The sequence below is a fragment of the Paenibacillus sp. Y280 genome (assembly GCF_056786335.1).
This window is the reverse complement of sequence record NZ_JBXCIW010000003.1, coordinates 173,015-230,685: the sequence shown is the minus strand read 5'-3', so window position 1 is coordinate 230,685 and position 57,671 is coordinate 173,015. Positions and strand designations below refer to the sequence as shown.

57 protein-coding genes and 1 pseudogene (2 of these 58 running past the window's edge) are annotated in these 57,671 nt (G+C 47.1%); 7 read left to right on the top strand and 51 right to left on the bottom strand.

The features are described from left to right. Positions 1–474, top strand: the end of a protein-coding gene (locus tag AC1TPC_RS05615) for a voltage-gated chloride channel family protein (RefSeq protein WP_482065864.1). Its footprint begins 738 nt before the window's first position; the window shows 474 of its 1,212 coding nt (coding positions 739–1,212); its start codon lies off the left edge, out of view; the stop codon is at positions 472–474. A gap of 61 nt (positions 475–535) precedes the next feature. Here the strand turns inward: AC1TPC_RS05615 and AC1TPC_RS05610 are convergent, their stop codons facing one another. The 11 genes from AC1TPC_RS05610 to sleB form a co-directional block, all read right to left on the bottom strand. After that, a complete protein-coding gene (locus AC1TPC_RS05610; protein ID WP_482065863.1) occupies positions 536–1,378 on the bottom strand; it encodes an undecaprenyl-diphosphate phosphatase in 843 nt (280 codons plus the stop codon). Positions 1,379–1,565: 187 nt separating this feature from the next. Next, on the bottom strand, positions 1,566–2,441 hold the full coding sequence (locus tag AC1TPC_RS05605; protein WP_482065862.1) for a radical SAM/SPASM domain-containing protein: 876 nt from the start codon (positions 2,439–2,441) through the stop codon (positions 1,566–1,568). A 132-nt stretch (positions 2,442–2,573) separates the two neighbouring features. Then, complete coding sequence (locus tag AC1TPC_RS05600) at positions 2,574–3,251, bottom strand: DUF4166 domain-containing protein (protein ID WP_482065985.1); 678 nt, start codon at positions 3,249–3,251, stop codon at positions 2,574–2,576. A 26-nt stretch (positions 3,252–3,277) separates the two neighbouring features. Next, positions 3,278–4,183 (bottom strand): DoxX-like family protein, encoded by a 906-nt coding sequence (locus AC1TPC_RS05595; protein ID WP_482065861.1) that lies wholly within the window; start codon positions 4,181–4,183, stop codon positions 3,278–3,280. Then, the gene (locus tag AC1TPC_RS05590; RefSeq protein ID WP_482065860.1) at positions 4,173–4,640 is read right to left on the bottom strand and encodes a thiol-disulfide oxidoreductase DCC family protein; all 468 of its coding nucleotides are present in this window, start codon (positions 4,638–4,640) and stop codon (positions 4,173–4,175) included. Before AC1TPC_RS05590 ends, AC1TPC_RS05595 begins: the two co-directional genes overlap by 11 nt. A gap of 133 nt (positions 4,641–4,773) precedes the next feature. Then, positions 4,774–5,412 carry a response regulator transcription factor gene (locus tag AC1TPC_RS05585; RefSeq protein WP_482065859.1) on the bottom strand — a complete coding sequence of 213 codons (639 nt, stop codon included), beginning with the start codon at positions 5,410–5,412 and terminating at the stop codon, positions 4,774–4,776. Positions 5,413–5,437: 25 nt separating this feature from the next. Next, positions 5,438–6,751, bottom strand: a complete 1,314-nt coding sequence (locus tag AC1TPC_RS05580) for a sensor histidine kinase (RefSeq protein ID WP_482065858.1) — start codon at positions 6,749–6,751, stop codon at positions 5,438–5,440. 146 nt (positions 6,752–6,897) lie between these two features. Then, complete coding sequence (locus AC1TPC_RS05575) at positions 6,898–7,113, bottom strand: cold-inducible protein YdjO-related protein (protein WP_482065857.1); 216 nt, start codon at positions 7,111–7,113, stop codon at positions 6,898–6,900. Between the two features lie 46 nt (positions 7,114–7,159). Next, positions 7,160–8,248 (bottom strand): lactonase family protein, encoded by a 1,089-nt coding sequence (locus tag AC1TPC_RS05570; RefSeq protein WP_482065856.1) that lies wholly within the window; start codon positions 8,246–8,248, stop codon positions 7,160–7,162. 227 nt (positions 8,249–8,475) lie between these two features. Continuing rightward, entirely contained in the window at positions 8,476–9,195 is a 720-nt protein-coding gene (locus AC1TPC_RS05565) for a DsbA family oxidoreductase (RefSeq protein ID WP_482065855.1), read from the bottom strand. 186 nt (positions 9,196–9,381) lie between these two features. Beyond that, the gene (sleB, locus tag AC1TPC_RS05560; RefSeq protein ID WP_482065854.1) at positions 9,382–10,038 is read right to left on the bottom strand and encodes a spore cortex-lytic enzyme; all 657 of its coding nucleotides are present in this window, start codon (positions 10,036–10,038) and stop codon (positions 9,382–9,384) included. Between the two features lie 444 nt (positions 10,039–10,482). Between sleB and xerS the strand changes: the two genes are divergently transcribed. Beyond that, positions 10,483–11,577, top strand: a complete 1,095-nt coding sequence (xerS, locus tag AC1TPC_RS05555) for a tyrosine recombinase XerS (protein ID WP_482065984.1) — start codon at positions 10,483–10,485, stop codon at positions 11,575–11,577. Positions 11,578–11,635: 58 nt separating this feature from the next. Here the strand turns inward: xerS and AC1TPC_RS05550 are convergent, their stop codons facing one another. The 3 genes from AC1TPC_RS05550 to AC1TPC_RS05540 all read right to left on the bottom strand — a co-directional run bounded on the left by AC1TPC_RS05550 (position 11,636) and on the right by AC1TPC_RS05540 (position 16,060). Then, positions 11,636–13,444: an ABC transporter ATP-binding protein gene (locus AC1TPC_RS05550; protein ID WP_482065853.1), complete on the bottom strand. Its 1,809-nt coding sequence runs from the start codon at positions 13,442–13,444 to the stop codon at positions 11,636–11,638. Positions 13,445–13,459: 15 nt separating this feature from the next. Next, the gene (locus tag AC1TPC_RS05545) at positions 13,460–15,205 is read right to left on the bottom strand and encodes an ABC transporter ATP-binding protein (protein ID WP_482065852.1); all 1,746 of its coding nucleotides are present in this window, start codon (positions 15,203–15,205) and stop codon (positions 13,460–13,462) included. A gap of 312 nt (positions 15,206–15,517) precedes the next feature. Further along, positions 15,518–16,060 carry an ADP-heptose synthase gene (locus AC1TPC_RS05540; RefSeq protein ID WP_482065851.1) on the bottom strand — a complete coding sequence of 181 codons (543 nt, stop codon included), beginning with the start codon at positions 16,058–16,060 and terminating at the stop codon, positions 15,518–15,520. A 216-nt stretch (positions 16,061–16,276) separates the two neighbouring features. Between AC1TPC_RS05540 and AC1TPC_RS05535 the strand changes: the two genes are divergently transcribed. Beyond that, on the top strand, positions 16,277–17,251 hold the full coding sequence (locus AC1TPC_RS05535; RefSeq protein WP_482065850.1) for a YpdA family putative bacillithiol disulfide reductase: 975 nt from the start codon (positions 16,277–16,279) through the stop codon (positions 17,249–17,251). A gap of 683 nt (positions 17,252–17,934) precedes the next feature. On the opposite strand, the pseudogene AC1TPC_RS05530 reads toward AC1TPC_RS05535, so the two are convergent. From AC1TPC_RS05530 to AC1TPC_RS05490, 9 genes and pseudogenes are all read right to left on the bottom strand, one after another. After that, a pseudogene (locus AC1TPC_RS05530) lies at positions 17,935–18,342 on the bottom strand (AAA family ATPase); the annotation flags it as partial. A gap of 57 nt (positions 18,343–18,399) precedes the next feature. Next, complete coding sequence (locus AC1TPC_RS05525) at positions 18,400–19,323, bottom strand: polysaccharide deacetylase family protein (protein ID WP_482065849.1); 924 nt, start codon at positions 19,321–19,323, stop codon at positions 18,400–18,402. After that, entirely contained in the window at positions 19,310–20,305 is a 996-nt protein-coding gene (locus AC1TPC_RS05520) for a phosphotransferase (RefSeq protein ID WP_482065848.1), read from the bottom strand. Before AC1TPC_RS05520 ends, AC1TPC_RS05525 begins: the two co-directional genes overlap by 14 nt. A 5-nt stretch (positions 20,306–20,310) precedes the next feature. Continuing rightward, positions 20,311–20,991 (bottom strand): MOSC domain-containing protein, encoded by a 681-nt coding sequence (locus AC1TPC_RS05515; RefSeq protein WP_482065847.1) that lies wholly within the window; start codon positions 20,989–20,991, stop codon positions 20,311–20,313. A 229-nt stretch (positions 20,992–21,220) separates the two neighbouring features. After that, positions 21,221–21,367 carry a hypothetical protein gene (locus tag AC1TPC_RS05510; protein ID WP_482065846.1) on the bottom strand — a complete coding sequence of 49 codons (147 nt, stop codon included), beginning with the start codon at positions 21,365–21,367 and terminating at the stop codon, positions 21,221–21,223. A gap of 51 nt (positions 21,368–21,418) precedes the next feature. Continuing rightward, a complete protein-coding gene (locus AC1TPC_RS05505) occupies positions 21,419–22,018 on the bottom strand; it encodes a response regulator (protein WP_482065845.1) in 600 nt (199 codons plus the stop codon). A gap of 62 nt (positions 22,019–22,080) precedes the next feature. After that, a complete protein-coding gene (locus AC1TPC_RS05500; RefSeq protein ID WP_482065844.1) occupies positions 22,081–22,692 on the bottom strand; it encodes a DUF3298 and DUF4163 domain-containing protein in 612 nt (203 codons plus the stop codon). Positions 22,693–22,707: 15 nt separating this feature from the next. Next, positions 22,708–23,220, bottom strand: a complete 513-nt coding sequence (locus AC1TPC_RS05495; RefSeq protein ID WP_482065843.1) for a GNAT family N-acetyltransferase — start codon at positions 23,218–23,220, stop codon at positions 22,708–22,710. Continuing rightward, a complete protein-coding gene (locus tag AC1TPC_RS05490) occupies positions 23,217–23,942 on the bottom strand; it encodes a phosphonate ABC transporter ATP-binding protein (protein ID WP_482065842.1) in 726 nt (241 codons plus the stop codon). Before AC1TPC_RS05490 ends, AC1TPC_RS05495 begins: the two co-directional genes overlap by 4 nt. Positions 23,943–24,101: 159 nt before the next feature. Here AC1TPC_RS05490 and AC1TPC_RS05485 point away from each other — a divergent pair, with 159 nt between their 5' ends. Continuing rightward, positions 24,102–24,326: a hypothetical protein gene (locus AC1TPC_RS05485; RefSeq protein ID WP_169081557.1), complete on the top strand. Its 225-nt coding sequence runs from the start codon at positions 24,102–24,104 to the stop codon at positions 24,324–24,326. Positions 24,327–24,391: 65 nt separating this feature from the next. Here the strand turns inward: AC1TPC_RS05485 and AC1TPC_RS05480 are convergent, their stop codons facing one another. Then, positions 24,392–24,529, bottom strand: coding sequence for a hypothetical protein (locus AC1TPC_RS05480; protein WP_482065991.1), 138 nt, complete (start codon positions 24,527–24,529; stop codon positions 24,392–24,394). A 146-nt stretch (positions 24,530–24,675) separates the two neighbouring features. Here AC1TPC_RS05480 and AC1TPC_RS05475 point away from each other — a divergent pair, with 146 nt between their 5' ends. Next, positions 24,676–25,410 carry an HAD family hydrolase gene (locus AC1TPC_RS05475; RefSeq protein WP_482065841.1) on the top strand — a complete coding sequence of 245 codons (735 nt, stop codon included), beginning with the start codon at positions 24,676–24,678 and terminating at the stop codon, positions 25,408–25,410. Positions 25,411–25,492: 82 nt separating this feature from the next. Here AC1TPC_RS05475 and AC1TPC_RS05470 read toward each other — a convergent pair whose 3' ends face one another. The 11 genes from AC1TPC_RS05470 to pdhA all read right to left on the bottom strand — a co-directional run bounded on the left by AC1TPC_RS05470 (position 25,493) and on the right by pdhA (position 38,309). Further along, positions 25,493–27,745: a type IA DNA topoisomerase gene (locus tag AC1TPC_RS05470; RefSeq protein ID WP_482065840.1), complete on the bottom strand. Its 2,253-nt coding sequence runs from the start codon at positions 27,743–27,745 to the stop codon at positions 25,493–25,495. A gap of 240 nt (positions 27,746–27,985) precedes the next feature. Continuing rightward, complete coding sequence (locus AC1TPC_RS05465) at positions 27,986–29,137, bottom strand: hypothetical protein (RefSeq protein ID WP_482065839.1); 1,152 nt, start codon at positions 29,135–29,137, stop codon at positions 27,986–27,988. Positions 29,138–29,187: 50 nt separating this feature from the next. Continuing rightward, on the bottom strand, positions 29,188–29,508 hold the full coding sequence (locus AC1TPC_RS05460) for a hypothetical protein (RefSeq protein WP_482065838.1): 321 nt from the start codon (positions 29,506–29,508) through the stop codon (positions 29,188–29,190). A 98-nt stretch (positions 29,509–29,606) separates the two neighbouring features. Beyond that, positions 29,607–31,094, bottom strand: coding sequence for a glutamate synthase subunit beta (locus tag AC1TPC_RS05455; RefSeq protein ID WP_482065837.1), 1,488 nt, complete (start codon positions 31,092–31,094; stop codon positions 29,607–29,609). A gap of 245 nt (positions 31,095–31,339) precedes the next feature. Continuing rightward, entirely contained in the window at positions 31,340–31,831 is a 492-nt protein-coding gene (locus AC1TPC_RS05450) for a dihydrofolate reductase (RefSeq protein ID WP_482065836.1), read from the bottom strand. Between the two features lie 41 nt (positions 31,832–31,872). Beyond that, a complete protein-coding gene (locus AC1TPC_RS05445) occupies positions 31,873–32,829 on the bottom strand; it encodes a thymidylate synthase (protein WP_482065835.1) in 957 nt (318 codons plus the stop codon). 59 nt (positions 32,830–32,888) lie between these two features. Next, positions 32,889–33,374 carry an acyl-CoA thioesterase gene (locus tag AC1TPC_RS05440; RefSeq protein WP_482065834.1) on the bottom strand — a complete coding sequence of 162 codons (486 nt, stop codon included), beginning with the start codon at positions 33,372–33,374 and terminating at the stop codon, positions 32,889–32,891. 112 nt (positions 33,375–33,486) lie between these two features. Then, the gene (gene lpdA, locus AC1TPC_RS05435) at positions 33,487–34,902 is read right to left on the bottom strand and encodes a dihydrolipoyl dehydrogenase (protein ID WP_482065833.1); all 1,416 of its coding nucleotides are present in this window, start codon (positions 34,900–34,902) and stop codon (positions 33,487–33,489) included. Between the two features lie 3 nt (positions 34,903–34,905). Next, positions 34,906–36,228, bottom strand: coding sequence for a dihydrolipoamide acetyltransferase family protein (locus AC1TPC_RS05430; RefSeq protein ID WP_482065832.1), 1,323 nt, complete (start codon positions 36,226–36,228; stop codon positions 34,906–34,908). A gap of 15 nt (positions 36,229–36,243) precedes the next feature. Further along, positions 36,244–37,221, bottom strand: a complete 978-nt coding sequence (locus AC1TPC_RS05425; RefSeq protein ID WP_482065831.1) for an alpha-ketoacid dehydrogenase subunit beta — start codon at positions 37,219–37,221, stop codon at positions 36,244–36,246. A gap of 20 nt (positions 37,222–37,241) precedes the next feature. Continuing rightward, a complete protein-coding gene (gene pdhA / locus AC1TPC_RS05420) occupies positions 37,242–38,309 on the bottom strand; it encodes a pyruvate dehydrogenase (acetyl-transferring) E1 component subunit alpha (protein WP_482065830.1) in 1,068 nt (355 codons plus the stop codon). Between the two features lie 289 nt (positions 38,310–38,598). Here pdhA and AC1TPC_RS05415 point away from each other — a divergent pair, with 289 nt between their 5' ends. After that, positions 38,599–39,336 carry an alpha/beta hydrolase gene (locus AC1TPC_RS05415; RefSeq protein ID WP_482065829.1) on the top strand — a complete coding sequence of 246 codons (738 nt, stop codon included), beginning with the start codon at positions 38,599–38,601 and terminating at the stop codon, positions 39,334–39,336. 80 nt (positions 39,337–39,416) lie between these two features. Here AC1TPC_RS05415 and AC1TPC_RS05410 read toward each other — a convergent pair whose 3' ends face one another. Beyond that, the gene (locus tag AC1TPC_RS05410) at positions 39,417–39,905 is read right to left on the bottom strand and encodes a low molecular weight protein-tyrosine-phosphatase (RefSeq protein WP_482065828.1); all 489 of its coding nucleotides are present in this window, start codon (positions 39,903–39,905) and stop codon (positions 39,417–39,419) included. Beyond that, complete coding sequence (locus tag AC1TPC_RS05405) at positions 39,905–40,543, bottom strand: trimeric intracellular cation channel family protein (protein ID WP_482065983.1); 639 nt, start codon at positions 40,541–40,543, stop codon at positions 39,905–39,907. Before AC1TPC_RS05405 ends, AC1TPC_RS05410 begins: the two co-directional genes overlap by 1 nt. A gap of 225 nt (positions 40,544–40,768) precedes the next feature. Here AC1TPC_RS05405 and AC1TPC_RS05400 point away from each other — a divergent pair, with 225 nt between their 5' ends. After that, positions 40,769–41,407: a thiamine diphosphokinase gene (locus tag AC1TPC_RS05400; protein WP_482065827.1), complete on the top strand. Its 639-nt coding sequence runs from the start codon at positions 40,769–40,771 to the stop codon at positions 41,405–41,407. Positions 41,408–41,486: 79 nt separating this feature from the next. Here the strand turns inward: AC1TPC_RS05400 and AC1TPC_RS05395 are convergent, their stop codons facing one another. From AC1TPC_RS05395 to AC1TPC_RS05330, 14 genes are all read right to left on the bottom strand, one after another. After that, positions 41,487–43,460 carry an endonuclease MutS2 gene (locus tag AC1TPC_RS05395; protein WP_482065826.1) on the bottom strand — a complete coding sequence of 658 codons (1,974 nt, stop codon included), beginning with the start codon at positions 43,458–43,460 and terminating at the stop codon, positions 41,487–41,489. 442 nt (positions 43,461–43,902) lie between these two features. After that, a complete protein-coding gene (locus AC1TPC_RS05390; RefSeq protein WP_482065825.1) occupies positions 43,903–44,679 on the bottom strand; it encodes an MBL fold metallo-hydrolase in 777 nt (258 codons plus the stop codon). Next, positions 44,676–44,858: a hypothetical protein gene (locus AC1TPC_RS05385; RefSeq protein ID WP_482065824.1), complete on the bottom strand. Its 183-nt coding sequence runs from the start codon at positions 44,856–44,858 to the stop codon at positions 44,676–44,678. The genes AC1TPC_RS05390 and AC1TPC_RS05385 overlap by 4 nt, the downstream gene beginning before the upstream one ends. Positions 44,859–45,009: 151 nt before the next feature. Then, positions 45,010–45,870 (bottom strand): carbon-nitrogen hydrolase family protein, encoded by an 861-nt coding sequence (locus AC1TPC_RS05380; RefSeq protein WP_482065823.1) that lies wholly within the window; start codon positions 45,868–45,870, stop codon positions 45,010–45,012. A 25-nt stretch (positions 45,871–45,895) separates the two neighbouring features. Then, positions 45,896–47,254: a HAMP domain-containing sensor histidine kinase gene (locus AC1TPC_RS05375; protein ID WP_482065822.1), complete on the bottom strand. Its 1,359-nt coding sequence runs from the start codon at positions 47,252–47,254 to the stop codon at positions 45,896–45,898. Then, complete coding sequence (locus tag AC1TPC_RS05370; RefSeq protein ID WP_482065821.1) at positions 47,251–47,949, bottom strand: response regulator transcription factor; 699 nt, start codon at positions 47,947–47,949, stop codon at positions 47,251–47,253. Before AC1TPC_RS05370 ends, AC1TPC_RS05375 begins: the two co-directional genes overlap by 4 nt. Positions 47,950–48,115: 166 nt before the next feature. Continuing rightward, complete coding sequence (locus AC1TPC_RS05365; RefSeq protein WP_482065820.1) at positions 48,116–49,672, bottom strand: ABC-F family ATP-binding cassette domain-containing protein; 1,557 nt, start codon at positions 49,670–49,672, stop codon at positions 48,116–48,118. 87 nt (positions 49,673–49,759) lie between these two features. After that, positions 49,760–51,388, bottom strand: a complete 1,629-nt coding sequence (locus tag AC1TPC_RS05360; protein ID WP_482065819.1) for a serine/threonine-protein kinase — start codon at positions 51,386–51,388, stop codon at positions 49,760–49,762. A 145-nt stretch (positions 51,389–51,533) separates the two neighbouring features. Continuing rightward, positions 51,534–52,565: a glycoside hydrolase family 88/105 protein gene (locus AC1TPC_RS05355; RefSeq protein ID WP_482065982.1), complete on the bottom strand. Its 1,032-nt coding sequence runs from the start codon at positions 52,563–52,565 to the stop codon at positions 51,534–51,536. A gap of 33 nt (positions 52,566–52,598) precedes the next feature. Continuing rightward, positions 52,599–53,435 (bottom strand): carbohydrate ABC transporter permease, encoded by an 837-nt coding sequence (locus AC1TPC_RS05350; protein WP_482065818.1) that lies wholly within the window; start codon positions 53,433–53,435, stop codon positions 52,599–52,601. A 2-nt stretch (positions 53,436–53,437) separates the two neighbouring features. Then, positions 53,438–54,337 carry a carbohydrate ABC transporter permease gene (locus tag AC1TPC_RS05345; RefSeq protein WP_482065817.1) on the bottom strand — a complete coding sequence of 300 codons (900 nt, stop codon included), beginning with the start codon at positions 54,335–54,337 and terminating at the stop codon, positions 53,438–53,440. 92 nt (positions 54,338–54,429) lie between these two features. After that, positions 54,430–55,758, bottom strand: coding sequence for an ABC transporter substrate-binding protein (locus AC1TPC_RS05340; RefSeq protein WP_482065816.1), 1,329 nt, complete (start codon positions 55,756–55,758; stop codon positions 54,430–54,432). Between the two features lie 119 nt (positions 55,759–55,877). Next, positions 55,878–57,434, bottom strand: coding sequence for a response regulator transcription factor (locus AC1TPC_RS05335; protein WP_482065815.1), 1,557 nt, complete (start codon positions 57,432–57,434; stop codon positions 55,878–55,880). Continuing rightward, positions 57,427–57,671, bottom strand: the end of a protein-coding gene (locus tag AC1TPC_RS05330) for a sensor histidine kinase (RefSeq protein ID WP_482065814.1). The gene runs 1,510 nt beyond the window's last position; only the last 245 of its 1,755 coding nucleotides appear in the window; its start codon lies beyond the right edge, outside the window; it ends in the stop codon at positions 57,427–57,429. Before AC1TPC_RS05330 ends, AC1TPC_RS05335 begins: the two co-directional genes overlap by 8 nt.

The following is a 57,671-nucleotide window of genomic DNA, read 5'->3' as shown; positions in this document are numbered from 1 at the left end:
CTATTATTAACGAAGTGGTTTAGCAACCCTGTCTTAAGAAGTGCAATCGGCGGTTTCATTGTGATCGCACTTGTATATGCTTTAGGGACTCGCGATTATTTGGGACTTGGCATCCCGCTCATTCAACAAGCCTTTCAAGAAGCGGTTTCGCCCCTTGTTTTCCTTCTTAAGACTCTATTTACAGCCATTACGCTTGGGACAGGCTTCCAGGGCGGCGAAGTGACGCCTCTCTTCGTCATCGGCTCTACGCTGGGCAGTGCGCTCGCCGGCTTGCTTGCAGTGCCGGTCCCGTTACTTGCTGCAATAGGTTTTGTCTCCGTATTTAGCGGCGCTGCCAAAACCCCAATCGCTTGCTTTATTATGGGAATTGAACTGTTCGGCGCCGAAGGTGCTATTTATATGTTCATCGGCTGTGTAATCGCATTTCTCTGCTCTGGTCGGGTCGGCATTTACGAAGCTCAAAAACAGAGGTAAGTTCCCTCACCTACACAAAAATGGCCTGCTCCCTTTATAGGGCGCAGGCCATTCCTTTTGTTTAGAAATAGACAATATAGATAACAGCCGCGAGCACGATTCGATAAATCGCGAAGGGCATCAGCTTGATTTTGTTAATGAGCTTTAAGAAGAAACGAATGGATATAAGCGCGAACACGAATGCGCTGAGGAAGCCTGCAATGAAGAACGGCAGAGTATCTACCGTGAAGTATTGCCAGTTCTTCGCCAAGGACAGCAAGCTTGCGCCCGCCATGATCGGAACAGCCATAATAAACGTGAAATCCGCGGCTGCACGGTGACTCATCCCTAGCAGCACCCCGCCTGAAATCGTTGATCCCGAGCGCGAGAAGCCCGGCCAGAGCGATAAGCATTGAATCAGACCGACCGAAAGAGCTTGCTTGTACGTAATTTGGTCGACCGTTTCCACCTTCGTCTTCGCAGGTCTAAAACGATCCGCAATAATCATGAATATGGCACCGATAACGAGGCCAACCAGCACGGTCCGAGTCGAGAATAAATACTCATCGATGTAGTCATCGAATAGGAGGCCGAACACACCTGCTGGAATGAGGCCAACGAGGACATGCGTAAGCTTCAGCTTTTTTTGCGGCACAGACGTAGACTGCCCTGCTTCTTTGCTGCTGCGGCCTAAACCGAGCAAATCGATGAAACGGTTTCGGAAAATAATGACAACTGCTAGAATCGATCCTAGCTGGATGACGATTTTGAACGTATTCGCTACGTATTTCGTCAAATACTGCTCTGATTGTAGCCACATATCGTCTACAATGACCATATGTCCCGTTGATGATACAGGTGCAAACTCCGTCAAGCCTTCCACAATTCCCAAAATAATCGCTTTTAAGATCGTCAAAAAGTCCATGTGCGCTTGAATCTCCCAACTCTATGAATGATAGAAAAACGATAAAGAACAGAACCTTTCAAATCATAACATATAATGCCCTCTTCCAACAAATCGAGCGGTTGAAAAAATTCCCATTTGTCGCAATTGAAATAAAAAAGTCGCCGTTCGCTCAGGATTGAGCTGAACGACGACTGTCGTTGACTAATCAGCCAAAACGCTGCCGGTACCCGCATTTGCGGCAAAGCTCCTCAACTGCTTCCCTTCTAGAGAAGCCATCATAGAGGTTCGTTGACCGTTCATTTTCAATAATTTCGGAGAAATGAGTATCGTGAATGTTGCCAAGATTGATAACGCCCTCTCCATCCAAGCAGCATGGGATGACAGTACCGTCAATGAGTATACCAGCTTGATTGCGAAGCGCATGGCAGAATCCTTTGCCGTTATACTCAGGCTCCTTCAAATCCGGCCATTTGAACTCAGGATCTTGGTTTAAGTAAATGCGCTCCGCAATTTTTACGCCTGAGCCGGGAATGAACTTCTCCTCTATTTTATAATCAAGATCGAACGCCTTCTCTATCATGCCAAGCAGCTCGCGGTTTTTGTTCTTCTGCTGATTGGTTTCATTATCCATATCCAGATTCCATAGTCGGAATGAAATAATGATATTCGTGCTCGCTACCGCTTCCTTCACGAACGACAAAATTTCCGCAAGATAGCCTTCCTTATTCGTTGATCCCGCATGTCCATCAAAGCTGTGAAGCGAAAAATTGATTTGGCGCAGAGCCGGTTTATTCAGAAGCTTTTCTTTATTTTTCGTAATAAGCGTTCCATTGGACGTAATATTGACTTTAAAGCCCTTCTCATGGCTGATGTCGAGCAGCTCATCCATCTTCGGGTGCAGCATCGGCTCGCCTTTTACATGAAAATAAATATAGTCCGTGTGTGGTTTTATTTGATCGAGCGTTTTCTTGAAGTCCTCCACTTTAATAAACCCCTTCGCTCTCAGCGTAGGAGGACAAAAGCTGCACGATAAATTGCAAATGCTTGTTGTTTCTATATAAAACTTTTTAAACCTTTTCATTCTTCATATACTCCATTCCCGTTGACTCAGCTGTTTACGTTAGTTACGCCTAAAAATCATCCCAATCTATTCTTTTGCTATTATACAATGCCAAGCAAGGAAGTGACAAAAGGAATAAACGGCAGCTGCCGCTTATTCCCGTTTCTCTTCGCGCAACGGCTGAATGCCAACCGGTATCGCTTCCGGATCAGACGCAATGAAGGAAGCTTGGAAAGTACCCTCGTAGCGGAAAATTTGACCAATTATCGGATTTCGGACATCAACCGTAATCTTGTAGCAGCCTTCATCGTCATCATACCATTCGTTAACCTCGGCGCAGCCGGTCAATCGTTTAGGGAACCGGAACTTCAGCTTCCCCTCGTAGAAACGCTGCTCGCCAGATCGTATACGAATGCCGCCGTTTGCCGCTGCAGAAATGTCCAAGTCTACCGCCAGATGCTGCTTATTGCCCAAATAATCTACAATTTGTTTCCGTTCGCTGCTATACACCATCGTAGCATCAAAATATCTAACCGTGCGCGGAAATTTAAATTTACGAATCCAGGTCACCGTCTCGCGCCCAAATCGATCGACATACGCAAAGTTTTCGATTGAAAACGGAATGTTCCTGCCGCCCTGCGGAAACATAATATGACGAAACGTCCCAATAAATAACGGAAATGCCACGAGCTTGTTGTACCAAATACGCTGCATCACGCCATGACCAATGGATGCGGCCTTATCGTGACTGCAAAATCCAAAACGCTGCTGAATGCGCGGATGAAGCTTTTGAAAGTCGTCACCCAGCGCTTGCTCATAGATCGAACGCATCATCAATTCCCCCTTGCTGACTAAGTTTATTTGGATTGTCGCTTGCACCGGCTTGCTTGCGGCAAATATCGTGTGCTCCACCTCGCAGTTAAGCATAAGCCAATCATCGGAATAGCAAGCGTCAGCGGATTAAATGGCGACATGAGAAGCTGCGGGCTATAAAATAGCGCAGGAAGCGTTAACGTAAGCAGCATCGCAATTAGAGCGATATAGAGTCCCTTTTTCCGATGAAAAAAAGCTGTTATTAAGGCTAATGCCATTTCCCCAATCCCTATAAGATGAACCGTTAATAGCTCTCTCCCCTCAAACCAGCCTAATTGCTGCAGTAGAAAAAGCTCTCCTGCTTGTGGAAATAAAAGCTTAGGCACAATGCCTTCATAAAGCCAGAGCAGCATCATGATTATTACGCTGACATAATGAATCAACGCTCTTTCAGCAATGACAGTAGGCGGTACTTGCTCCTCCAGCCATATGCGAAGTCGATCGAAGCTCCATGCGGTCGCGTAACCGAACATGGGCCGGAAAATAAAGCGATCCAGCAAACGTCCAGCCCATCCAAAGCGGGTTCGATAATCGAATAGCGTTATAAACGTTACTTTGTCCCCGTTGTCCTTGTATTTCCAGTAGCCGCCGCCGCGGCGAATAAGCGAAATAGGCTGCTCTGATGCAAACGACAAAACGGACATTTGCTCAGATGCGTGAGGGTCCATGGTGCTATTCGTTTCACCCGTACCTTTGATTTTTAATCCAAAACCAATTCTCGTCTCATATAAAAACTTCTGTTTTTCTGAAGCAGTTAGCCTTGGCAAATAATGAATTTCTGAAAAGCGTAAATCCCATTGCTCATGCAGCTTTGGCGATTGCGTATGCTCCCATAGCTCCGCTTGTTCCGTACGTATATCAATCTCGACATATATCGGTTTAGGTTTCATCCGGAATTTCCTCCTGGTCAACTGCTTGCATCCCATGCTCCAAAAAACTTGCGATCAAATCAGGCGTTGGCAGCATGCATATGTCAGTCCTTCCAAACCAGCGATATCGATTATTAGCAACCAGATCATAAACGAGATTTCTCCATGCTCGCGGAACAACAATAAATATATACAATATCCGCCACCATCCACCCAGCTTGCGAAAAACACGCAATGCCGCATCTGATTTCGTATAATAATGATTTCCATGCACCATCACGAACGTATTTAAATCATGCGTTGATAGCTCTCCTCTAATCAGCAGTTGAACCCCGATTGATGATTGCAGCATCGCAAATCGAAAGGCTCTCGCTTTGTCCCTTGCTGCTACAAAACGTGTGATTCCACTGCATAACAAGCATTGTCCATCAATCAGCAGCACAGCGGGCACATCCTTGCGTGATCTAGTCCGATCCATTATTATCGCTTCCTCTCATAACTATTGTAAGCGCATGTGCCGCCTCTCTGGCAGTTCCATCTTTCATAGAACAACAAGCAAAGGGGTACTACATATCGTAGTACCCCTCATCATTTAAGCTATGGACAAGATGCTATTCCTTATCCTCCCGCTGGAATAGACCTCTTCTTTTAACCTTTTCAATCGCTTCTTTACTGCTGCGAACGCCAAATTTTTTCAGCATCTTGTTCACCTGATTTTTGAGCGTGCTCTCAGCCTTGTACAGCTTCTGCTCGATTTGCGATTGCGTATAGCCGGCTTCGATAAGCTCGAACACCTCGCGTTCTGCGCCTGTCAATTCCTTTAACTGCTCCTCGCGCTTCAGACGCGCCAGCTCCTTCAGCAATGCCTCCATCGGAGCTGGATGATGATAAGCGCTGCGAATCGATTGCGGAAGCTCCTGAAAGCGAGTTTTCTCTAAATACTGCACGGCGCCTGCCGTAAAAGACTGCGTCATCGATTGTTCATCCTTTAACGACGTTAGCATAATGATTTTGGCTGCTGATAGCTCATGCATCATCATCGCCGTTTGAATGCCGTCCAGCCTGCTGCCCTCCAGCTGAATATCCATCAGAACAACGTCAAATAAACTCGTCTGAGCCATACTGAGCGCCTCGCTCGAATTCACAGCCGTTCCGACGACAAGCAAATCCGGCTCCCGATTCAAATAGGAAGTGAGCGCTTTAATCCAATCCGCATCATCTTCTACAATCAATACTTTAATATGGCTCAAGGCTATTCCCTCCCCATTCAATCTTTTATAGAAGCTTTTTCCGTGGCCATATAAAAGCAACCTTAGTGCCTTGGCCTTCTCGGCTCATCATTTCGACCTTGGCTCCGCTCTTCTGCATGACGTTATAAACATAAGATAAACCTAGGCCAAAATTTCTTCCGCCCTTCCCGCTGCTGAAGAAAGGATCTAATATTTTCCCAAGCTTATCTTCCGGTATCCCGATGCCGCTATCTTGAACAGACAGCATAACCCCACTCTTATGTGTATCCAGACGTACCGTTATCGCGCCTCCGTTTGGCATGGCTTCACAAGCATTCATTAACACATTTCCTAGCGCTTCGCTAATATGAGTGGGGTCGCACAGAAGTATAGGCCGAAGCTCATGAGTGACGTTGACGGATACGCCATATCTTTTTAATAAACCTTCATTCTGCATAAGACATTGATCGATGAGCCTATCGAGTTGAACCGGTTCTTCCTTTAGCACGATATCCTTCATTTGGCTGTGAATACGGCTCATCATCTCAAACATATGATTGGAAGCATTCGCAATGATTTGTAAATGCTGGCTTGACTGCTCATTCGAATCAGGATATAAGCGCTTAAGGTTTGCGGTGCTGATCGCGATTTTTCCAAGCTCATTTTTTATCGTATGGTTCAGCATCGCAGCACCTGAACTGACGGCTCGCATCGTACCCTCCAGCGGGTCATGCTCAAAGCGCAGCTTGACGCCAAGCACGCCATACATAAACGTACAGAGCAAAGCCACCGCGAGCGAGTAAATCATAAAAACGGAAATATAATTAAAAAATTCAAATGCAGGAGAAATGACCTTTGCAATATAAATGAAAAAGAGAACGGCAAGCAGCGTCGGGACAATGATAATGGCTGTAATAAATCGACTGCGCTTTAAACGAGCATCCCGCTCTTTCCAAAACGAAGACACTAATAAATAACTAGATATCAAATAGTAAGGCGCGCTCCAAATAAGCAACAAATTGAAAAACCATTGCTTATCAGCGGTTAACCATTCAAGACCAGCCATAATAGCGACTGGCAGAGCCAATAATAATTTAACTTTGCTTCTTGCCCGCTTAGTATTTATGGCTCCTGAATAAATAAGGCTAAAAACAATAACGCCATACGGCGTTAACGTATAATTGAGAAATTGCAAGATCTCAGCTGCTGCAGAGAGCTTGCTATCCATGAATAGATTGGACAAACCACCAATTGAAGCGCTGCACAAGAAAAACGCCGCCCAACGGTTCGATTCGCTGTTCCGGTTGTTAAGGATAACGATAATGGCTGCTGTGAATAAGGCTAAAAAATAAAAGAGCATGCTCAGGCACCGTCTCCCGTCCCGTCATCATTTGGTTAGTCTATCGTATCATATATCGATACAGGTAAGTCCAGCAGTTCCATCATTCGGCATAAAAAAAAATCCCAATCCTATTGCATTCAATGGATTGGGATTTATTAGTTCGGTTAGTAATCAGATTTCGGCTTGCGTGGCTGTGGCTTCGGCTTGTTCTGAACAGCAGGCAAATGACGCATGCTGCGGAGCATCGGGCCCTTACAGATCGGACAAGCTTGCTCGGCATCCGCAAACTCATCCCTTACCCAAGCTTTGCAGTCCTGGTTTTTGCATTTGAAAATCTTGGTTGCTTTTAATTTCGGTTTTTCCTCTTCGCTAGTAGCCACGCCTCTGTATTCCCCTTTTCACTTCTGTACTAATGATATTAATTGTTTATAACGTTAAATAAATAGGAACTACGCACACTGGTTTGGATACAGTAGTGCTGTGGCCAGTATACGTTAACTTCCCATTGTCTTTATCAACCGCAAAGACTGCAATATTGTTCGTGTCCCGGCTTGCAGCAAGCAAATAACGTCCGCTTGGCGTCAATGCAAAATGGCGTGGATGAGCGCCCTCTACCGATTTGTGCTGAACAAGCGATAATAAGCCTGTCTGCTCATCAATCGCGTATACGACAATGCTGTCATGCCCGCGATTAGAACCATACACAAATTTGCCGTCTGCAGATATTGTAATTTCAGCACATGAATTCTCTTCTTTAAAATCTGCTGGCAATGTGCTTACGGTTTCCAATGTCGTTAACGCACCGGTCTCACTATTGAAGATAAACGAAGTTATCGTTGAATCTATCTCGTTAATGACATAGACGTACCTTCCGTTTGGATGGAACGACAAATGCCGAGGGCCAGCGCCAGCATGCAGCGCAACCTCGTTTTGACGCACAAGCTTGCCATTTCCAGCATCTAAAGCGTATGTAACGATGCGATCAAGTCCTAAATCCGATACGAGTAAATATCGGCCATCTGGGCTGTAGAATGAGGAATGAGGATGCGGACGATCCTGGCGATCAGGATGCTGGCTGCTGCCTTCATGCTGCTGAACGTCAAGAACCTCTCCGATACCTCCTTCTTCTGTAATGGAAATGAGACCAATCATTCCGCCATGATAGCTGGTAACCGTCAAAAACCGGCTGTCCGCATCACGCTGAATGTGGCAGGTCGTCGAATCAACCGTTATGGCACGGTTCATAATTTGAATTGAGCCTTTGGCAGCATCAATTGAAAAAGCGGCCGCTTCGCCAACCTTCTGTCCTTCTTGATTCACGGTCTCGGCGATGGCGTACAAAAGCTTGCGATCGGCATCAACATTAAGAAATGTCGGGTTTTTGAGTCCGACGAACTCATCTGTCAACGTTAATGTGCCCGATTCTTCATCGAAAGCATACACGTAAACGCCGCTTTCCTCCGCTTCCGCATATGAGCCTGCGAACACTAGCAGTCGCTCCTGTTCAACTGTCACGAATAATTCCCCCTTAACGTTAGCGTATCAGAGCACGAGTACGAGCATCTGACTTGTTTACCGTTATCTATTATAAGTCGTGATCGCATTCCAGACAATTAAGTTCTACATTTACGCATTAAGATATGCTTGCAAGTCGTTCCCAGCTGCTGCCAGTCCAGACAACTAGGTCGCCGGGACAAACTTTCTCGGCGACCTTGGCAATTGGAACTTTTATATTTTTCCCGTTAGGATTTTGATGAATCCGGAATACAGTGCCCATCTGTGCAAAGAGCGTCGGCATCCCCGTCATTTACTTGTATAAACGTAGGATGCTTCTCCTTCCATGCTTTGTTTAGCGTATCCAAAAACACCTCAGGCGATTGAGCGCCGGAGACGGCATATTGGCGATCAAAGACATAGAAAGGAACGCCGCGAATGCCAAGCTGGCTGCCTTCGTCTTCTTCACCGCGAACGGCATCTGAGAATTGTTCCGTTTCAAGCATTTGGGCTACTTCGGCAGCATCCAGACCAATTTCAGCGGCAAGCACAGCTAGCCGCTCGCGATTGCCAACATTTTCTCCATCTGTGAAATGGGCTTTGAAAAGTCTTTCAGACATTTCTTTATCCTTGCCTTGCTGGGCTGCAAGATGAACGACGCGGTGCGCGTCAAACGTGTTTGTTTCCTTCGTACCTTCAAAATGAAAAGCAAGACCAACGGCTGCTGCCTGCTCCGTTACACCAACCGTCGTTTCTTTTGCCTTCTCGATGCTCATCCCGTATTTGGATGCCAGCATGCTGTATGTGCTAATATTGGAATTAGGATCAGCGCTTGGATCCAGCTCATAGCTGCGAAACACGATCTCGATTTGATCTTTGTGCACGAATTTCTCGAGCGCTTGCTCAAACTTTCTTTTGCCTATATAACAAAACGGACACACATAATCCGACCAAATTTCCACCTTCATCACAGACACCTCCGATAATTTTTCGAAAAAAGTTAATGCTCTATTTCGTATTGTAACATGTTTGGTTACGAGTTTGAAAACTTCTCATTGACAAATATGTAGAACAAACAGAAAAACGATGCTGACGGCAAGGCCAAATTCACTTGCCGATTTGCATCGTTTTCTTCTAAACACCGAAATTTACTTTTATTCTGCGAAAATATGTCGACCAATCTTAATGGTTTGCTTGCGCGACCAGATCCAATCAGATGTTGCAGTATCGGGATTGAAGTAATAGATCGCCCCGTTCGTTGGATCGTTGCCTTTCACCGCATCCTGAGCTGCCTTATAGGATGTCTTGTCCGGCTTAAGCTTATATTGACCATCGTCAACAGCGGTAAAGGCTCTCGGCTGCTCAATAACGCCTTTGACCGAACTAGGGAAGCTGGACGAAGCCATCCGATTCATAACGACGGCACCAACCGCAACCTGACCTTTATAGGATTCGCCGCGGGCTTCGGCATAAATGATTTTTGCCAGCATATCCAGCTCTGCCTTGTTTACCGAAACCTTCTTCAACGTTTCCCAAGTCTTTTTGCCGGCGACGCCGTCCACCCTGATTCCATATGCCTTCTGAAAACGTTTCAGTGACTCCAACGTCGTTTTGCCAAAGTAAGTTGTTACATCCGTGTTAAAATAACCTAATGTCTTTAAACGATATTGCAAATCCGGCACATCTGGACCCGAGCTGCCAATCTTTAGCGTTGCTGGCGAAGCAGCATGAACAGCTTGCACTGGAATGCCAAATGCCATCGTAGAAACAAGAATAAATGCCATAATATATTGGATATATTTTATTTTCATTTTAAGAAATAATCCTCCCTAATCTCATAAAACAAACAAATTTTATGCAAAATATATTTAAATTGTTAACCGGTCGACTGGTTCGTTCGATTTTAGCACAGTTATTTTTGAAATGTAACCGTGAATGAGCAATTACATACATTTACTAATTTACAAATCCAAATCATTTTGAAACAAAAAGTTGATTTTATAAGCAAATTGTAACTAAAATAGTTACATGAATGGAGCGTCGTCGCTTATTACTTTTAAGTGAAGCTCGGCAATGACCACTTTCTGCTAAACGATAACCATGAATATGCCTATTTACGTTGTCCACCCCTGCCTCAATTGTTACAATGAAACTATTCTGTTCCGTGGGAATGCTCGAATTTGTTTACATAATTATTGTTATGTTCATTTAGTGTCGTTAACGGATTTCCCGATTATTAGTGGAGGTGGCTTACTATCAATATTTTAAAGCAAAAGGATCGTGAAGAGCTCGACAAACGGCTCCCTTCCATGCCCTGGTATATTGAAAAATTTATTAATTATAAGCTGCCGGATTTGTCGCCTTCCTCGCTAGTCGAATATATGAGGGATTATGAAACATTTCTGAATTGGTTGATGGCTGAGGGACTGTCCGAAGCGACACGGATTAAAGATGTAGCTTTACTTGAGCTGGAAAAGCTGCATATGGACAGCATTGACGGCTTTCGCATGTACTTATCGACTTACAAGGAGGAGCGCAACAGCAAGACTACAATATCTCGCAAGCTCTCCTCCCTTCGTTCCTTGTTCCATTATTTGAGCCAAATTGCGGAGGATGAGGAGTTTTATCCGCTGCTTAAGCGCAACGTGATGGCGAAGGTAGCGATTAAGCGAACGCATAAGCCCAAGGATACAGCGGCTAAGCTCGAAGGCAAGCTGCTTCAAGAGGAAGAAATATCGGAGTTTATGGCTTATATTAAACAATATTACGGGGTTGATGTCGCCTCGAATAAGCAGGCGCTTTACGCATATGAACTAAATATGACGCGAGATGCATGCATCATCAGCTTTATTTTGCATTCAGGCCTGCGCGTCTCGGAGCTTGTTAATCTGAACGTAGATGATATTGATCTTAAGAAAAAGCTGTCGTACGTTTATCGCAAAGGTAAAAATGATGATACGTTCAAAACGCCCGTTTATTTCCGTCAAGAAGCAGTAGAGGATTTGCAAGCATATATGACTCTCCGTGAAATGCGCTACAAAGCTCCTAAGCGTGAGAAAGCTTTGTTTCTCGCCATAGCCAATGGCAAGCAAGAAGGCTCGCGCATGTCAAAGAGAGCAATTCAAGAAATGGTCATCAAATACGCGAAGCGCTTCGGCAAGCCGTACTTATCCGTTCATAAGCTGAGACATAGCTTCGCTACCGACTACTACCTGCGAAATGACATCTACAAAACCCAAGAGCAGCTTGGGCATGCCTCACCAGAAACGACACAGATCTATGCGCATTTAACCGACAAAACGATGGCACAAGCAATCGATCGCACGAAAAAAGAGGACGAGTCAAGCTAGCGCTTCCTTCACGCGCTCGCTTGCCTGCCCTCTTTTTTTATCTCCTTAATCCGCACGCTTAGGAGCTCGTTTGCAAAATAACAGATTCCTGCATCGAAAGCTGCGTTAGAATAAGATTGGCATAAATGCCGCCTTGCTTCATGAGTTCCGCATGCGAGCCCTGTTCGGCAATTCGGCCATCCTCTACTACCAAGATAAGATCGGCGTCCTTGATGGTCGATAGTCGATGTGCGATAATAAATGCCGTTCTGCCGGCAAGCAGCGTCTGCAAAGCCTCTTGAATATGCTGCTCCGTTTCTGTATCCACGCTTGAGGTAGCCTCGTCTAATATTAGTATTCTCGGATCGGACAGCAGCACGCGGCCAAATGCAAGCAACTGCCTCTGCCCAACGGAGAGCTTCGAGCCCCGCTCCTCCAGCTCCGTCTGATAGCCATCCGAGAGCTTGGCGACAACTCGGTCGAGCCTAACGCTTTCCGCTGCTTTTACAAGCTGATCCTCGGCAGCATCCTCGTTGCCGTAACGCATATTCTCTTCTACCGTACCCGCGAATATAAAGGAATCCTGCAGCACGATCCCCATCTGCTTGCGCAAGGATTCAAGCGTGGCCTGCTTGACATCCACGCCGTCGATGCGAACAGAGCCCTCAGTTGCATCATAAAATCGCATCAATAGATTAACGATCGTACTCTTTCCCGCTCCGGTCGGCCCAACCAAAGCGACCCTTTGGCCCGGCTTCACATGAAAGGAAACATCATGCAGCACGTTAGGCTTATTTTCCTCATAGCGGAAGGAAACGTTCTCGAACGAAACTTCTCCGCGAACCTGCGGCAGCTCGCGAGCCTCTTTGTTGTTCTTCACTTCCGGATCGGTATCCAGCACTTCAAAAATACGCTCAGCGGAAGCCATTGCCGATAGCAATTGACTGTAAACCTTCGACAATGCGCTAAGCGGCCCCCAGAAACGCCACAAATAGTTTATAAACGCCATGATAAACCCAAGCGTGAGCACGCCTTCCATAACGCGCATCGCTCCAAACCAGACGACGATACAGGTTCCGATCATCCCGATCATTTCGACCAGAGGATAGACGGTGGATTCCAAAGTAATGGCTCGCATGAACGCCTGCTTGTTCCTTGTATTGATGCCATTAAAACGTTCGTTGTTCGTCCGCTGGCGGGAAAAGGCTTGAATAACAAGTATTCCTTGAATCGTTTCATTCAGATTGCCGTTAATGGACGACATGGTTGAACGCGAACGCGACCACGAGCCCTCGATTTTTGGGCGCAGCTTCGCTACGATAAAATAAAGCAAAGGCAGCATAATAAAGGATAGCAAAGCGAGTTGCCAATCCATCCACACCAAAATGATAACGATCCCGAGTAGATGCGTCACTTCCATGACCATCGTAATTAATCCGCCGTTTATCAGCTCGCCAATGGCATTCGTATCATTGGTAATGCGTGACATGATCTTTCCGGCAGGTCGCCCATCGAAGAAACGGAACGATAACGATTGCAAATGATTAAATAATTGCTGACGCAAATCAAACAAAATGCGTTGTCCGGTAAAATTGATCCATCTCGTGTGCATCCAGCTAAAAAGCCAGCTAATAAGCTTAATGCCAAGCAGCACAGCGCCAAGCACATGGATAACGGTGTAATCCTTGGCTAAAATTCCTTCATCAATGATGTAAGCAAGAATAATCGGTTCAGATAAACTCAGCAGCATATTAATGAGGACGATGATAACGACCCATGTCATTAATTTGCGATAAGGGATAAGATACCGAAGCATGCGTCGCATGTATTTGCTGTTAAACGGCTTCTCTTCAACCTCAGTATCCGAATCCCACTCGACTTGGCTCATGGTTTCACCTCTTTTCTATTGATGAGCGATTTGCTTCTGACGGTCAAACAATTGCCGGAAGAAGCCATTGCCTTCATTTAATTCCTTATGTGTACCCTGCTCGGTCAGTCGGCCGTTCTCAAGGACAATGATTCGATCTGCGTGCTGAATGGAAGAAAGCCGCTGCGCGATAATGAACGTCGTCCGGCCTTTCATCACTTCCAGCAAAGCCTCATGAATAGCCGATTCTGTCGCCGTATCCACGCTTGCCGTCGCTTCATCAAGCACGAGAATAGGCGGGTCCATTAGAATCGCGCGCGCAAGTGCCACACGCTGCCGCTGGCCGCCGGATAAGCCAACCCCGCGTTCACCGATGCGGGTATCATAGCCGTCTGGCATGCTTTCAATAAAAGCATGAATTTGCGATTTGCGTGCTGCGTCCTCAATTTGCGCTTGCGTTGCATCGGGATAGCCATAAGCGATATTATCGCGAATCGAAGCGGAGAACAGGAACGTTTCCTGCGGCACGATCCCTACACTTCTGCGCAAACCGTCAAGCTCGTAATTCCGCACATCAATGCCATCAATAAGAACGCGGCCGCCGGATACATCATAAAACCGCGACAGCAAGCCAATTAGACTGCTCTTGCCTGAGCCCGTTGCTCCAAGCACGCCAATAACCTCGCCCTGCTCCACCTCAAAGGAAACATCGTCAAGGATCGGCTTATCCTTGGCAGCATCTTGATCGGCAAAATGGAAGGTTACACGGTCGAACTTCACATTTCCATTCATATTGACGGTTTCTTTTCCTTGTGCGGGATTCTCGATATCAATAGGCGTATCAAGCACCTCGAACACGCGCGGAGCTGCTTTGATCGCTTGCTGATAAATATTGATTTGCCAGCCAAGCATGTTCAGCGGCCAAATAATGCCCCATGTGTACCATTGAAACGCCATAAAGGTACCAAGCGACATCTCGTCACGAACGACAAAGATTGCTCCAATCCATATCATCATGACAAAGGTAATGCCGCCATAGAAGCCCATGAGTGGAAAAGCTTTCGCCTCAAGCTTCGCGCGCTCCATATTCGTTTCGAAGTTCTGCTCGTTCCGCTTAGCGAATTTCCGCTGCTCGACCGACTCGGTTGCAAACGACTTGACGACACGAATTCCTGAAATGTTTTCTTGCAGCGTCGTCGTCAATCGGCCCATTTGCTCGCGAATGTTAGACCAAGCAGGACCTACCTTATGATTAAAACGGTACAATACGAACAAAATAAACGGAATCATGATCAAGCTGATCACCGTAACCTGCCACTGCATCGACATCATGAAGATGATCGTTCCGAGGAAGGTAAGCATGCCCGTAAATAAATTCATCGCGCCAAACCCGATGAAATTTTTCACTGCATCAATGTCGCCTGTCATTCTAGACATCAATTGGCCTGTCTGCGCCCGATCATAATACGAAAATGACAAGCGCTGCAATTTCTCGTAAAGCTCCTTTCGCAGCTTAAACACGACATTTTGCCCGACTAGCTCTTGCGAATAGCTCTGTACAAACATCCCTGCGCTCTTGAGAGCCTGTATGCCTGCAAGTGCAAGCGTAAGTCCGATTACGACGCCCATATCCCGCTTTGCAATGCCTTCATCAAAAATTTCTCTTAAAACCCAAGGTGCAACCAAATCAAATATCGTCGCTAAAATCATAATGGTGACGGCGATAAACACCCATTTGGCACTTGGTCTTACGTAAATCATCAATCGCAACAGCGTTTTCATTGGGACAACCCCTTTCCTCTAGGAAACAAAAAAAGACCTCTAGCCACAATTGGCTTGAGGTCTTCGTATGATGGCGGACAACGAAGCAAATTAGCTACGTTGACACCAGTGCACGAAGGCAGGCCGGTCGGCATGTTTGATTGGACATATGAAAATGCATGCTGCTCTGTACGCCGTCGACATTTTTAAAAGTCCAATTGTTAAACATCCTTAAGCCCCCCTTTTCGTATTCCGATTGTTCATTTCTTCCTAGCCCACCCAAATCTTAACATCGTATTCCGTCTTTGCGCAAGAGGGGTTTGGAAAAAAATATTAAAATCTGTCCGACTCCAAAGGGAGATCTATATCGCTTGTGGAAATCCCCTCTTCTACCGCAAACTCAAAATCCTCTATATCATAAATTTGTACCGGCACCTCGGCTTCTATCAGCTTATCCTGAAACTCGAATTGATCAGAAAGCAAAGGCAAATTCAGCTTCAAGCCCGTTAGCAGCAGCTCGGTTTCGATGGGATCGAACATTTCGCCATAATGCGCGTTATCGACAGCATGCACCACGGTAAATTGTATCATGTCATTAAGGAGCAATGGCGAGCTTTCTCTCCACGGCACCTGCATCGCTTTTTCAATTTTTTTCCGATTGAGTGAATCCTCAAAGAAAGCAATGAGCTCGTTTATTTTGCTTTTTACATGCCCATCATCATCAGGATCATCCATGACAGGATCGACACCATCCCTCATTTCATACAATTCTGCTATGGATGAATAAGGCACGACATAATCAATTGGACGGCTAGGTACAAGAAGATGCCCATACGTTGCCACCAATACTGCTTCTATTACAAAACGCCGCCGCATGTGATCTCCTCCAATCATTTTATGAACGAATATTAGCTTCTTATGAGCTCATTTGCTTAACAAGAACGGTTCCACATTATTATACAATAATCCAATGCCTGTACAAGATAGTCAAAACACCAAATTTGCACAAAATATGCGTCTAGCAGTAAAATGAGCTTTAGATGAAATACTGGAAGCTGCACTTGCTTCGTCATATTTTAGGAGGTAATACATATGCAAATAGAAGAAGCGATCATAATTGGAGCAGGCCCCTGCGGCTTGGCGGCAGCGATCGAGCTTGAGAAGATCGGGCTTCAACCCCTTGTCATAGAAAAACGAAATATCGTTCATTCGATCTCGCAATATCCGACGTATATGCATTTTTTCAGCACGCCGGAAAAGCTTGAAATAGGTAATATTCCATTCACGACCGCCAATGATAAGCCTTCTAGGCTGGAAGCTCTGAATTATTACCGTACTGCCGCTCAGCGTAACCGCGTTCGTGTGCAGGCGTATGAAGCGATTACTAGTATTACGCCAGAGGATGGCGCCTACATTCTGCAGGGCGAGGACCGTTTCGGCAATAAGCGCATGTACAAAAGCCGGTATGTCGTCATAGCGACGGGTTATTTTGACCATCCGAACGAGCTTGGCATTCCTGGTGAGCAGCTCGACAAGGTCAGCCATTTTTTTCGCGAATCTCATCCTTACGTCGGCATGAAGGTAGCTATTATTGGTGGCAGCAACTCGGCGATCGACGCAGCGCTTGAATTAGAACGCGTAGGCGCGGAAGTGACAGTCGTCTATCGCGGCGAGGATTATTCCACAAGCATTAAACCATGGGTGAAGCCAGGCTTCCAGAGCAAGGTGACAAATGGAGTCATCAAGATGCTGTTCCAATCCAAAGTGGTCGCCATTGAAAACACTTCTATAACCGTACAAGGATCTGAAGGCGATATGCAATTACCGAATGATTTTGTTTTGGCGCTTACCGGCTTCCACCCCGATCGCAACTTCCTTACCGCAACAGGCGTTACGATGGAGGAGGAAGGCTTTCCAACCTTCGATCAAGAAACGATGGAAACAAACGTACCCGGCATCTATCTCGCAGGCGTCGTTGCTTCCCGGCATGAAGCCAATGAAATATTTATCGAATCCGGCCGTTACCATGGAAACAAAATAGCTGAGCATATTGTTAGCAAAAGATAGATCCATACCCACACCATTAACTGCTAGATCCATAGCCACACCTTATAGCTGCTGACTTTAAAATGGAACCGAGCCATTAGAGTCGGGCCTTTAGAGTCAAGCCTTTAGAGTCGCTTAGCGCTTCTAAGGCTCGTTATGCATATCGGTCATTTTTATAGCTGCCGCTCGACATATACAACAACAGGAAAATGTCCTGCTAATTCTCCAATGGAGCTGCCTTTCGATCATTTAACTGGAAAAACTCCCGTTAATAACGGTATTTTTACCCTAAATAGGTAAAAACCTGAATATTAAAGGGAGAAAATCTAGTCCCACCATTGTCTCTTGTCTCCTGTGTCTTTTATTCTTCGCTAATGAAAGCACACTCCCCCTTTTTCTTTGCCTGTACCTTCCTTCGAAAAATAATTCAAAATGGCGTGTCAAATTGATAGTCAATTTGCACGCCATTCCGTCTGTCGCTTCTTTTATGTCAATATCAAAGCGATATCATCAAACTACTCATTCATTCGCAAGAAGCTTCCTACGCATTCTCTAACTCTTCTTCTCCAATTGCTTTTAAAAGCTTCCACCTGTTGCTCATCCGGCTCCTTATCGCCATACCGTTACCGATAATCAATGCGCCATCCAACCCGCCAATCGCTATCGCTAGCAGAAGCCTCACGCCATAACGCAGGTTAGACCATCGTAGCGATTACCTTGAAGGGACGCTCTAGCTGCTTCGTTTCCCCGTCAATGCTTATTTGCCGCTCCTCCATACATTCAAGCAAGCTGGATTGCGTTCGAGGCGTTGCGCGATTGATTCCATCGGCAAGCAGTAAATTTGTAAACAACGGACCTGCTCGAAATTCGAACTCGCTTATTTTTTGATTAAAGAAATGAATGCCGCTCAAATCCGATGGAAGTAAATCGGGCGTAAACTGTATTCGTCTAAACGTGAGCGCTAGCGATTTGGCTAGCGATTTCGAGAGCAGCGTCTTCCCCGTACCTGGAACATCCTCAAGCAGCACATGCCCGGAAGTTATAAGTCCGATGAGCAGTAAATCAACGACTTCCTCTTTGCCAACGATTACACGTCCAATATTTGCTTTCACCTATTCTGTCAACTGTTTTATCGTTTCAAAAGACATAAGTCAGCTCCTTCGAATAGGTTACTTTGCAAATCCGGTACGCTCGCGCTGCAGCTTCTGAAGCTCCCGCCAACGGATCATGCGGATGCCTTCGTCCTGCAGCGTCTGTCTGATCTCAGAGTCGCGGAACAGCTCCAGCTCCATCCCACGCTTAAGCGGCTGCCCGTGAAAAGCATTCAGCTCTTCCGTGACGAGTGAAGGATGAATGATAAGCTCGGTTACACCTGGATGCAGACTCTTCAATAGCTGCTGCATGCTAGTTTTTAGTGAATCATAGTCTTCGCCATCCTGCAGCTTGAATGGAAGCCCCACCAAATAGTCTAATATGACGACCCCCTTCGAATCGGCAAGCTGCGCAAGCTGCTTAACTTGCTCCGCAAGTTCTGGCGGGGCTACCTGGCCATTCTCCTGCAGTAAATAACGAGGCAAACGGAACGGCAAACCATAGGAAGCGCATACTTCAAATACGATTGGCAAAAAGTGGCGTCCCGTCTCTAATCCATAAAGGCTGCCCATATGATTGTCGGCATGCGATGGTTTCATTCCCATAGCTAATGCCATCTCCACTTGGGCAATCATCTCTTGTTTTACCTGCTCAGGATCAGCTTGCTGCTCGAACGTCTTGCAATCCTTCGGAAAATAATTTTCATTTGTAACAAGCGAGTCTGTACTCCCTTTGCGGTTAACCGGTCCCCAGCGATAGAGATCCCATTCACTTGTAAACGTAAAATGTACGCCAACATCGATTTGGGGATGCCTCGCGCTCCAAAGCGCAGCCTCCCGTGCCCAGCCGCAGGGCATCATTAAGGTAGCCGAGCTAACCGTGCTATCAAGCAGTAGCTGCTGGATGCCGTTATTCACCGAGTGACATAATCCATAATCGTCCGCGTTTACAAGAAGCAGCTTTTCACCTTCATCATATCCTAACGCCTTAGCTAAACTCATTTATTTCATCCTCCCAGTTCTCATTGATCCAATCGCAGGTAAACATACATTGATCGATAATGCTGCAAAGCACATCCTCTTTGTCCAACTGATCTCTTAAACGAACGGCAAAATGCAGCGCTACGTCCAGCAAGCGCAATTTCATTAAGGACGGCAGCTTCTTCAGCTCCTGTTCGGATAAAGGCAGCGTATTCAGATAGCCTTGCAGCAAGAGCTTCACCTTTTCCGAAACGGCCGTATTACTTGGCTTGATGAGATCAACAGCGATAACGGCAAGCTCCATTGCCCTTACGTCAACCGTCGTGAACTCAAAATCCAGCACGCCGATTATCTCATCGTCATTAGACACGGTATTGTTGGAAACCAAATCACCATGAATCCATTGCTGCGGCAGCAGTGCAAGCTCTTCGCATTCTGCCGCAAGCTTGCGGCGTTCCTCGTTAATCGCTATGAAGCTGGATCTTCTTGCTGCAAGCGGCCCCCCCGAACGTTCAGCCATCGATAAGAATGCAGCAATATCCATAGATGCGTAAGTCTTTTCCAATAAATAATAAGGACTGTACAATGGCATGCCCTCTGGCTGAATATAGCCTAATGCAGCTGTCAGCTCTGCTGCTGCTTGCCCAAGCGCATACACATGTGCAGCATTAGCTGCTGTTGGCCGGTCCCCTTCAATGTAGCGGAACAACGAAGAAAGCGTGCCGTCACTCGATATGCTGACCGTATCGCCTCGTTTATTGCGAATCGGCACAGGCACTCGAAAGGAGAGCTCCTGCCTCGTCAATTGGGCCAGCACCTCATGCTCCAACCTGACAATGTTCTCATCCTTATGATTATTATAGATACGCAGAACAAATCGTTGACCGCCTGATGTGATCATGCGGGTCGTATTATTCATTCCGCTTTCCCTAAGCTCAACCTTGCAAGGCTCTTGAAACTCATATTCATTAAGAAATGTTGTAAAATCTAAGGTGTCATTCAACCCTCTTATCCTCCTTGCTCTTCCATCATCAGCTTTTCTAGCCTACTTCCTAGCTGCTGCTGCCAGCTCGCCGCAAGCTCTTTAATGTCAAGCAGCTCACGAATGCCTTTTATATCTTCTTTATCTACGTACATCACACGGTTAGCTTCTGTAATCGACTTGCGCGCAGGGTGTTTATGAGTCAAGGAAAACATCGTTCCTGCCGTCATGCTGCCCTCTTGAAGCACTCGGAAATAAAATCCCGTATAGCCATTGCGCTGAACATTTTCCGGTAATTCCGGCATCTGATGCCTTATACCCAGCTTAAAGCAGGGCTGCCTGGGCTGACTCACTTGAAGGATGACTTCACCAGCTTGAACGATATCGCCTATACACAAATCGTCCTCCGTCCAATTCGATAATGTGAAATTTTCTCCGAAGGCTCCATAATCAAGTGGTTTATCGAGCAGATCTCGCCAATAGGAATAACGCTTCTCAAAATAAACGCAGACCGCCTTATCCGGACCGCCATGATTGACCATATCGCCTTGCCCATCGCCTTGCAGCCCTGTAAAGGTGAGCAAATGCGAAAGCTCTGAAGGCTGCTTGAAGATACCCGTTATAACCTCTTTTGAACCATGCGCAACGGCCACAGGCTTGCCGACATTCAATGATACGAGGCTTGCCTCCGACAATTGTGTTGTCATTATCCCAGATTCCTCCTATTCGAATCTCTTATTTGACTATTATAATCTTGGGAGGGAGATGTTGGCAAAGAGATATAACCACATTAATAATTAATGTGGGTTATTATATCAATGCAAACGCTTTCGACATGTTTTATTACAGCTTTCCCCTTTGCATGTCGAAAAGCTCTCTTTCATGTAGCTTATTGCGCTTCCCCGGGAAATGTTTTTTAAATAGTCGGAATATTTCCTATATTTCAAACGTTTGAAAGCAGCGAAATACCGCATACAGCAGTTGAACGCCAACGATCATTTCGATCATACGTCCACCTCCATACGTAACTGTATGAGCCGTTTGCAGTCGGCATGCAATGGAGACCCGTTTCAGCTGGAACAAAAAAAACCTCGCATCCTATTAGATGCGAAGCAATCTTTCTGAGGCCTCACCTTACGCTTGCTTGCCGTATTGCTCAAGCAAACGTAGAACCTCCTCCTTCAATTCCATAATATCAAAAGGCTTGGTGATGCATTTGCTTATGCCGAACATCTCCGCAGCTTCCAATTTTTCAGGATCAGCATAAGCCGTAATGAGTATGACGGGCACCTCTGCTGATAGGTTTCTTATCTCGCGAAGCACCTCGACTCCGTCTGTATCCGGCATTCGCAAATCGAGCAAAACGCAGTGAACCGTATGCTTTTCAAACAGCTCCAGCGCGATGCTCCCATTGCTGGCCTCATAAACCTCAACGCCCTGAGACGTAAATAATTCAGCAAGCATCATTCGAATGGCAAGTTGATCGTCTACAACCAATATAGCTCTTTTTTGATTCGCCATATGCGTATGGACGCTTATGGCTAACCCGCTTGCATCCGCATTCGAGTTAGAATCCATTTGCTTTGTTGCAATTGTACTCGTCGTTTTTGAGGGTTGTACCTTTGGCCTATCTTTGATGAGACGCTGCTTCTTTTCCCTCTTACGCTGATAGTAGAAGACAATCGAAATAGCGGCAAGCACTGCTGCGGTGATGAGTAGAAGAAAATAAATCAATTCGTTGTCTCCTTATAGCTTTGCGGCAGATTGCAGCTTAGCCAAAATAGGCATTAGCCATACTAGTCGTTTACTAGCATCGGACCAAGAGGGCCATCCTCATTAATAATATCCTGCAGCTCGTAGACGGATATCGGAAAATATATAAAGCCATAAACATACGCCGCCAGCTCGTAGAGCTGGAAGTAAATGACGAGCGAGCGATCGGCCACATAATAGTCTTGGTCGGGCCGTATGGATGTAAACGGTTCAAGCGTATCAATCTTCCGCTCCTTGATTTGTGCACTTACGATGGCGCTTATCCGACCGACATAATCTGCTCCCGGTTTAAAAAGCTGAGCCAGCGTATAGGTTTGCCCTGTCGATTGCTTAAAGGTCAGCGATTGCTGCAGCGTCAAGCCATGCGCCCCGCCTGTGAAGGCGTAATTAAACAACGATAGGCTGAGATAATCCTTTTGATTGTTCTTTTGTTCAAAATAGCCCAGCATCTGAGCCCTTGGATCGTCCAATGAGCCCTGATTGTGAACGAGCTGCTGTACGGCCTGATGGATCGTATGGTTTATTTTCTTATCTGCTGCCTCGCTTTTTCCCCCGCTTATATAAGGCAGTGACAGCTCCGCTTTTGGAAAATCAGCCTTGGCAGTTTGTACGACGACAGGCGATTGAAATGGCATGATGAAGACACCTTCCTATTCGGTAAGATGCTCCATTGTATGCAAAGCACGGCTCATCTCATACCAAACGATGCCGCCATGCGTGGAGGACGAAACGCCCCGCAGCGCAAACTGCTCTGCCTCGTAAAATGGAATCAGATGCTGCTCGCACATCAGAATAATCGTATCGATGCCGCTCTCTTCGCACTGCTTCACGAGTCTTCGAAGCAATAAAGCTCCGATCCCTTGCCTGCGATAGCCCTTATCTACCGCAACCGTTAGCACGCAAAAGTTGCTTCCCGCTAGTGAATCGGCCTGAACGCCTTTCATTTCATCGCCGCAAGCGTTCTGCGCTGTACGTATGCCATTCGTAATGCCTGCTAATTGATCCCCGTCCCAAGCTGACCAAAAATATGGCCGATAATGCTCATAACGATATTGAAAGCCTGCCAGCGTTGCCGCCGCTTCAGGCGTATAACAGCTCTGTTCAAGTGAAATAGCGTCCTCAAGCTCCTCTACTGCTATCAAGCGCAGCTCAATTTTGCTCACAGCAGCGCCTTCTCGCGTTCGGTCAGTCTTCTGCCGCTAACGTCGAGCACCAGCTTGCCATTTTTTAAGCCGAGAATGCGATCCGCGAACCGCTCTGCCCAGTCGCCCTGATGCATAACTGCGATGACCATGACACCTTGCTCCTTGCATAGCGCTTTCAAATCCGTTAGCACCTGATCTGCCGTATGCGGGTCAAGGCCTGATACCGGCTCATCTGCCGCAATAACTTTGGCTCCATGAACAAGCGCTCTAGCAATTGCCATCCGCTGACGTTCTCCGCCGCTTAGCGTACTGGCCTTTTGATGCGCTTTTTCAAGCAGTCCGCGCTTCTCGATCATATCCATAGCGCCCATATAATCGTCATTTCGCACCATGCCTGTCCATCTGCGCCAAGCAGGCGTTTGCGTGACGGAGCCGATAATTACATTTTTGAGTCCCGTCTTATTAGGGAACAGAAACGGTTTTTCTTCTACGTAAGCAACCTCTTGCTTTACTTTAAGCTTGCCCGAGAAGCCCTCCTTGAAAATATCCTTGCCATCGAATTGATAGGTGCCCTCGCTCCACTTTTCCTGCAAAGCAAGGCAGCGTAACAGCGTTGACTTCCCGCTCCCGCTATCGCCTTTTATAGCAATAAAGTCACCTGGATAAGCCTCGAAGCTAATATCGTCAAGCACCTTCGGCCCACCTGGAATTCGTCTGGATAGGTTCTTTATTCTGATCATTTTCCGCGCTCCTTCTGTTTGCAGCAACTGCCTCTATGAATCTAGTTTACGTCAAACAAAAAACAGTTTCCATACGAACAAATGTTTGGTATAATTAAAAACAAGAACAAACGTTCTATTGATCATCGAATTCAACCATTTGAAGGAGGCCTGATCACCATGAGTAACATCTGCGAAAATTTCCGTTATTTAGAGAATGGACGTCCTGGACGCGATTTAACGTTTAAGTTTTACGCCGATGGACGGCTTATCATCATTGATAATGTTGCAGAGGAGGTGATCACTCCCAAAGATTTGAAGGGCGCCAGCAAGGACTTTTATGTTCGCAGGCGCATCGATTTTATAAAGAATCAATTAAGAGCTTCACAGCTTAAATATGCATAGATTCAGTAAGAGGAGAGCAGACACGATAAGCTCTCCTTTTTACGTTGCTTAACCATTCGTTCTTACTAAGGAAGCTGTTTGTTAATGCCGTTTAAGCTTGGCGGGCGCTTCGCGAATTTATCGGTTTTTAGCTTGCCCGCTTGTCCTTGCGAGCTAGAATGATTTTGACGATTATCCGTTTTGCTGTTTTTGTTAAATGCCAATCCAATCACCTCCACTATCATTATGCCGATATTATTGGATAACTATGTAAAAAGTTTATCTGCTGGTGTTTCGCACATTGACTCACCCCCTCCAATTGCGGTAGATTGATCATACAGTTCCAAGTTCCGCAAAGGAGATCGCTTATATGAAGCAACAGATTATGTTTGACCTAGATGATACGTTAATTCACTGTAATAAATACTTTTACCTCGTGATCGATCAATTTATTGATGCGATGACTACTTGGTTCGGCACCTCGCCGCTCGTCACCGCACAAGCGATACGGGATAAGCAAATGGAGATCGACATTGCAGCAGTAGCCGTGTTTGGCTTTAAGAGCGAACACTTTCCGCAATCCTTTGTCGACACTTACATTCACTACTCTCACTTAACGGGACGCAAACGCTCTACAAGTGAAGAGAACTTTCTATGGAAGCTTGGTCTGAGCGTCTACGAGCATGATACAGAGCCCTATCCCAATATGGAGCAAACGCTTTTCTCGCTTGCAGAGGCTGGCCATGAGCTTCACCTGTACACAGGCGGCGAGCTGCCGATTCAACGTCGCAAAATTGAGAAAATGAATTTGGAGCGCTACTTTGGTTCACGCATCTATATCCGTCACTTGAAAAATAGCGACGCCTTGGAAAGCATTTTATCCAAAGGTACGTTCGACCGCAACAGCACCTGGATGGTAGGCAACTCTATACGGACTGATGTTGTGCCTGCATTAACGGCTGGCATCCATGCCATTCATATGCGCGCAGTGGCTGAGTGGGAATTCAATATTATTCAGATCGAAATCGAGCCTAAAGGCGCCTTCTTGACGCTGGATCACCTTAAGGATGTGCCTGACGCCATTCATGGTTATGTGAACCGATAAGGCAGGCAATAAAATAGACTCGAATCCACCTCGCAAGCACATGAGGGCGGATTCGAGTCTATTTGTTCTGAGCAGCGGCCTGTCACTGCTCAATGGCAAGCTCACCTGTATCTACATTTCTAAGCACGATTCGGCCTTCTCCTGGCGTGCCGTCTGCAAGCTCAAGCTTCAGCTTCGTCGTCTTTCCTTTTTCAACGAGTGCCTTCACCTGAGAATCGGTTAGACTTCGTCCGAAGCTTTCCTTCCAAATGACGAATTTGCAGCCTTCCTTATAATGTGAGCAGCCATAGCCTTTGCGCCCCATAAAGATTGACCCGCCGCAGCCCGCACGCGGACAGGTTGTGATCACTGTAGGCGCACTAGAAGAAGCTGCGCTCTTCTGCGCTGTTGCTGTTCCAGCCGCCTTCGCTCTCGTTGCGCGGCTGCGCGGAGCAGCCGCCGCATTGCCCGCTGCTCCTTTGCCAGGAGCCGGCGCTTCGCTTTCAAACGAGGTTTTCGCAGCACGCGACTGCACACGAACCTTGTCGACAATCATCGTTGCGAACTTTTTCACGTTCTCCATAAACTGTCCATCAGAGGCCGTCCCTCTTGATATTTCATTCAGGCGCCGCTCCCATAGTCCGGTCATCTCCGGAGAGGTAAGCAGGTCGATTCCCGCACCTCTAATGAGCTCTATAGCGGTTCGGCCCTTTTGCGTCACTTGAATTTTCTTCCCCTGCATATCGATATACCCGACATTTTTGAGCCGTTCAATCGTTGCTGCGCGCGTCGCAGGCGTGCCAAGACCCGAGTCCTTCATCGCATCCCGAACATCCTCGTCCTCAATTTGCTTGCCCGCGCTTTCCATTGCCTTTAGCAGCGTGCCTTCCGTGTAATGCTTCGGAGGCTGCGTATCCTTCTCCTTCACGACGGCATCCTTACAGGCGATCCCCTCTTCTGCCGAGATCGAGAATGGCTCATTTACCTCTATTTCCTCTTCCTCTGCTTCTTCCTTATCCTTGCCTTTGGCCGTCGACTTTGCCTTTTCCTTCTTCTGATCGGCATAGATAACCTTCCAGCCCAAGCTCAGCAGCTCCTTGACCGTTGTCTTGAACATCTCGTTCTCTACCTCGGTCAAGACGGTGTGCACCTTATATTCAGCAGGCGGATAGAACTGGGACAGAAATCGCCTAACGATCAAGTCATAAAGCTTCTGCTCATCCGGGCTTAGCCCGTTTGCTTTGCGATTCGTAGGCAGGATAGCATGGTGATCCTCTACCTTAGCCGGGTTGCAAATAAACTTGTTTCCCTTGTGGACAAGACTGCGATTCGCCCCTTTTACAAGCTCATCATAGCTTGTGCCCTGCAGCGCATTCAGCGTTTTGTGCATCTCTGGAATGTTCTGCTCCGTCACATAGTTCGAGTTCGTTCTCGGATAAGAGATGACTTTATGCTTTTCATATAGCGCTTGCGCCGTATCCAACGTTTTTTTCGCAGAAAATGCATATTTGCCGTTCGCTTCGCGCTGAAGCAGCGTAAGATCATAAAGCTTGAACGGGTACTCCTTCGTTTCCTTCACCTCATAAGACGAAATCCGTCCCTGCTTGCCCTTCACCTTGGCTGCGACGGCTTCAACCTTCGCTTGATCGGTCATTCTTTCGGCCTGCCACATGCCTCGGTATGACATTTCATTTTGCGAGAAATGTCCTTCCAGCTCAAAAAACTTCAAGGACGAGAACGCCTCAATTTGCTTCTGTCGGTCGTAAATGAGCGCGAGTACAGGCGTCTGTACTCTGCCGACAGAGAGCAGCACATTATGCTTGGTCGTGAAGGCGCGCGAGCCGTTCATTCCAATTAGCCAATCCGCTTCGCTTCTTGCCGTGGCCGCACGCGTCAAATTCTCGTACTCGGCTCCCTCCTTCAGCTCGGCGAACCCTTTGCGAATCGTCTCCGGCGTAAGATCCGAGATCCACAGCCGCTTTACCGGCTGACTAAGCCTCAGATGCCGCTGAATAAGCGAAAAAATATATTGCCCTTCCCGCCCCGCATCGCAGGAATTGACGAGCAAATTGCTGCGTTTGGCAAGATCGCCGATGACTTTAAGCTGATCGATCGTTTTTTTGTTAGGCACCAGCTTGAATTGAGACGGAATGATCGGGAGATCGTTGATGTTCCACTTCTTATATCGATCGTCGTAAGCATCGGGCTCCGCAAGCCCGATCAAATGCCCGATTGCCCACGTAATAATATATTGTTCGCCTTCTATGTAGGAACGGTGATTTTTTGCTTTGGGATCGATTGCGGCTGCAATATTTCTGCCCATATCCGGTTTTTCCGCAATGATTAATGTCTTCAAAAGATAATCGCTCCTTCTTTAAGCATTTCATAAGCGCAGCTGATTGTGCCACCCACCCATACATAACAATAACAAGCCTCGCACAGCCTTGCCTCTAAACATTTTACAGACTTCTCGTCCAAAAAGGAATCCTTTTTCGTCTTCGCAGCGACAAGTGCCGTCAAAAAAAATAAAACCCAATGGGATGATTGTCCCAAATGGGTTCACTGTATAATGGCTCAAACGAACCAGGAACTATCTCTACTCGCCAGTTGACGGAGCTTCCAAATAAGCCTTAATGGTGGTGAAAATAGAGCGGACACCGTCTGACCATTTTGGGTCCTCCGCATACTTCCGATTGATCCATGTGAACGGGTCCACATCCGCAGGCCGGTCCTTGCTTAAGTTGAATACCGTTCGCGCTGCGATCTCTGAGGATTGTCCGATATTCGTATTAAATTCCTTCCAGCTGTGAAAAACGTTAAAGGGATTATTAGCGATCTGCTTATGCAGTTTATTCGTCTTCGGCACAAAGCCCTGTTCTTGGCCTGTAATGGCAAACAACACGACAGGATGAATATCGAAGCTTTTGGCGGCTTTGACAATAGCGTCAAAATAGTGCTTCTCAGCCAATATGGATGATTTGCTCTCCAAAAAATCAATCAATCGCGCCTGGTCAATATCAACATAACGGAGCTCAGCAGGGAGCCCGTCTGAAGGTACCGCCAGCTTCTGAGCAGGCTTCACAGCAACAGTCGGCTGAAGCTTATGCTCGGAAGGCTTGCTTAAAGACCTGCCATAAAATAAGGTAGTTATGATTAAGAGCACGCATAATGCACTATACATGTAAGCTCTTGCTCTTGTCTTACGAGTTGCTGGATTCATCCACCCAGCGGTGGGTAGTGCAATTACTTCGGCAGTGCCCGCAGCAGCTGATTCAACACGAACCTGGGCACCTTCTGCTATTAGTAAACCTCTCAGCTGCGTCAAAAGGCCGTTCTCAGCCTCAGCAGGCGAGAAGTCCGATTGCTCCCTTGAAGATGACAGCTCGTCCATTAGACGCTGCATGACGGGCTTCATACAGCTTACATTCAGCTTCAGCTCGACCCATTCATGGAAAGGCTCATAAATATGAGTGTCAGATCGGTCCAGCAACAAACAGGCCTGAAAAATATCTTCAGCCCGTACTGGTCTTTGTCGCTCCAAAACGGCTGTTCGAATCAATGTTTCCGTGATGGATCGCTTCACGCTGCTCTCGAAATTCGGCAATTGCTTATGTATGATCCGTTTGACCGCATCCGCTACGATCTCTGCCCGTTTCTCCTGCGGCATCGCAGCGTATTTGTGCTGAACGTAGCTTCGAATGTTCCGAACGTCTGCCTTAGACAGAACGTATGCTTCATCGGCTGGCATGACGAATCGCCCCTTCGCGTCATCTCAACCCTATTTTACCACATCTTTCCTTATGATAGTGAGCTAAGTTTGCGAATCTCAGCTTGAATATGCGGCTGCATAATAAAAGCAGCAATTTGCTCCTTCTCGCTCACCGTAAACTGATACTCGCAGTCGCAGCCCTCATCAAGAGGCACCATTTGAGCGATCGTCCCGTCAATGGTACTAATGACGAGTGCCGTAAAGTCTATGAGGTCATCAGGTACTTCCGTATCAGGAGCTAGCTCAAAGCGAAGAACAATATCCACCCACTGCTCGTTCCTTAGTTCTATCGCAGGTTGAAAGGAGCTGAATGTAAGCTCTGTTATTCGGTCTAGCCCATATTTTATCATGTCGTTCCTCCTATTCTCTCTAATAAACGAATGTGTTCCACAGCAAGAAAAGCGCCCGAGGGCGCTTCTCTTCTATCCTATTAACCTGTTATCGTTCATTAAGGAAGCATTGAAGTACCCATCAAATACTTATCTACCTCACGGGCTGCTTCGCGACCTTCGTTAATTGCCCATACTACCAAGCTTTGACCGCGACGCATATCGCCTGCTGCGAATACTTTGTCAACGTTTGTCGTATATTTGCCGTAAGTTGCTTTCACGTTCGTGCGGCGGTCTTGTGCAAGGCCAAGCTGCTCGATCAACGTCGTTTCAGGACCTTCAAAGCCTACTGCGATGAAAACGAGATCCGCAGGCCATACTTTTTCCGTTCCTGGAATTTCGCTATATATTTTACGTCCAGTCTCATCTACTGTACGCTCAATTTGAACCGTATGGAGCTCTTTCAGGTTGCCATTGCCGTCGCCGACAAATTTCTTCGTCAGTACGGAGAATGCCCGAGGGTCTTCACCAAATAGTGCTTTCGCTTCCTCTTGCGCGTAATCAAGCGTGTACACATTCGGGAATTGCGGCCAAGGGTTGTTTATGCTGTCGCGAACAAGCGGAGCTTTCGCATGTGTACCGAATTGCGTAACCGATTTGCAGCCATGACGCAGTGCAGTAGCCACGCAGTCCGTACCTGTATCGCCGCCGCCAATTACGATAACGTCCTTGTCTTTAGCGGAAATATATTTGCCTTCCTCAAGGTTGGAATCCAAATAGCTTTTGATCGTGCCATTCAAGTAGTCCATAGCCATGTGAACGCCGTTCAAATCACGGCCTTCCATTTCAACGTCACGCGCTCTAGTCGAACCGCCGCAAAGTACAACTGCGTCAAATTTTTCAACAAGCTCATTCGCTGTAATGTCTTTGCCGATTTCCGTATTGACAACAAACTCAACGCCTTCAGCTGCCATCAAATCAACGCGGCGCTGAACGACATGCTTCTCAAGCTTCATGGTAGGAATGCCGTAAGTGAGCAAGCCGCCAATGCGGTCTGCGCGCTCGTATACCGTTACCGTATGCCCCGCTTTGTTAAGCTGAGCTGCGGTAGCCATGCCGGCAGGTCCAGAGCCTACTACAGCAATACGCTTGCCTGTGCGTACTTTCGGAGGCTGAGGAACAACCCAGCCCTCGTCGAAGCCGCGATCAATAATGGCTTGTTCGATCGTTTTGATCGTAACCGCATCACCGATTAGGCCAACGGTACAAGATCCTTCGCAAGGCGCAGGACAAACGCGGCCTGTAAACTCAGGGAAGTTGTTCGTTTTATGCAGACGGTCAAGCGCTTCGCGCCACAACCCGCGATAGATCAAGTTATTCCACTCGGGAATCAGATTGTTGACCGGACAACCCGAAACAGAGCCTGCAAGTTCAATTCCTGTATGGCAATATGGCGTACCACAATCCATGCAGCGAGCTCCCTGCGTCTTTAGCTGCTCATCCGAAAAATGCTTATGAAACTCTTGCCAGTCTTTAATGCGCTCTAGCGGGTCGCGATCGGCCGGCAATTCGCGCTGATATTCCATAAAACCAGTAGGTGTAGACATGATCGCAATTCCTCCATCCATATTTCCCGTTAACCACTGTTACGATTCTCTTTCAAACTATATCGGGAATCCGTCAAATATTCAATATTAAACTTTCTCAAAAACGAATATTTTGTCTAAAGCACTCGATTGCTATTTTTAAACATCCTAGCATCCAAGTCCTAACGTCGTTAATGGATTATCCGCACAATCATTTGCACTTTATGACATATCGTTCGTCAAATGTTCGTGTCTAGCGAAAAAAGCTACATTTCACGCCGTTTGAACGTTTGAAACGTAAAAGCATATCGATTCTTTTCGTCGCTGGCCTTGCTATCGCTTTCCATGATCTGCCACTGCAACTCAGAGAACGCTGGAAAGAACGCATCGCCGCCTTCAATGATCGTATCTACTTCCGTCAGCAATATCGTATCCGCATAAGGCAGCATTTGTGCATAAATATGTGCGCCTCCTATTACCATCAGCTCATCATTTTTGCAAAGCTCAAGCGCTTCCTCAACTGAATGAACGATTTCACAGCCCTCTGGCTGAAAATTTTGCTGGCGCGTCAGTACGACATTCCGACGGTCAACAAGAGGCTTAGGAAGCGATTCAAACGTTTTGCGACCCATTAACACCGTCTTCCCGAGTGTCATCCTTTTGAAATAGGCCATTTCAGCAGGCAGGCGCCACGGCAGCTTATTTCCTATACCAATGGTACGATTGCGATCCATTGCAGCAATTAACGTAATTGTCATAGCGGCTAACTCCTCTCTATCTCTCGAACAGCTTAGATCCGCTACACGGCTACCGGAGCTTTTATAGACGGATGCGGCTCGTAATCTTCAATGGTCAAATCCTCTACCGCAAAATCGAAGATCGTTTTTTTGTCAGCGTTAAGCTTCAGCTTCGGCAAAGCCTTTGGTTCTCGGCTAAGCTGAATGTCGATTTGGTCCAAATGATTCGTATAAATATGGGCATCGCCAAGCGTATGGATGAACTCGCCTGCCTCAAGGCCGCACTCATGAGCTATCATATGGGTTAATAAAGCATAGCTTGCGATATTGAATGGAATACCTAGAAAAATATCCGCACTGCGTTGATACAGCTGGCAGGACAGCTTGCCGTTAGTCACGTAAAACTGAAACATCGTATGGCAAGGAGGCAGCGCCATGCTTGGCACATCCTCTGGATTCCAAGCGGAGACGATCAGTCTCCTTGAATCCGGATTTTTTTTGATCGTCTCAACAACGTCCTTGAGCTGATCGATGGTGCTGCCTTGGGTAGTCTTCCAGTCCCGCCACTGCTTGCCGTACACATTGCCAAGCTCTCCAAATTCCGCCGCAAATGAATCATCAGTCAATATCCGCTGCTTGAAGAGTTCCATTTGCTCGTCATAGACTTTGGCGAAATCTGCATCCGATTGCGATCGAAGACCAAAATTCGTCATATCAGGTCCCGTATAAGACGCGCTTTCGATCCATCTTTTGAACGCCCACTCGTTCCAAATGTTATTATTGTGCTGAAGAAGATAACGGATGTTCGTATCCCCTTGTATAAACCAAATAAGCTCACTGGCAATTAACCTAAACGGTACGCGTTTGGTCGTTAGCAAAGGAAATCCCTCGCTTAGGTCAAAGCGCATTTGATAGCCAAACGTCGAAATCGTACCAGTACCCGTACGGTCTTCTTTTTTCGTTCCGTTCTCTAGCACATATTTCAACAATTGCAAATAAGTTGTCTCGCTGTTGCTCATATCGTTATCGCCCCCCAATCAAGAAACAAATATCAGAAAAATAACAACTTATTATATCATTATCCGCGTTGTCTGTCCTGCTTTCGTTTCTTTCTGAGCGCATGCCTCTCAGGCGCCGATGCATGAAGCCGCTTCTCCTCTTCCGTTTCCGGAATGACGGTCGGGACGACGGCGGGCTTGCCGTTCTCATCAAGCGCAACGAATGTAAAAAAAGCGGTAACTGTCGTTTTGCGAACAGCAGTAAATAAGTTCTCCGATTGTACAGACACGTACACTTCCATGGAGCTCCGATTCGTCCAAGAAACGAATGCCTCAACCTCAATGACTTCCCCTACCCGAATTGGCGCCACAAAATCAAGGCTGTCCGTCGAAGCGGTTACAGACTGCATGCGAGCATGCCGCATAGCTGCAATGGCTGCTACCTTATCCATATACTCCATCACCTTGCCGCCGAACATCGTATCGAAATGGTTGGTGTCCAAAGGGAAAATGAGCTGCGTCATAATCGTTCTTGATTCGCTTGCCAGCTTCGTCGTTTGTTCCATGCTTGCGTATGCCCCCTAATTGTCGATTGGTAGCTCTTGATGCGCAAAGAGGCCCCGCCGGCTGGTAAGCCGCGTGACCTCTAATAGCGCTAAACGATACATTTAGTGCGATTTATTTGATAAACGTATGGATTGGATGGCCTAGTGCAACTTCAGCTGCATCAAGCACGATCTCACCAAGCGTAGGATGCGCGTGAATCGTAAGCGCGATATCTTCAAGCGTAGCACCCATTTCGATTGCAAGAGCAAGCTCAGCGATCATATTGGAAGCCTCAAGGCCAATAATTTGCGCACCGAGCACTAGACCGGAGTCTGCGTCGGATACGAGTTTAACAAATCCTTCGTTAGCGTTAAGCGACATTGCACGTCCATTGATCGCGAACGGGAATTTGCCGACTTTTACGTTATGGCCTTTGTCTTTTGCTTCCTTCTCACTGAGACCAACGCTTGCGCATTCTGGATCAGAGAAGCATACGGCTGGAACACATTTATAATCGATAACGCTTGATTGACCCGAGATTGCTTCCGCAGCAATACGGCCCTCATACATCGCTTTGTGCGCAAGCGCAGGTCCAGCAATGATGTCGCCAATCGCATAGATGTGCGGAATGTTCGTACGGCATTGCTCATCAACTTCGACTAGGCCGCGATCGGACAGCTTCACGTTGATTAGGTCGAGGCCAAGCTCGCCATCGGTATTAGGACGGCGTCCAACCGTTACAAGCAAGTAATCAGCTGTTACTTTTTCTTCTTTGTCGCCAACGGTATACGTTACCGTAACGTCTTTATCCGTTTGCTCAGCGCCTTTTGCTTGTGCGCCAGTAATGATATCCACTTTCGTGCTTTTTAGTTTCTTAGCAACGATGGATGACATATCTTTGTCAAAGCCCGGCAAAATAGCGTCGGAGCCTTCGATTACGGTTACTTTAGTACCGAATTTCGAGTACATTTGACCGAGCTCGATACCGATGTAGCCGCCGCCGATTACAACGAGGCTCTTCGGAATTTCCGGCAAGGACAATGCGCCTGTCGACGATACGATGCGGCCGCCGTAAGGGAATGCTTTAAGCTCGATTGGGCGTGAGCCAGTAGCGATAATACAGTTTTTGAAACGGTAGCGCGGCGCTTCTTGATCGTTGAATACGCGCGCTTCGTTTTCGTTAATGAACATCACTTCGCCTTGGAAATATTGGACTTTGTTTGCTTTCAATAGAGAAGCAACGCCGCCGGTCAATTTTTTGACGATACCCGCTTTAAACTCTTGTACTTTAGTGAAATCAACCTTCGCTTCGCCTACTTCGATACCGAAAGCAGAAGCGTGGCTGATTGATTCATATTGATGCGATGCGGAAATAAGTGCTTTTGATGGAATACAGCCCACGTTCAAGCATACGCCGCCTACATATTCTTTATCCACGATGAGTACGTTTTGACCAAGCTGAGCAGCGCGAATCGCGGCTACGTAACCGCCAGGGCCCGCACCAATTACTAGAGTGTCAATATCTAGGGAAGCATCACCTACGACCATGTCTTATACCTCCATTATGAACAATTCTGGTTGGCCCAGAAGTGTTTTGATGTAATTCATAAAGTTTTGTGCTGTTGCACCGTCAATGAGGCGGTGATCAAAGCTGAGTGAAAGAGCCATTACAGGAGCTGCTACGATTTCGCCATTGCGAACGATTGCTTTCTCCGTAATTCTGCCTGTTCCAAGAATCGCAACTTCAGGGAAGTTGATGACTGGAGTGAAGAACATACCGCCTGCAGATCCAATGTTCGAGATCGAAATCGTGCTGCCTTTCAGCTCGTTGGCAGCAAGCTTGCCGTCGCGACCGCGAGCAGCTAGATCACGGATGGAATCCGCGATTTTGAACAGGTTTTTACGGTCTGCATCTTCGATAACTGGAACGATTAGGCCGTTATCTGTATCTGTTGCGATACCGATATTGTAGTATTTGCGCAATACGATTTCTTGGTTTGCCTCATCAAGCGTAGCGTTCAAGATCGGGAACTCGCGGCAAGCAGCCACAAGAGCTTTCACGATGAACGGCAGATAAGTAAGCTTGGAGCCTTTTTTCTCGGCATATGGCTTATATTTGGCACGAAGTGCAACAAGCTCGGTGACGTCAACCTCATCCATAATCGTAACGTGCGGCGCTGTATACACCGATTTAGACATTGCATTTGCAATGATTTTGCGGATACCTTTGAACGGTACGCGCTCTTCTGGACGGTAAGCCGTTCCTGAAGCTGCTGCTGCTGGCTTCGCTTCCGCTTTAACCTCTGTGTTGCTTTGTTGTTCTGCTGCCGGAGCTGCATCGCTTGCAGCAACTGCTGCTGGAGCGCCGCCAAAGCCAGTCACATCATCACGAGTAATACGTCCGTTTTTGCCAGTACCGCCGACTTGAGTCAGGTCTACGCCCTGCTCGCGTGCAAATTTGCGAACGCTAGGCGTTGCAAGCACAAGTCCGCCTGTTGCTTTTGGAGCTGTCGTTGCCGCTGGTGCAGCAGGCGCTTCCGCTTTTGGCGCTTCTGCTGCAGGTGCAGCCGCTGCTGCCGGCGCTTCTGCTTTAGGAGCTTCAGCAGCAGGTGCTGCTTGCTCAGGCAATTCGCCTTCCGCATCGATAATCGCAACGATCTCGCCTACGTGGCAAACTTGACCGTCTTTTACGAGCACTTCAAGCACTTTCCCGTTTACCGGGCAAGGTACCTCAACGATCGCTTTGTCGTTTTGAACTTCCATAATAATGTCATCATCTGTAACCGTGTCGCCGACTTTGATATGCACTTTGATGATTTCGCCTTCGTGCAAGCCTTCGCCAAGCTCAGGGAAACGATATTCGAATTTAGCCACCGCGTATAACCTCCTTTAAAAGTTTAGTACTTTTTGTACGGCTGCAGAGATACGCGCTACCGAAGGAAGCCACGCATCCTCTACTAGAGCAAACGGATATACGGTATCCGGTCCAGCTACACGAAGTACTGGCGCTTCTAGGTGCAGGATTGCTTTTTCATTGATTTGGGCAATGATTTCAGCTGCTGCGCCGGATGTTTTTTGTGCTTCTTGAACGACGATTGCACGGTTCGTTTTTTGGATCGAAGCAACGATTGTATCGATATCAAGCGGAAGCAGTGTGCGAAGATCGATAACTTCTGCACTCACGCCTTGTTTTTCAAGCTCTTCTGCAGCTTTGACAGCTGTATGAACCATCAAGCCGTATGAAATGATCGTTACGTCTGTACCTTCGCGAACGACGTTCGCTTTGCCGATTTCAACGGTATATTCGCCTTCAGGAACTTCAGCCTTGAATGCGCGGTACAGGTTCAAATGCTCCATGAAGAATACAGGATCATTGTCGCGGATAGCAGAGATCATCAAGCCTTTTGCATCGTAAGGATTGGAAGGTATGATAACTTTGATACCAGGTGTTTGAATAGCAAGACCTTCAAGGGAATCCGTGTGCAGCTCAGCCGCTTTAACGCCGCCGCCGAAAGGCGTACGGAATACGACTGGCGAGTTGTAGCGTCCACCGGAGCGGTAACGCATACGAGCAGCTTGTACAAACATTTGGTCAAGAGCTTCATATATAAAGCCTACGAATTGAATTTCGGCGATTGGACGGAAGCCTTGCAGGCCCATCCCTACTGCCATACCTGCTAGTGCTGATTCGGCAAGCGGCGTATCAAATACCCGTTCTTCACCAAACTCATCCTGCAAACCTTCTGTCACACGGAATACACCGCCGACCTTACCTACGTCCTCACCGAAGATGACAACGTTTGAATCGCGTTTAAGTTCTACGCGCATCGCATCGCGAATTGCTTCCAACATATTCATTTGAGCCATGATCGTCTGATCCTCCTCTACTATTGAAAATCGGCCTTTTGCTCTTCCAGATATTGCGGTGTTGTTTCGAACATACTATCGATCAAGCCTGCTACAGTCATTTTTTCAACTGCTTCAGCTTTTTTGATGTGCTCATTAACTGTAGCTTTTGCTTCTTCTTTCACGCGGTTTGTGTCCTCTTCCGTCCACAAGCCTTTTTGCTCCATAAATTTGCCGAAACGAACGAGCGGATCTTTAAGTGCCCACTCAGCTTCTTCTTCTTTCGTACGGTATTTAGACGTATCATCCGCCATGGAGTGCGGACGGAAACGGTAAGTCATGAGCTCGATCAGCGTCGCGCCTTCGCCATTGCGGCCGCGTTCTGCTGCTTCTTGTACGGCTTTGATAACGGCAAGCACGTCCATTCCGTCTACTTGAACGCCCTTGATGCCGGCTGCTACAGCTTTATGTGCAATCGACAAAGCGCCTGTTTGCTTAGCGTAAGGTGTCGTAATCGCGTAGCCGTTGTTTTGAACGACATAAATAACTGGCAGCTTGTATGCGCCAGCATAGTTCAAGCCTTCGTAGAAGTCGCCTTCCGACGAACCGCCATCACCGGTGTAAGTGATCGCTACACGCTTTTCGTTCTTTTTCTTAAATGCCATTGCAACGCCAGTAGCATGCAAAATTTGTGCGCCGATAATAATTTGCGGCATAAGCACATGTACATCCTGCGGAATATTTCCGCCTTGTTGATGACCGCGCGAATATAGGAATGCTTGGTACAACGGCAAGCCGTGCCAAACGATTTGAGGCATGTCACGGTAGCCCGGGCAAATGAAATCATCTTTGTTCAGTGCGTATTCGCTGCCGACCATCGATGCTTCTTGGCCGGATACTGGCGCATAAAAGCCGAGTCTGCCTTGACGTCCAAGGTTAACAGCGCGCTCATCCCAAGTACGGGTAAATACCATGCGGTACATAACTTCTTTTAATTGATCATCGGACAATTCCGGTAATAAATCCGGGTTGACAACTTCCCCTTCGAGTGACAAGACAGAAAGCGGAGTAACCGGTTCTGTTTGAACTTCGTATGGCAATTTGCTCATTTTGAACGCTCACCTCAATCGAAATATTTGAAAAACATTTACCTCTGTTATAGAATTATTATAAACCTGTTTAAGAAAATGGTCAAAGCAAAAAACAAAAAAACCGTTGTTTTTTCGCCGATTCTCATCATTCTCTTAAGAAATTGTATATGCTACAGTCTTAATATTTTAGTATAACAGCATAATACAACAAACTAGAAATAGATGCGATTCCCTTGATTGCCTTTCTATTGTTTACCCACATCAGAACCATTCCATTCAACTATTCCAATCATAAGGAGAGAAAGAAATGACAGATGACCGATATTTAAAGAGAACGATTGTGAAGGAGACGGTGCCAAGCCGCTATTTGCCCGAGCAGGCTCGCAATTTACGCATATTTCTTCCGCCTGGCTATAATGAAGTGCTTAGCTATCCTGTCGTGTACTGCCAAGACGGAGAAGACTTTTTCAACTTTGGCAGAATTGCGACTACCGCCACGCGGTTGATTTTGGACGAGGGACTTGAGCCCTTTATCATCGTAGGCGTCGACGTGGACAAAAAGCTTCGTACGGAGGAATATACCCCTGACGGCAACCGGCATGATGCTTACATTCGTTTTTTTGCAGAGGAGCTTATACCATTCGTAGAGGAAAAGTATGCCGTTCGTCAAGAGCCCGAGCATCGGCTGTTAGCGGGCGATTCATTAGGCGGCTCTGTTTCCTTGCATTTGGCGCTGTCCTACCCCCATCTCTTTACCCGCGTCATGTCCTTGTCCGGCGCCTATTATGGCGTTTCACAAAATATCATTTCAGCAGCAGGCGACCTTAGCTGGCTCACGATCTACATGATCGTTGGACTGCAGGAAGATGCATACGAAACCGATCGCGGCATCTTCGACTTTGTCGCATTGAACCGCAATGCAAAGGCACTCTTGGAGCTGAAGCAAGCGACGATCTTCTATGAAGAGAAGGACGGCAAGCATCAATGGGGCTTCTGGCAGAAAGAGCTAGACCGAGCGCTTTCCTATTTTATCGAGGTTGAGTAAAGAAACAAAGAAGAAGCTGTCTGATGGCTTCAAATGGAGACTGCAGACAGCTTCTTCTTTTATTTAACTAATATAAAATTTTAATTAAGATTCATATCCGCTCGAACCCGCTTAAGCAGCTCCTTGCAGCCGTTTTCTACAAGCTCATAGACGAAAGAAAAATTGCCATCGTAATAAGGAACTGGCACATCAGTCATTCCTTTATCAGGCAGAAGCTCCATAAACGCAAACAGACGTTCATGCTCCCTATCATCTTCCGTATCGCTTATCAGCTTCCGCACATCGCGCAGGTTATTCGTATCCATACATACGATATAATCAAATGCTGCAAAATCACTAGACGTTACTAAACGGGCTTTCATTCCTTGGTGCGCGATCTGGTGCTGGTCGAGCAGCTTCCGCGTACCCTCATGAGGCGGATGCCCCAAATGCCAGTCGCCTGTTCCTGCTGAATCAACCTCGATCCGATCCGATAACTTCGCTTGCTCCACTTGATGGCGCATAACCGCTTCTGCCATAGGAGACCTGCAAATGTTGCCTAAACAAACGAACAATATGCGAGCATTCATCAGTTGCCTCTCTTCTGCTGTTCATCAGCTGTATTAATATGAAGCGAGCGACGCGGCAGCTTCCACTTGTAATAAACGGACAGCATGCGGAAGACGATGATAACGACAAATAAAAATAATAGCTCCAAGTTTGATTTAATCCACCCGAGTCCGATTACTAAACCTGCGAGCATCGCCCATACCGCATAAATTTCATCCTTAAGCACAAGCGGCTTTCGTCCAGCAAGCACGTCGCGGATTATACCGCCGCCAATTCCCGTTAGCATCGCCGCAACGAGCACTGCGCTAAGCGGATGCTTCATCTGCGTAGCGTAAAGAGCACCTTGAATCGCAAAGGCCGATAAGCCGATCGCATCAAAAAAAGCTTCACTCCGCCGCCACCGCTTAATCCATACCACTGGCAGCACGAAGGCAATCGTCATCGCGATAATCGCGATTTTCAGCAAATAGCCCTGGCTCCAAAGTGAAGTTACCGGCATGCCGATCAGCAGATTTCGTACTACACCGCCCCCAAACGCCGTCACTAAGCCTAGCACGAATACGCCAAGTATGTCGTACTCTTCTTCCATCGCAACGATTGCTCCGCTGACCGCGAATGCAATGGTGCCGATAATACTGAAAATTCCAAAGATGTCCATACTCACAGCTGTAGCTCCTCGCTTCCCGTCCATGTACCTACCCAACAAGCCGGTACTTTCCTTCACCATTTTAGCTGGGTGGATGCGGTTTCGCAACGACAAATTTCGCGATAATTTTAGGCAGCTAAAAGAGCATTATTCAGTTTCCTCTAGTTTTTATTAAAGCATTAGCTTTATACTTAATAAATTGAAATCGATTTTTCCATGGAGAAAGGATACATCTTTATGCAGCCACGCATCGTCATTTGCACAGGCGGCCAGTTAGGTGCCTGGGCTCTGGAACATATTAAAGCCGATGATTTGCTCATTGGAGCAGACAGCGGAGCACGCTTTCTTATTGCGCAGGGATTCCGTCCCGATGTTGCAATCGGCGATTTTGATTCGGTTTCCGAGGATGAGCTGCTGGAAATCCGCAGGAACAGCGGTCAAACGATTGCATGCGATCCTATTGACAAAAACTACACCGATACAGAAATGGCGGTACGTCTCGCCTTGGATATGCATCCCCGTGAGCTTGTCATGCTCGGAGCGCTTGGAACGAGGTTTGATCATTCGCTTGCGAATGTACATCTGCTTGCGCTGGCAGCCAAGCAGCAGGCTCGCGCCACGATTATCGACAACCATAACAAAATTTCACTTGTAACGGATCAACTCACTATCGAACAGCTTGGTTATCCCAACGTTTCTTTGCTCCCGCTCACGATGCGGGTAGAAGGCATTACGCTGACCGGCTTCCAATACCCGCTGACTGATGCTGAGCTAAACATTGGCCAGTCGCTAGGCATCAGTAATGTTTTGCTGTCGCATACAGGTAAAATTGTAATACGCGAGGGAGCATTGCTTGTCATCCAGAGCCGCGATTAACTACATACAATGAAACAGCCGAGGCACTCTGCCTCGGCTGTTTCTTGCTGCTATCGATTTCCTTCCCTCTTGAAGACCCCTAATAGATATCTTCCTCAGGCGTTACAATCGTTAGTCCGTCCACGTGCTTTCGATTCATCAGCTTGCGTGCTTTTCTATTTTCCACCGATTCAAATACGATATCCAGATCATACTCCTCTCCCGGGTATAGCTTTGTTTTGGCGATATACAGCTTAATTCGCTTATGGTTGAACGTAAGCTTCTGGCCCTGTACCTGTACGATGACATTCCCTCGTTCATCGGCTGGTCGATACACGACACCCATTCTCTTTAACGGATAAACCCATACCGCATCTCCCTTCTCGAAAGGCTTCGCCGTTTTTTTGACCTGAACAGCTTCATCATTTGCATTCGTTTGTTTCGAGAGTCTGGAATGATTGTGAACTACGCTTGATCCCTTTGTTGACGGCTGAGCGTCCACCGGATTGTAAGGAAGCTCAATCTGCATTTCAGATGGCTCAGCAGACCCCTTCCGTACTAGCAGCTGCTCCGCACGCTGCATGACTACTTCCGGCAACCCAATGCGCCTTGCTATTGCAAAAGCATGACTTTCACCGGCCTCCCCCATCTCTAAGCGATAGAGCGGCTTCAACGTATCCGCATCAAACGCCATTTTTCCGTTTTGACAGCCTGCCGTACGAGAAGCGAAGGCTTTGATTTCGTTAAAATGAGTCGTAGCCGCAGCGAGCGCCTCTCTACTTAGCAGCTGCTCCAATAAAGCGATTGAGAGGGCGATCCCTTCGGTTGGGTCAGTCCCGGCAGCCAGCTCATCAAGCAGCAGCAATGCTCGCGGCCCAGCCGCATTCATCATTTCCTTTAGAACTGTAATATGAGAGGAGAACGTGCTGAGCGATTGTTCCAAACTCTGACCATCACCCACATCCGCGATCACATGCTCGAATATGCCGACCTCGCTCCCTTTCCCTGCCGGCACTAGCAGACCTGATTGCACCATGAGCACAAACAAGCCAATTGTTTTTAAGGTTACGGTTTTGCCGCCTGTATTCGGGCCAGTAATAATAAGCTGCTTCCAGCGATAGCCTAGCTCAACATCCAAGGGCACGCTGCTTTGGCCTAATAAAGGATGACGAGCGTTAAGGAGACGAATGACGGGCTTATCGGATAAATTTATCTTCTTCCCATCATAGGATCGCGAAAGCTTAGCGCGAGCGGTAATAAAGTCAAACGAAGCCATCGCCTCTACGTTGCGATGCAGCTCATAGGAGAACGATTCTGCAAGCTCGGACAAGCGAGCTAATATGACGGTGCGTTCTCGCTCCTCCTCGGCTTTCCACTGCTGCAGCTCGACCTGAAGCTCGGCTGCATCTAGTGGCTCGACGAACAACGTCTGGCCGCTTGCAGATTCATCCCACACGGTGCCGGGCACTTGCTTGCGCAGCTCCCTCTTCACTGCAATTACAAACCGGTCACGGCGCTTGCTGATGACTGGCTCCTGCAGGGAAGATCGGTATTTGTTTAACGCATGCTCCATCTTTTTCTGAATTTTATCCTCGGAGGCATAGATATGTCTGCGAATGTAGGCAAGATCTGCGCTAGCTTGATCCGTCAATATACTGTACCGAATGCAGCGGTTCAGCTCCTCCCTAAGCGCTGGACAATCATGCATCGATTCGGCGTACGCCGCTATCGTCGGCGCGATTTCACGCTTGCTGTTCATATATTTTTTCATTTGTGAAACGGACATCAGCCAGATGGACAGTTGCTCCAGCTCCTGCTCGTTATATATTCGTCCTTTTCCGAGCAGCGCGAGAAAAGGGTCGATGCCATCCATTGCAGATAACGGAATACTAGCTCCGCTTTCAAGCAAATGGGCCGCCTCTTCCGTTTCGGTCAGCCATGCTTCTACTTGCCGCTGCTTTGTGCTGGGCTCGAGCCGTTCAGCCAATACCCGGCCTGCTGGCGATACCGTGAAGCTCACTACTCCTGCCTTTACCTTGTCAAACTCTAATCTTTTCCACGATGCTTCATTCATCTTTCGTGCCTCCTCTAATTTTGGGTATAAAAAAAGACAGGAATAGAACGCGGGCGCGTTCCACTCCTGTCTTGATCGACATATGCTCCAATACCGCTTCCATCGTTAACGAGATCGTTAGCATGAAAACGGATATAAAAAAAACCGCGCTGCGAGAGCACGGTGATTGGGCCGCTGTCGAATAACTTCAGGCGGAAATCCTCATGTCCTTAACTCTTGGCGCCAGATCACGAAATAGAGCCTTGCAGCTGAGCGCATTTTTGCACCGAGCATTAGTCGCAAGACCATCGATCATCTGACCCTATCCAATTTATGAGTTAAAGACACCAGCAAACATTAAAATTTCCCCTTTAGACACATATAGTGATAAAAAAAAGGTTACTCCAATAATGTACAAAAAAGACAAGCCAATTGTCAAGCGATTACCAGTTATTCATTGCATTCAAATGGTGATGCTCATACCCGTGCGGGCAAATTCCACTCGCTCCGGCAGGTCATACTCTCTACGAAGATCAATGTCATGAGACATGTGGGTAAAGATCGTCCGCTTTGGTTCCCATTTCTTAACAAGCTCGATCGCTTCAAGCACGTCATAGATGGATCTGGTTTCATAAGCGAATGGCTCTTGATAGAAGCTGGTTCCGAGGACAAGCAAGTCCAAATCAGCAAGCGGCTGCTGCATTTCCTCCGTCAAACCGATGGAATCCGAGCAATAAACCCAATTACAGTCCTTTTCCGTATGTTCGAAACGAAATGCGTAGGCATAGCCGTTTTTTCCGTGGTTGACGCGCCAACTGGATGCACGCCATTTGCCAAGTATAATCGGCTGATCGAAGGATTGAAAATCAATTTGATTGCTAAGCCATGGGAAGCGGTTCAATATCTCCTCAATCACTTCCGAGGGCGCGATGGCTTGTCCCTTCTTCTTCGTCCAGCGGCAAGCATCTGCCCATTCCACAAGTCCACCAATATGGTCAAAATGAGCATGCGTGATCAGCAGCGTATCAACTGATCGCAATTCCGCCGCTTCTAACTGCTTCGAGAAATCCGGTCCGCAATCGATCCATACCGTACCCGCTTCCTGATCCTCAATCTGTAACGATGATCTTAAACGTCGATTTTCGTTCGTAGCCCGCGCCTCCGTGCAGACCTCGCAGTCGCAATAAACACGAGGTACGCCCATGGAATCGCCAGTACCTCTAAATATAAGTTTCGTCATAGCGGAAGAAGCTCTAGCTTGTCAGCAGCGCGATATACATGAATGGTCTCGTCCTCAAGCGGTTCCCGCCATAGCTCGTACGCCAGTACCTCCTCAGGAGGGAAAATCGTTTGCAATAGCTTATGTAATGAACCAAAATATTTGTCTTCAATCGAGCTGATACGATGATAAATAAGCATGATCTTTATCCCCTTTGTTGAAGTTGAAATGGATCTGTAAAATGATAATTCCGAATAATGGCTTTAACCGGCTTCCCTTCAACAAACAAGTATAGATCTTTGCACATAGCGGTCCACCCTTCTCATTTACAACAACAAGCGGGAGCGCTGATTACTGCCAATCTGTGTACAAGTCGGTACGACGGTCCCGCCAGGTCGTTACCGAGCCTTTTGTCCTTACTTCCGCGAGCAGCGCTAGATCGAGATCGGCAACGACGAGCATATCCTCATTGATAATCCCTTCGCTCAAAATGCCAGCTGGCGGAAACGGAATGTCATTCGGGGCAATAATGGCCGCCTGGCCAAAGTTTGCACGCATCAAATCGACTTTGCGGAGTGAGCCAACTGTACCTGTTGTGACAATATAGATTTGATTTTCAACAGCTCTGGCATGACAGCAATATCTGACGCGATAAAAGCCATGCCGGTCATCCGTACACGACGGGCAAAATATAACATCTGCTCCCTTCGCGCGAGCCATTCGAACGATCTCGGGAAATTCAATATCATAACAGGTCAGCATCGCAATCGTACCGTATGCCGTGTCAAACACTTCAAGGCCATCGCCAGCCGACATATTCCAGCCTTCTATCTCTGAGGGCGTAATATGAATTTTATGCTGAACGTCAATTTTGCCATCCGGATGAAAGAGATGTGCAGCATTCCGAAGCGTACCATCAGCAGTCTTTAAGACATGCGTGCCGCCAATAATATAAACAGCGTACTCAGTTGCCAAGGAGCGAAACAAGTGCAAGTAGTCTTCCGTGAAATCGGGAAGCCGATCAATCGGAAGCGCCCTCCCCTGCTCATCTCCGATTGACATTAATTGTGTCGTAAAAAACTCGGGGAACAAAACAAATTGAACCCCGTATTCCGAAGCATTTCGCACATAGTGCGTCACTTGCTCGGCGAATTGCTCAAATGAGCTAATATCAGCAAGCTTATATTGAACTGCTGCCGTGCGAAACTTCAATTTTTGCAGCCTCCATCACAAAAAGTTATTGTTTCCGCTGCTTGAACTGCAGCGTAATCGTCGTTCCTAAATCCGGCAAGCTGAATACGTCAACTTTGCCTTCATGCAAGTCAACGATCCGCTTGGCAATCGACAGACCAAGCCCGACTCCGCCGGTTGCGCGGCTTCTAGCACCGTCTACGCGGTAAAACCGTTCGAACAGATGCGGAATTTCATTTTCAGGTATGCCCATGCCTTTGTCCTTGACCTCGATTTTGACAATATGCCTAACGAGCGTAATCGTCACATCTATGGGTTCCTTCGAATATTTAATGGCATTGTCCAGCAAAATAACGAGCAGCTGCCTGATTTTGTCCTTGTCACCGACCATGCGCACGACCTTGGACATCGCTTTTACGCGAATAGGACGACCGAAGGTCGTTTGAAGCATCGTCGCAAGCTCATCAACCACCTGCACAACGTCGAACAGCTCCTGACGCAGCCAATCCTCCTGCTCCGCTTCGGCAAGCATAAGCATCGATTTCGTTAAATTTTGCAAACGGTTAGCTTCCTTGTCGATCGCCTCGATCGCTTCATTGCGCAAGCTCTCGTCATCGCGTCCCCAGCGCTTGAGCATTCCCGCATAGCTGCTAATAACGGTAAGCGGTGTCTTAAGCTCATGCGAAGCGTCCGCTACGAACTGCTTCTGCTTTGCAAAGGTACGATCAAGCCGCTCAATCATTTGGTTAAAAGCGCGAACGAGCTGCAGCAGCTCCGCGGATTCTTCCTTGCTGCTCAGCTCAATTTGTCTGAGCTTGCCGCTGCGATCGATTTCCCGCATCGTATTCACCATCTGTTGAATCGGAGCCGTCAATCTGGAAGTAAACCAATACGTACCGAATATGGCGAACAGGATTGCGCCTCCGCTTGTTACGCTAAGCGCAGCGACCAGCACCTGCAGGTAATTGTCCAGCTCGTCCAATATCCGATTAACCTCGAGCATCGCAATGACGCGGTTCCCGTCATATAGCGGCACGCGCATATACAAAATACGCTCTCCGCCCTTCGTAATCATCCCTGTGTGATGATGGGTCTCGAAGGTCGCCGGAAGCTCCTGAAGAAGCTCATTTGAGCCCGTAATATTAACGACTCTGTTATTAGGCGCAATGATGCGAATCATTTCATTTACATTGTAGTACTCATTGAGCAGCTCCGGGTAATTTAACCCTCGACCGCTCTGTATTCGGGGATTCTCAAGCATGAGATTCACCTTGTTGGCAATAACCTCTTCTTCGCTTTCTGTCGTTATTTTGATCACATAAAAATAAACGAAAATATTGAACAGAATCAAAATAAAGATCAGCCAAAAAATCGTAAAAAGAGTGAACCGTTTGCGAAGTGTCATGCATCCGGCTCCTTTATCATATAGCCTACTCCGCGTACCGTATGAATGAGCTTATGCCGGTAGCCCTTGTCCAGCTTTTGGCGCAAATAACGAATGTAAACGTCGACCAGATTCGTTTCCCCAATAAAGTCATAGCCCCAAACCTCTGATAATATATCCTCGCGCGATTTTTCAACGTTCTTGTTCTCAACAAGGTAAACAAGCAGTTCAAACTCGCGCGGCGTCAGTTCGATTAAGAGATCTTTCCGAAAGACTTTGCGCGTGCGGAGCTCAATCGTCAGATCTCCGACCTTAATCATATCTGACCCTTCCGCTTCCTTAGGGTACTGCTGGAATATGCGCAATATGTTGCGCACGCGTGCAAGCAGCTCTTCCATTGCAAACGGCTTCGTTATATAGTCATTGGCTCCATGCTCGAAGCCGCTAACCTTATCCGGCACGGTATCTCGTGCAGTCAATAATATAATCGGTACTGGATTGCCGGCTTGGCGCAGCAGCCTCAGCACTTCAATGCCACTCATCTCAGGCAGCATGACGTCTAGCAATACTAGCTCCCAATCGCCTGTTGATGCCATTTCATAGCCTGTTCGCCCATCTGCCGCAGTCCCCACGGTATAACCTTCATGCTCCAGTTCAAGCTGCAATATACGGGAAATGCCTGTTTCGTCTTCTACGACAAGAATACGTTCCTTCATCCTAGAGGTTCACCTGCTTCCTGTTGTAAATAATCTCATGTCATCATGCAAAATAGATGTTCTTTATAAAAGAACAGTTAATTTCATCATAATGAAGACGTTTCGCAAATGCAAGCAAGCCGATCTACAGAAAAAGTAGACCGGCGATTGCTGACCGTATAAAGGATCACTTCTGCGTTTGCATCGACCAAGCTTCTACATCCCAAGTTTTGGTCACCCAATCCTCGTAGAAATCAGGCTCATGTGAGACAAGTACTACTGTGCCTTTATAGGCTTGAAGTGCCCTTTTCAACTCTGCTTTGGCAACGACATCCAAATGATTCGTTGGCTCATCGAACAAAATCCAGTTGCTCTCGCGCAGCATCAGCTTGCAAAGACGAACCTTCGCCTGCTCACCGCCGCTAAGCTGGTTAAGCGCACGAGTAATATGCTCATTTTTCAATCCGCAGCGGGCAAGTGCAGCACGAACCTCATGCTGGTTCATAAAGGAAAACTCATCCCATACGTCATCCAGCGGGGTCATCGTCGGAGCTTTCGCTTCTTGTTCAAAATAGGCTGGACTCAAGTAGTCACCAAGATAGGTTTTGCCATCAAGCGCCGGAATAACGCCGAGTATCGTCTTCAAGAGCGTTGATTTGCCGACACCATTGCAGCCTACGATCGCAATTTTATCACCGCGCTCAATAACCATATCCATTTTAGGCAAAAGTGGTTTATTGTAGCCAATCACCATGCCTTCCGCTTCAAAAACAGTTTTGCCGCTCGTTCTGGATTCTCTAAAGTTAAAGGTAGGCTTCGCCGCTTCTTCGGGTTTATCGATCCGGTCAATGCGATCCAGCTGCTTCTCCCGGCTCTTGGCTCGGCCCGATGTAGAGGCACGCGCTTTGTTTTTATTAATAAATTCCTCTTGCTTCTTAATGTAATCCTTCTGCTTCTCGTAAGCATCGATATGCTGTGCCTTATTAAGATCCGCCATTTCAAGAAATTTCTCGTAATTGGCCGAATAACGCGTCATCTTCGTAAATTCAAGATGATAGATCACGTTGACGACCTGATTCATGAAGCCCGTTTCATGAGAAATAAGAACAAAGGCATGCGGATAATTTTTCAAATAGTTGGTCAGCCAGTTAATATGCTCTTCATCCAAATAGTTCGTAGGCTCATCGAGCAATAGTACCCCTGGCTTCTCAAGCAGCAGCTTGGCGAGCAGTACCTTCGTCCGCTGTCCACCGCTGAGCGCCGTCACGTCACGGTCAAGGCCAATAGCATTAAGGCCTAAGCCGTTCGCCATTTCATCAACCTTTACGTCGATTAAATAGAAATCGCCTATCTCAAGCTCTTCTTGAATCTCGCCCATCCGAATAAGAAGCTGATCAAGCGTATCTGCGTCGGCATCGCCCATTTGTGCAGCAATGCTGTTTAGCTCCTCTTCTAAAACGAGCATGGGCAGAAATGCATCCTTCAGCACGTCGCGGATCGTTTTGCCCGCTTCAAGCTTCGTATGCTGGTCCAAGTAACCGTAACGAACGCGTGGCGTCCATTCCACCTTGCCCTCGTCTTTCAATAGCTTGCCTGTCAATATGTTCATAAGCGTCGATTTTCCTGTACCATTCGCGCCAACCAGCCCTACATGCTCCCCGGCCAGCAATCTGAAGGATACATTTCTAAACAATACCCGATCGCCAAACGTATGTGATAATTGCTCTACTGTTAACAAACTCATTTGTCTTTTATCTCCATTCATGTATACACCTTAATGAAAGCTTGCAACGTTCTCGTTTTTACCCGTATCATTGTACCACATAAATGGTCATTCCGTGTTTATTTCATTGTAAATGAGCTTAAAAATAGGCATCAGCGCTTGGTTTAGCCTCCTGCGCAAACGCATGTCATCCGCTGCCCACAGGCCATTCCATTGCAGTGTAAGCAGTGTCTCCTCCGGCAGCCTTGGCACGATAGCAAATGGCCGTTCCGGGAACAAGGACAGCCATTCGTTTCTGCCGCGGAACGCCAAATCCTTGTTCGCAATATATTTCATCTTGCCGCCGTTACGTTGCAGCGCTTGTCCTAAAGAGACTAACTGCCTTAGCTCATTCGTTTGCCATTTGGCGACAGCCGGATCTCCGACCACAAAGACGAATCTTGCTTGCTGAAGCAGTGAAAGCGCACCCGGCTCAATCCATTTGCCGGACAAATCGATTAGATTAATCACGCTTCCAGCATGCTGAAGCATCCTGGCAAATCGCTGCTCATCCTGAGTGAATGCTTGATTGCTTTCAGGTCGAAGCGAGAACCAATTCACTGTGCTTTCTTCTTGTTTATAGTGAACATAACGTTGATCGAGTGCCATACTTTCCTTCCAATTGCCGTTCTTTGCTCGTTTAAGCCCGGAAAACCAAGCATGCCATTCCGGCCTTGCCTGCTCGTATTCAGCTGCTGAAACGGATGTGCCCAGCTGCCCTAGAAAGGCAGCAAGCGTATGAGCAAGAAAGGTTGATCCTGCTCCGGGAGCTAATGACAACATGCAAATCATCGTTCCTCGTGCTCGGAATTTTGACATATTAAGCTCTAGATTATGACCTGGAGTGTCATTTATTTGCGAAGACGCAAAAGGCTTAAGTGCCTCTTCTACCTCCAGCATGGAGCGAAAACGCAAATTCGGATCGGACTGGAGCAAACGCCTCAGCACCGCAATGAATATATTCGGAATATCAGGCAGCAGATGAGCAAAAGGAGCGCGATCTCCTCTGCTTCCTGCTATTTGATTATAGATCTCTCCTCCGCTAGCCATGAAATAGAGCAGCGCTCCCAGCCCGTATACATCTGTCCGTTCGTCGCTTTGCCCCATTCCCTCCTGCTCCGGCGCGGCGAAGCCGACCGTTCCAAGCTGAGCGGTATCCTGCTGCTGTCCCTCCTTGTATTGTCGCGAAATGCCGAAATCGATCAGCTTTACCTGCCATTTATGATCGATCATGACATTTGTCGGCTTCAGGTCGCGGTGAATAATGGGCGGTGCATGTCCATGCAAATGGATAAGCGCGGCACAGAGCTGCAAGCCGATATGGATCATTTGACCAAAGGTCACTGCAACATGCCTTGAACGTATTAATTCAGCAACGGTGCGGCCATCAATGTACTCCATGACCAGCGCTTCAAAATCATGCTCTTCAGGCGAGTAATAATCCATAATCAATGGCAAATGCGGATGATTGACCTTCATCATCATATAAGCTTCGCCAGCGTATCTGCCGCGGCTGCCTGGAACAGGCGCAATGACTTTCACCGCTCGTAGGTTGCCAGCAAGCTTGAGATCATCCGCTGCATAGACTACGCCCATACCCCCGCGGCCTAAAATGCCAACAATCCGATATCGTCCACCGACAATCGCACCCAATGGGAAAGGATTAAATAAAGTTTGCGGGCTATCCGGACTATCCATGCCGTTACCTCCTCCTTATGGCCAACAAAAAAAAGCATCCCGATGCCGTTTGTGTAGGTACAAACGGCATCAGGATGCTTTCCTGATTCTAATTGATTAGTGCTACTTTAACATAAAATGGATGAATAAAACAATGTGACATCGTTTAGAAAACGCGTTTTTTGGAATGGAGCAGCTCCGATAGAAACGCTAGCGCCAGTCCCTGGCCCCAGCCCTGCACACGCTTGTGCGCGACGTCGCGATAGCCCTGCTGATCATTCATAACAGCCGTTCCGGCTGACACGTTCAGCACCGCCCCATCCTCGGTAATTTGGCTTATAATACCGTCAATTGAACGTTGAATGTATTTATTGTATAAGGAGCCAAAAGCGAACAAGCCAGTTGCAATACCTGCAGAGCCCGATGATTCATGGTAGGAGGTTTCATCGTCCAATACGGTATGCCATAGCCCATTATCGGCTTGCAAACGTACAAGTGTGCTGAGCTGATCCCGCATGGAGCCTTCGATGATCATGAACGACGGATGCTGGACGGCAATATGCGGCAGAGCCTTAGCCATCGTCAACGCAGCCCATGAATTGCCGCGAGCCCAGAAAATGGACGACATATGGTTTTGCGCGATATTGTCCCAGCCATGGTAATACAAATTCGTAACCGGATCCTGCAGGAAATGCTCATGACCGTGATACTGCTTCAGGCCATCCTCCAAATAATCGGCGCGGTCCAGAAGATGTCCCATCCGAACGAGGAAATAACCAGCCATCATCATCGTATCTACCCAAGCCTGCTCGGGAAAATTATACGTTTCCGAATTAACGGTATGCTGAAAAATGCCGTCCGCGAAGCGAATCGCGTCATTCTTTAAGTATTCGGCCATTTGAATCGCAACGTCTAAATACTTTTGATCGTCAGTTGCCTGATAGAGCGAAATAAGCGTATGCCCAATCGAAACGCCGTTGACGGAAAGCTTAGGGAGGCCTTCCTCCAGCTTCTCATCCACCCATTCCTGCAATAGCTGAATATAGCGTTCATTTCCAGTTGCTTCATAAGCCTCGGCTACGCCGTAAAAAGCGACTCCTCCCGGCCAATCCCAGCTAAAGTCCATTCTAAATGTGCGGTCTACTACACGATCGATTACGTCTCGAATATGTTTTTCGTCAAATTGAAGTTGCGGCATTTCCATCTTCCTCTCCCCTGATTCTATTCGTTTCTATTTCAAACCACTAGTGCTGATTCCTTCCACAATGTACTTCTGAAAAGCAAAAAATATGGCAAGTACCGGAATTAAGCTGACAATGGACATCGCGAACATCGCGCCCCAGTTCGAAACGGTGTCGCTGTCGAGGAACATCTTAAGTCCCATCGATACCGGGTATAAGCTTGGACGGTTCAAATAAAGGACCGGTCCGAGCAAATCCTCCCAGCGCCAGTAAAAGGAGAAAATCGACGCCGTGGCCAAAGCCGGTACAACCAGCGGCAAAATAATTCGGAAAAACAAGCGGAATTTTCCGCAGCCGTCAATCGTCGCCGCTTCGTCAAGCTCAGTTGGAATCGTCCGAATGAACTGGATGAGCAAAAAGATAAAAAACGGAATGCCGAAATATTGCGGGATTACGATAGGCTTAATCGAATTGAGCCAGTCCAGCTTCGCAAATAAAATGTATTGCGGGACAAGCACGACGTCATGAGGCAGCATAAGGGTAACCATCATAATGCCAAACCAAAACGTTTTGCCTGTGAAATTAAGTCTAGCAAAGCCAAACGCGATAAATGATGATGACAATACAGCTCCGATCGTCGATAAAATAACGATTTCGAGCGAGTTCATAATAAAGTTGCCGAACGACTGGCCTGCAATGCCGATCCAGCCGATTTTATAATTTTCCCAAATCCAAGGCTGTGGAATAAGCGAATCTGCCGTTGAGAAGATGAGATTGCTTTGCTTGAACGAGCTCATGAGCAGCCATAAGACCGGATAAACCATCACGAGCGCAAGCGCGGCAACAAAGATATGATAAATCGGCCACTTCAGCTTTTTTAATGTCATGATTAATGACCGCCTTTCGACTCGTAATGTACCCATTTCTTGGATATGGCGAACAGAATTCCTGTCAGAATGGCGATAATGATGAGCATTACCCAAGCCATTGCGGACGCATAGCCCATATCAAAATAGACGAACGCCTGACGGAACAAGTAAAGCGAGTACAGCAGCGTGCCATCGAGCGGGCCGCCTTCCCCTTTGGAAATAATGTACGCAGGAACGAAGGTCATAAATGCACCGATGGTCTGCATGATCGTATTGAATAGGATGATCGGGCTGAGCATGGGCAGTGTGATTTTGAAGAAGCGGATAACGGGTCCTGCCCCATCGACGTTTGAAGCCTCATACAATTCTGGCGGAATGTTCTTGAGACCTGCTAGAAAAATAAGCATCGAGGAGCCAAATTGCCATACCGACAACGTAATGAGCATCCAGAGCGCAGCTGCTGGTTCAGCAAACCATCTCACGCTATCTAAACCGAGTGCATTCAGAAAAATGTTTATGACTCCTTCGTCGCCGTACAGATTGCGCCACATAATGGAGACTGCAACGCTGCCGCCGATTATAGAAGGAAGATAATAAACCGTCCGATATAACCCGATTGCTTTCGAAGCTGTGTTTAAAATCATGGCGATAAATAGTGCAAAGGCTAATCTAAGCGGAACGCCGATAAATACGTATAGAAAGGTTACTTTCAGTGACGCCCAGAACTTCGAGTCATCGGTAAACATCGTCTGGTAATTCTCTAATCCGATAAAGGATGGTGTCGAGAGCAGATCATAATCCGTAACCGAAAAATATAACGATGCAATTGCAGGAACCAATGTGAATAAAAGAAACCCGATAACAAATGGACCAATAAACGTGTACCCGATTAAGTTGTTTTTAAGTGACAGCGATTTCATCTTATCCAACTCCTATACGAAGTCTAACGTGCCAGCTATGAAAGAGCGATGGCCGTTTCTTACGACGGGCCATCGCCTCTTCTCAAGTTCGTTTACTTGTTTTTCTTAAGGATGGAGGTTGCTTCGTCTCTAAATTTCTTAGCTGCTTCTTCCGGCTTGATTTTGTTGTAGTTCATTTGCTCGGCAAGGCTAGTCAAGGATTTGAACACTTCAGCGGAGCCGATTGGATCAGCAGGATCCATTGGCGTGCTGTTCGCTTCAGCCCAAGCTACATAGTCGTATACTTGAACTTGTGCTTCTGTGGAAACCGCTTTTAACGCTTCCTTCACTTTAGCCGCTACCGGAACGCCGCGATCGCCCAAAATCAATTTATTCGCTTCGATATCATTGACGAAGAAGTTGATAAACTTAGCTGCTTCTTCTTTTGCTTTCGAATTTTCAGAAACGGAGAAGAACATGCTTGGCTTCAGGAACAAGCCTTTTTCCATATTAGGGCCTACCATTGGAGCGATTGCGAGCGGTCTGTTAGCCACCTGCTGCAAGCCTACATATTGGTTGGACCATTGCCATACCCCAATCCCTTGATTCAGTACAAGATGGCTGTCTTCCGCCCCTTTGATTTGAGCAAGCACGTCTGGTGAAGGTACTGCGCCGTCAATTACGAGTTTGGCCTGCATGCCGAAGAAATCAGCGAACATTTGATCGTCTTCATAGCCAAGGCCATTGCCTTCCGCGTTAAACAAGGTTTTGCCTAAAGTACGAAGGTAGTAGCTGAAAAATACTTCTGGGCGCATGCCGTTATCGAAGTATAGTCCTGCTGCTTTCGCTTTTGCTGCCATTGCTACGTAGTCATCCCAAGTGAAGTTTTCAGGGATGGAATCGATGCCTGCTTTTTTCAGAAGAGCGGGATCATAGTTAAAGCCCAGTGCGTTGACGCCAAGGTTCATGCCATATAGGCCGTCTCCCAATTTACCGCCGTCAATCGCATTCTGGCTAATGTCGCTAACGTCAATTTGTTTGCCAAGGAAAGGCGTCAAATCAGCGAGTTGGTTTCTGCCCGCATATTGCGAGTAGTTTTGCGTATCGATTTGAATAATGTCGGGAAGCTCGTTCGCAGCCGCTTGCGGCGCTAGTTTTTTCCAGTAGTCATCATAGTTCGCATATTCCATTTCAATCGTTACGTGAGGATTTTTTGTTTTATACATTTCGATAACCTTCATCGTGTAATCGTGACGAGGCTGACCGCCCCACCAAGCGATACGCAGCGTGACCGGCTTCTCCTCTTTCACTTCATTTCCTGATTTCGGAGTGTTTGTCGTGTCAGCCGCATTGCCATTGCCCGAGTTGTTGCCACCGCAAGCGCTTACGAGAACCAGCGCAAAAGCCATGAGCATTAAAAGCATTTTTTTCGGTGCTTTCATTGTGTTGTTACGCCCCTTCCAGACTCTTGAATGTTGTTTACAAGGTTTATTATAGGTTGAATGCCTCGTTGTCGGAATTCAAAAAACCGCTTTCTTTGTTAAAAAAACAGAGGTCGCCATTATGGCGACCTCTTGAATTCCGATGGGGTGAAGCCGGTATGCTTTTTGAACACTTGGCTAAAATATTGCGGATTATCGCCAAAACCGAATTTCTCAGCAAGCTCAAAAACCTTCACATCGCCGGTCTTTTCAATTTCCTCCATCGCCTTATCCATTCTTAGACGGACGACATAGTTGGAAAACTTCTCGCCCGTTTCCTTCTTGAACAGCTTGCCTAAATAATCGGCATTCATATATAGGATCTCACTAGCTACCCAGTTCAGGGATAGATTAGGACTTGAAATATGCTCCTCAATGACTTCTATCATTTTATGAATAATGCAGGAATGCTTCTTGGTATAGGTGTGAAAATTGTTCAAACAAATTTGCTCTGCATTTGCCGTAACAAACTGCTCTGTCGCACGAAGGGTCGTAAATTGATCGAAGCTCGTAATTTTTTTCAAATAATCATTGATTTCCTCCGGCTTCCCTTGTCTGACAATGGAGATATAGAGCGGAATGACATACGACTTGGATAAATGCGTATCCATTCGGCTGTCAGCAAGCAGTGAAAAATAATTTTGCAGCTCTGCATGCACAAAAGCCCAATCGCCTGATTTAACATGCATGCAAAGCGGCTCTTCATCATAAAAGAATGGCTTAAGCACGCTGTCGTCACCGCGTTCAACATCCTTTTGCGTAATGATGCTGCCCTCTCCCAAATAAAATTGGTAGTTCAAGCATTCAAGCGTATCGCGGTACATTTTGCGGGCTTGAGTAATCGCTCCTGCATCGCTAACCGCTACCGTGGCATCCAGCTTGTAATAGGTCGAAAATGTTTTCTTTATCTCATTTAGCTTCGCAAATAATTGGTCTGCCTCGGCTACCTCCTCAATCAGCAGAAGGACATGCTTACCGATTGTTGTACTCAGGAGCACGCTGGATGAGCCGAGAACGTCCTGCGCGATATTTTTGACGGCGAACATATGCTCAAATTCGAAATCCCCCTCGATTTGGAACAATAGCAGCTGTACTTTGTCATTCTCTACCGTTATATGAAACAAATTTCCGTAATCGTCCCAATCACGCTGACCATAGGTCTTATTCGTCACCAGCTCCTTCAGAAACTGCTCCTTTGCATGAGGAAGCACCTTAGACAGCTCCTTCTGAATATTTAGCATGAAGTTTTCCTGTGACTGCAGCTTCTCCAGCTCCGCAATGACCTCACTAAGCGCATCGGTAATCGTATTCTCATTGCATGGCTTGAGCAAATAGTGCTTTACCCCATATTGCATCGCCGAGCGTGCGTAATCAAACTCACTGAACCCAGATAATAAAATGAATACGATGTGCGGGTATTTCTCGTACACCTTCTCGACCAGCTGCAGCCCGTTCAAACCAGGCATTTTAATATCTGAAATAACAATATCAGGCTGATTCGACTCGATAAAAGCCATCGCTTCCAGACCGTTGCGAGCCGTTCCAGCTAGCTCCGTATCGAATGCGTTCCAATTTACCGTGCGTGATATGCCCTCTACAATAATTCGCTCGTCATCGACGAGCAGCACCTTATACATGGATATCCCTCATTTCGTAAGGAAGCATCAACGTAACCTTTGTGCCTCCGTTTGGCTCGCTTTCCACCGTCAGTCCATAGGCTTCACCATATAGAAGTTTGATGCGCTCCTCAATATTTTTTAGTCCTAAGCCCGAGCCCTTCGTTTTCACCTCACCGCTGAGCAGTTGTGCAACGAATGACTCCTCCATCCCAGGGCCATTATCCTCGACCGAAATGTAAAGCAGCTTATCTTGGG

What these genes read in the sequence shown, in the direction of transcription:
- AC1TPC_RS05610 (WP_482065863.1), bottom strand. Translation starts at nt 1,378, where the DNA reads ATGGACTTTTTGACGATCTTAAAAGCGATTATTTTGGGAATTGTGGAA.
- AC1TPC_RS05605 (WP_482065862.1), bottom strand. Translation starts at nt 2,441, where the DNA reads ATGAAAAGGTTTAAAAAGTTTTATATAGAAACAACAAGCATTTGCAAT.
- AC1TPC_RS05600 (WP_482065985.1), bottom strand. Translation starts at nt 3,251, where the DNA reads ATGCGTTCGATCTATGAGCAAGCGCTGGGTGACGACTTTCAAAAGCTT.
- AC1TPC_RS05595 (WP_482065861.1), bottom strand. Translation starts at nt 4,183, where the DNA reads ATGAAACCTAAACCGATATATGTCGAGATTGATATACGTACGGAACAA.
- AC1TPC_RS05590 (WP_482065860.1), bottom strand. Translation starts at nt 4,640, where the DNA reads ATGGATCGGACTAGATCACGCAAGGATGTGCCCGCTGTGCTGCTGATT.
- AC1TPC_RS05580 (WP_482065858.1), bottom strand. Translation starts at nt 6,751, where the DNA reads ATGCTCTTTTATTTTTTAGCCTTATTCACAGCAGCCATTATCGTTATC.
- AC1TPC_RS05565 (WP_482065855.1), bottom strand. Translation starts at nt 9,195, where the DNA reads ATGAAGGTGGAAATTTGGTCGGATTATGTGTGTCCGTTTTGTTATATA.
- sleB (WP_482065854.1), bottom strand. Translation starts at nt 10,038, where the DNA reads ATGAAAATAAAATATATCCAATATATTATGGCATTTATTCTTGTTTCT.
- AC1TPC_RS05550 (WP_482065853.1), bottom strand. Translation starts at nt 13,444, where the DNA reads ATGAGCCAAGTCGAGTGGGATTCGGATACTGAGGTTGAAGAGAAGCCG.
- AC1TPC_RS05545 (WP_482065852.1), bottom strand. Translation starts at nt 15,205, where the DNA reads ATGAAAACGCTGTTGCGATTGATGATTTACGTAAGACCAAGTGCCAAA.
- AC1TPC_RS05540 (WP_482065851.1), bottom strand. Translation starts at nt 16,060, where the DNA reads ATGCGGCGGCGTTTTGTAATAGAAGCAGTATTGGTGGCAACGTATGGG.
- AC1TPC_RS05535 (WP_482065850.1), top strand. Translation starts at nt 16,277, where the DNA reads ATGCAAATAGAAGAAGCGATCATAATTGGAGCAGGCCCCTGCGGCTTG.
- AC1TPC_RS05525 (WP_482065849.1), bottom strand. Translation starts at nt 19,323, where the DNA reads ATGAGTTTAGCTAAGGCGTTAGGATATGATGAAGGTGAAAAGCTGCTT.
- AC1TPC_RS05515 (WP_482065847.1), bottom strand. Translation starts at nt 20,991, where the DNA reads ATGACAACACAATTGTCGGAGGCAAGCCTCGTATCATTGAATGTCGGC.
- AC1TPC_RS05500 (WP_482065844.1), bottom strand. Translation starts at nt 22,692, where the DNA reads ATGCCATTTCAATCGCCTGTCGTCGTACAAACTGCCAAGGCTGATTTT.
- AC1TPC_RS05490 (WP_482065842.1), bottom strand. Translation starts at nt 23,942, where the DNA reads ATGATCAGAATAAAGAACCTATCCAGACGAATTCCAGGTGGGCCGAAG.
- AC1TPC_RS05485 (WP_169081557.1), top strand. Translation starts at nt 24,102, where the DNA reads ATGAGTAACATCTGCGAAAATTTCCGTTATTTAGAGAATGGACGTCCT.
- AC1TPC_RS05475 (WP_482065841.1), top strand. Translation starts at nt 24,676, where the DNA reads ATGAAGCAACAGATTATGTTTGACCTAGATGATACGTTAATTCACTGT.
- AC1TPC_RS05465 (WP_482065839.1), bottom strand. Translation starts at nt 29,137, where the DNA reads ATGCCAGCCGATGAAGCATACGTTCTGTCTAAGGCAGACGTTCGGAAC.
- AC1TPC_RS05460 (WP_482065838.1), bottom strand. Translation starts at nt 29,508, where the DNA reads ATGATAAAATATGGGCTAGACCGAATAACAGAGCTTACATTCAGCTCC.
- AC1TPC_RS05455 (WP_482065837.1), bottom strand. Translation starts at nt 31,094, where the DNA reads ATGTCTACACCTACTGGTTTTATGGAATATCAGCGCGAATTGCCGGCC.
- AC1TPC_RS05450 (WP_482065836.1), bottom strand. Translation starts at nt 31,831, where the DNA reads ATGACAATTACGTTAATTGCTGCAATGGATCGCAATCGTACCATTGGT.
- AC1TPC_RS05445 (WP_482065835.1), bottom strand. Translation starts at nt 32,829, where the DNA reads ATGAGCAACAGCGAGACAACTTATTTGCAATTGTTGAAATATGTGCTA.
- AC1TPC_RS05440 (WP_482065834.1), bottom strand. Translation starts at nt 33,374, where the DNA reads ATGGAACAAACGACGAAGCTGGCAAGCGAATCAAGAACGATTATGACG.
- lpdA (WP_482065833.1), bottom strand. Translation starts at nt 34,902, where the DNA reads ATGGTCGTAGGTGATGCTTCCCTAGATATTGACACTCTAGTAATTGGT.
- AC1TPC_RS05425 (WP_482065831.1), bottom strand. Translation starts at nt 37,221, where the DNA reads ATGGCTCAAATGAATATGTTGGAAGCAATTCGCGATGCGATGCGCGTA.
- pdhA (WP_482065830.1), bottom strand. Translation starts at nt 38,309, where the DNA reads ATGAGCAAATTGCCATACGAAGTTCAAACAGAACCGGTTACTCCGCTT.
- AC1TPC_RS05415 (WP_482065829.1), top strand. Translation starts at nt 38,599, where the DNA reads ATGACAGATGACCGATATTTAAAGAGAACGATTGTGAAGGAGACGGTG.
- AC1TPC_RS05410 (WP_482065828.1), bottom strand. Translation starts at nt 39,905, where the DNA reads ATGAATGCTCGCATATTGTTCGTTTGTTTAGGCAACATTTGCAGGTCT.
- AC1TPC_RS05405 (WP_482065983.1), bottom strand. Translation starts at nt 40,543, where the DNA reads ATGGACATCTTTGGAATTTTCAGTATTATCGGCACCATTGCATTCGCG.
- AC1TPC_RS05400 (WP_482065827.1), top strand. Translation starts at nt 40,769, where the DNA reads ATGCAGCCACGCATCGTCATTTGCACAGGCGGCCAGTTAGGTGCCTGG.
- AC1TPC_RS05395 (WP_482065826.1), bottom strand. Translation starts at nt 43,460, where the DNA reads ATGAATGAAGCATCGTGGAAAAGATTAGAGTTTGACAAGGTAAAGGCA.
- AC1TPC_RS05390 (WP_482065825.1), bottom strand. Translation starts at nt 44,679, where the DNA reads ATGACGAAACTTATATTTAGAGGTACTGGCGATTCCATGGGCGTACCT.
- AC1TPC_RS05385 (WP_482065824.1), bottom strand. Translation starts at nt 44,858, where the DNA reads ATGCTTATTTATCATCGTATCAGCTCGATTGAAGACAAATATTTTGGT.
- AC1TPC_RS05375 (WP_482065822.1), bottom strand. Translation starts at nt 47,254, where the DNA reads ATGACACTTCGCAAACGGTTCACTCTTTTTACGATTTTTTGGCTGATC.
- AC1TPC_RS05370 (WP_482065821.1), bottom strand. Translation starts at nt 47,949, where the DNA reads ATGAAGGAACGTATTCTTGTCGTAGAAGACGAAACAGGCATTTCCCGT.
- AC1TPC_RS05365 (WP_482065820.1), bottom strand. Translation starts at nt 49,672, where the DNA reads ATGAGTTTGTTAACAGTAGAGCAATTATCACATACGTTTGGCGATCGG.
- AC1TPC_RS05360 (WP_482065819.1), bottom strand. Translation starts at nt 51,388, where the DNA reads ATGGATAGTCCGGATAGCCCGCAAACTTTATTTAATCCTTTCCCATTG.
- AC1TPC_RS05355 (WP_482065982.1), bottom strand. Translation starts at nt 52,565, where the DNA reads ATGCCGCAACTTCAATTTGACGAAAAACATATTCGAGACGTAATCGAT.
- AC1TPC_RS05350 (WP_482065818.1), bottom strand. Translation starts at nt 53,435, where the DNA reads ATGACATTAAAAAAGCTGAAGTGGCCGATTTATCATATCTTTGTTGCC.
- AC1TPC_RS05345 (WP_482065817.1), bottom strand. Translation starts at nt 54,337, where the DNA reads ATGAAATCGCTGTCACTTAAAAACAACTTAATCGGGTACACGTTTATT.
- AC1TPC_RS05340 (WP_482065816.1), bottom strand. Translation starts at nt 55,758, where the DNA reads ATGAAAGCACCGAAAAAAATGCTTTTAATGCTCATGGCTTTTGCGCTG.
- AC1TPC_RS05335 (WP_482065815.1), bottom strand. Translation starts at nt 57,434, where the DNA reads ATGTATAAGGTGCTGCTCGTCGATGACGAGCGAATTATTGTAGAGGGC.